Origin of the sequence: Clostridium sp. UBA1056 (assembly GCA_002316385.1) — a bacterium.
Lineage (GTDB): Bacteria > Bacillota > Clostridia > Clostridiales > Clostridiaceae > Clostridium_J.
Window position 1 is genome coordinate 16,767 of the sequence record DCDL01000055.1, and the last position, 48,412, is coordinate 65,178.

Consider the following 48,412-nt stretch of genomic DNA (forward strand, 5'->3'; position numbering starts at 1 on the left):
AGATTTAGATTCTTACTTATGCGAAAGCCTCTTCTCTTTCAACTTAATATAACTTAGATGATTAAAATTTTAGAAAGTTAGGTGAGTTGCAATGATGAAAATTATAGATACTTTTAAGAATTATAAAGATTATATAGAAAAGCATCTAGAGAAGGAGCCAAAGGAAAAGATGGAGTTGTGGGAGAGTTATTACAATTCTAATTTTCCAGAGGTGGAGAGAAAGTGTAAAGAAGACTATGAGGCTAAAGGATATAGTTGGAGAGAAATAGAATTAACTAAGGTTTTTAATAGAACTAAGGAAGATTTTCCTAAGGTGATAGAAGGCTATAGCAATCTCTTAAAGCTTCTAAAAGGTATGGATGAAAAGGTTAAAGCTACATTTCATGTTGATATAGATATAAACATAGTACTTTATAGTGGGTTATTAAACTCTGCTGTCTGGGTAGATAAATATGAAGGAAAAAGAGCTATGCTCTTTGGAATAGATAAAATTGCAGAACTTGGTTGGCAACATGAAGAGAAGATAAAAGCACTAGTATGTCATGAACTTTGTCATGTAGCACACTTTCAAATTAGAGGTGAATCAAACTTGCCAGAGCATGTGGAGCACAGTAAGTATAATGAAGGAATCTGGAACATATATGAAGAAGGCTTTGCTCAATATTTTCAACAAGTATTAGGAGAAAGCAGCGTTGATTCTAGAGAAGAGCAGCGGAGTATCGAATGTAAAAAAATAGAGGAGCAGCTTAAGGAAGAATATATTAAGGCTTTAGGAGACAAAGAAAAAGAAACTAGAGATTTTTATGGTGATTGGTTTAAAGTCTTAGGTATTAGTGATGTAGGATATTTTTTAGGTTCTAAACTGATAGCTAATTTAAGTAAGAGATATACCATAGAAGATATAGCAGCTATGGAATTTAACCTTATAGAAAAAGAAGTTTTAAAATTTTTAAAAGAATAATTTTATATAGAAAGTAACATATGTAATTTTAAATAAAAGGTAGTGGTTAAATATGAAGGATGACATATTAAAAATAATAAAACTAAAAAGTGGTAAGGAACTATTATTAAGAAGACCAAAGGAAGAGGACGCAGAAGCCATGATTGAGTATCTAAATATAGTTGGTGGAGAAAGTGACAATCTTCTTTTCGGTAAAAATGAGTTTCGACTTACTGTGGAGCAGGAAAGAGAGTATATTAGCAATGTGAACATAAATGACAATGCTCTTATGATTTTAGGTATTATAGATAATCAAATAGTTAGTGTTTCTCAAGTTAATTCCTCTAATAGAAAAAGAATAGCTCATAATAGTGAGCTTGCCATCTCAGTAAAAAAAGAATATTGGGGAATGGGAATTGGCACTGTAGTTATGGAAGTATTAATAGACTTTGCTAAGAATCATGACACTATAAGAACAATAAGTTTAGGTGTTAAAGCTAGTAATAAAAAGGCTCAACATCTTTACGAGAAGATTGGATTTGAAAAAGTAGGAGTTCATAGAAACTTCTTTAACATAGATGGTAATTATGATGATGAAATTCTTATGGATTTATATATAGATTAAAAGTATATTAAGTGGATTTTAATTGATATTAAGAAAAATTCAAAAAGAAAATATAAAAATTGTATTAAAGAATGAAGTAACGATTATTTATATTATGTGTATGGAAAGTGAAAGGGTGTGTTAATTTGGAGATAGTTTTAAGACTGGAAAAAGAAGATGACTGGAGAGAAGTTGAACTTATTACTCGAGAGGCATTTTGGAGAACAGAACGTATTACAAAAATAGGAGTTGGATGTGATGAGCACTATCTGGCTAATACATTACGTAAAGCCCCTGAATTTGTACCAGAACTTGATTTAGTGGCAGAGGTTGATGGGCGATTGGTAGGAAACGTTATGTACAGTAAGGCATATGTACTTTTACCTGATGGAACACGTCACGATGTTCTTAATTTTGGTCCTTTAAGCGTTTTACCTGAGTTTCAAAAACAAGGTATAGGTAGCGCTCTCATGCGTCATTCACTCAAAGTCGCTGCTCGATTGGGTTACGGTACAGTAATTTTTTTCGGGCATCAATCTTATTACCCGCGGTTTGGATTCAAAGAGGCAAAAGAATTTAACATTACCACATGTAATGGTGACAACTATCCTTCATTTATGGCTATGGAACTTATCTATGGTGACCTGGATGGTATTGCAGGAACATATCATGAATCGCCATTATATGATGTAAATCCAGAAAAAGCAAAAGAGTATGATTCACTTTTCCCTAAAAAGTAGTTTCTTTAGTTTGATACTATATAACATAAGTATAATTTAAAAGGTAGAAATGTAATTACTAGAAATGCAGAACTTGACGACGCAGAAAAAATAATTAATGCAATTAAATAACAGTAAATCAGGTGGCATCAGGGTAGACAATTATTGATAGAGATATAAGAGATGGCACTGAACGTAACTTTGATTATGAAAAAAGTGTACCTTTAAAACGAATGGGTACTGATCAAGAAATAGCAAATGTTGTAGCTTTTCTGGCTTCTGATTTAGCTAGCTTTATTACAGGAGCATACATTCCGGTTTGTGGTGGAAATGTCATGCCAACTATATAGTAATTATCTATAAATACTATCCTTACAATCTATAAAATAGTGTGTATAAACAATAATTAGGGGAGTGAGATTTTGAAAATTGGAATTATTGGACCAACAGAAAATGAGATTATGCCCTTCATTAAAGAGATTTCTAATAAAAAAGTAGAAACTGCAGCAATGTTAACATTCTATAGTGGTATATATGAAAACATAGATGTTGTTGCATTATATTGTGGGGTCTGTAAAGTTAATGCGGCCATTGCAACTCAGATATTAATAGATAAATTTAATGTTACTCATGTTATTGTAACTGGTGTAGCAGGAGGAATAGACAATATATTAAAAATTGGAGATACTGTTATTTCAACAGAAGTAGCATATCATGATGTGGATCAAGGTATATTAACAGAATATCATCCATGGATGAAAAGTATATATTTTAAAGCAGATAATAGATCAATTGAGCTATGTAGAGCAGTTATAAATAAAAATAAATGTACTCAAAAAGTATTCTTTGGGAAAATTGTTACTGGAGAAGCCTTTATAAGTGATAGTGGGCGTACTGAAATAATTTCTAAATACAATCCACTTTGTGTAGATATGGAAACAGCAAGTATTGCTCATGTATGTTATGCAAATGATATTCCTTTCATAGCAATAAGGTCCATAACAGATACAGAAGAAGAATGTGGTGTAGAAGTATTTGAAAATAACTGTATATCAGCATCAAATAACTCTATTGATATTGTAAAGAAAATATTAGGATCACTCTAAATAAAACTTATCATTAATTTTAAGAATAGTTTTGTTAATTTGATAATTGCGAAATAAGCCAAGAAAGATCTAATAAGTAAGTAAAGGAGATGATTAAAAGCTATGCTTTATCATAAAGGGACGAAACGAATGGAAACTGAACGGCTTATATTAAGAAAATTTAAAGAAAATGATGCTATAGATATGTACAATAATTGGGCATCTGATTCAGAAGTAACAAAATATCTTACCTGGTCTGTACATGGTAGCATTGAAACAAGTAAGGGACTAATTGGTATGTGGATAGAAGATTATAGCAATAAGGAGCATTATCAATGGGCAATTGCTCTAAAAGAAAATGGACAGGTAATTGGAAATATTAGTTTAACAGCTATTGATAATGACAACGAAAACTGTGAGGTAGGATATTGTATAGGTAAGAACTTTTGGAATAAAGGTATTGTAACAGAAGCTTTTTCAAAAGTAATTGAGTTTGCTTTTAATGAAATAGGATTTCAACGTATAGGAGCACGCTACGACGTAAGTAATACAGCATCAGGTCGTGTAATGGAGAAATGCGGATTAAAGTATGAGGGAACACTAAGAAAAATTGATAGAGATAACAGCGGTAATCTAATTGACTGTAGTTATTATTCAATATTAAGAGAGGAATTTATATAAGCTATATTACAGAGTTTTTTTAGTGAATTAGAAGTTCTTAGAAGCAAATTATATGAAAAATATATAAAGTATGCAAGTATAGTATTAGAGACAATGGGGTGGATTTATGTATATGGGGGAAACTACAATTAGAGAAACAACAGAAAGAGATTTAGAAAATATAATGAACCTTTGGAATAATGGAGAGGTTATGTTTTTTGTGGGTTTTCCAGATGGGCTTGGTATTACATTAGCTCAAATGAAGGAATGGTTTAAAGTAGCAATTAAAAAGCCACAAAGATGTCATTACTCTATATATGCTGAAGATATAGGGTATTGTGGAGAAACTTTCTATGATGTTGATGCCAATCATGACTTAGCATCAATGGATATTAAATTATCTCCCAATGCACAGGGAAAGGGAATTGGGACAAGAGCATTGAGTTTTGCTATTGATAAAGCTTTTACAGAGGGAAAAGTAAATCGTGTTTATGTTGAACCACAGTCTGCAAATAGAAAGGCATGGACATTATATGAAAAGCTAGGCTTTGTAAGTAAAGAAAGACCGAATTATCTTAAAGAGGACGATACTTATTTGGAATTGACAAAATATGAATGGTACAAGTTTTGAGGATATGAAATTACTTAATAGAAAGGAGGGTAATTAGTATTGATATTACTTAAAGAAGTTATAAGAGATAACTTTTGGGAATGCATTGAACTTACTGTGGCAAAAGACCAAATTGATTTTGTTACATCTAATGCAGTTTCAATAGCACAATCAAAAGTTCAACCAGAATGTATTCCACTTGCAGTATATGATGATGACATTATGGTGGGATTTGCTATGTATTGTATTGATGAAGATGATAGTGAATATTGGATTTATAGAATGATGATTGATGAAAAATATCAATCAAAGGGATATGGAAGAGCAGCATTAGAAAAACTTTTAGAAATTATAAAACAAGATAATTATCACAATAAGATTTTTCTTGGAGTACACAAAGAAAGTATATATGCTGTAGAGTTGTATAGGAGTCTTGGATTTAACTTTACTGGACAAGTATTTGGCAGTGAACATGTTATGAGATTAGATTATAACTAGAAGTGATGTGAAAAACAAGTTTGAGAATGATGTTATATTAGCTATATTAAAGAAAGATTATAAGCGTTAAAAAATATTAGAGATGAGGTATATGTAACATGAGAATTGAAATGACAAACAAATTAACAGAAAATCAGATAACTGAAATTTTAAATTTAGAAACAGTGTCATTTGGCGAAGATGCTTTAGAAAATCATGCTTTTCTATCAAATGAAATTAACTTTGATAAAACAGTGCAGTGTTTTTACATGGGATATGAAAATGATGTGTTGGTTGCTTTTTTAACTACTTTTATTCCTACTTCTTATGAAGGAGAAATATTAGCGGTTACACATCCAGAGTATAGAGGAAGGGGATATTTTAAAAAATTGTTTCAGTGTGCTAAAGAAACCTTATTATTGAAAGGAATAAATAAAGTTTTGTTGGTTGTAGAACCAAAAAGCATAAGCGGTGTTGAGGTTTTGAAAAGCTTTAAGTATGTAAAGTTAGAGCGGTCAGAATACAGAATGTCTTATAGTGCTTCTAAACCTTTGATAGAATATCCTAATTTGAAATTTTTTCAGGTTAATAATGAAAACAAAGAAATATTTGCAAAAATTACACGAGAGGCTTTTCCAGACTTAGAGGACAGCAGTAATTTTATTGACACAGTAATTTATTCCGAAAATAGAAGGGGATATATAGCATACAAAGAAGGAGCTCCAGTAGGAGTTTTTGATTTTAATTATGAAGAGGGACACGCTTTTCTTTATGGAGTAGCCATTGCAACGCCATATCGAGGAAAAGGATTTGGAAAACAGCTGGTTGGATTTGCATTGAATGAGGGACTAAAAAAATCTGACAAAGTAGTCCTTGATGTGGATTCAGAAAATCCAACAGCTTTTAATTTATATAAAAAATGTGGTTTTCAGATTGATTTTCAAGTTGATTATTATAGATATGAATTTTAGTAATACTCAAAGTTACTTTGTGTTACTTTTATAGTGTAAGAAAATAGAGGAGGAGAATTTTATGAGAACTGAAAAGGAAATGTTTGATTTAATATTGAGTGTTGCAAATAGAGATAGCCGAATTAGAGCTGTTTATATGAATGGTTCTCGGGCAAATCCTAATGTGAAAAAAGATATTTTTCAGGACTATGACATTGTTTATGTAGTTACAGAAACAGAATCTATTATTAGAGATGAGGATTGGATAAGTATTTTTGGAGATCCAATTATTTTTCAAGAGCCTGATAAGCTTGATAAAATGCAAGGAAGAGATGTTGATTTTAAAAATGGTTACACTTATTTAATGCAGTTTACAGACGGAAATAGAATTGACTTGCATATTCAGCCTATGGAGATGCTAATAAAGGAATACGGAAGAGATAAATTAACTGTTCCTTTACTTGATAAAGATAATTGTCTACCACAGATTCAAGCACCCTCTGATGAAGATTATTGGGTTAAAAGGCCTACATATGGACAATATTTTAGTCGATGTAATGATTTTTGGTGGGTGGCACCATACTGTGCAAAAGGACTTTGGAGAGAAGAAATTCTTTTTACAATAGAGGTAATGAATAGTTATGTGCGACAAGAATTATTAACCATGTTATCTTGGCAGGTTGGTATTCAAACAGAATTTAAAGTAAGTATAGGAAAAGCAAATAAACATTTAAAAGAATATTTAGATTTAGATGTATGGACAAGGTTAATGAGTACATTTAATATGAGTGATTATGATTCTTCTTGGAATACGTTGATTACAACATGCCAATTATTTGAAGAGATTGCACCTGAAGTAGGTAAAATATTTGGATATGAATATAATTATGATGAAGCTAAAAGAAGCTTTGCGTTTATAAAGCATATCAAGGAATTACCGAGGGCTGCTTCAGAAATATACTAATTAAATTGTATATTGAGCATTGTTTCTAGTAAATAATGCAGTGTATTTTTGAATTATTAAAGGATAGGTTTAATGAATTTAAGAATAAGAAACTTTAAAATTAACATTAAGCAGTAAGAGATAAATGAACTAAGTATCAATTTCTTATATCAAAGAGGAAAGGGAGAAAGAAAATTATAATGAAGAAGAAAAATTTTAGATTATTATTAATTTGCTTGATGCTCGCACTATTATTAACTGGATGTAAGAAAGAGGAGCATTCAATTCAATTTTCTAGTAAAAGCTTAGAACAATCACCTGAGAAGAGAAAAATCATGCAAGAGTATTTGAAAGATAATTATAGGGCTATAGATTTAGAAGATGAAAGTAAATTTGCAGATTTAGCTATTATGGATTCAGATATAGATGGAAAGGAAATCTTTTTTACTGCAGAACTTCATGGAACTAAGGCTAATGAGCAATTAAACATGAAATTCTTAAAATATTTCAAGGAAAAAACAGATTTTAAATATTATTTATGTGAAACTTCCTATAGTAATGCTTATTTTATAAATAAGTATTTAGATACTGGAGATATAAAAATATTAGAGGATATATATAAGCCGCTAAAAGGAACCTTTAAATGGAATAAGGATAGTTATAATCATTTAAAGAAGTTATATGAGTATAATAATACTTTACCTAAAGAGAGCAGAATTCAAGTTGTAGGTGTTGATATAGAACATCAATCAATTAATGCATATGGGTTTTTAGTAGATGTTTTGCCAGAGAAAGAAGCCCCTAAAGAAATAAAAGCAGTAATAGATAAGATTAAAAGTACATTTAATAATTTAGATAAATTTGATGAAACCTTTGCTCAATGTTCAAATGAATTACAAAAGGATATAGAAAAAAATGCAAATATATATAAAGAGTACCTTGGCGAAAACTTTACTGGTTTTAACCTTGTAAATTTGAATGTATTAAATCAAATAGAGGCATATAAGCATCAGGAAGATCAAGTGGATTGGAATAATACTAGAGATAAAATGATATATGAAAACTTTCAAACTCTTCAAAAGGAATTACCTAAGGGAAAGTATTATGGACAATGGGGGCTTGACCATACATTTCAGAGTAAAGAAAAAGATAAAATGATGTTTGCTGCCTATTTAAATTCTGATGACTCAATATTTAAAGATAAGATTTTAACAGTAATATATAACTATGATAATTGTGAGCAAATGAATAGATCAGGGAATGGTAGATATACTACCTATAAGTTCGCAGTTGTTTATCCACAAATCAAGGAAACTAATGATTTATTAGAAAGCAATTTGAATATTTATAAATTAACAGGAGAGAATTCACCTTTTTCTGAAACACCAATGTATTATACTTTTAATGGAGAAGAGATAGAAGCAAGTATGTTAGATTTTTTTCAATATATCGTTTGTATAAGAAATTCTAAAGCAACAGAGCCACTTAATGATGAGTATAATTAGTTAATGGTATTTCATTTATAAACAGAGTTCTTTGCTTCAGAGGGAGTTTTTACTCCCAACTGAAGCTTACTAACAGAACTCTTAGTATCAGTATTTTTGATACTAAGAAGTCGTTGTCCTTTAGGGAAAATCGTTATCCATGGTCGTAGCCGCTATTTACCACCACTTTGAAGAAAAGCAGAAAGCCAAAATCTCTGATTTGGTGCGAATCGCTTTCACAGAGNNAGAGTGCGATGGGAGTATTAGAAGCGTATAGTCATCGGATAAATGAACTGTTTAAGTAGTAAATTAAATATTTCACAGTATTAAAAAGTTTAATAAACTCTCTAGGTAACTATTACTAGTTTCCTAGAGAAAATTTTAAAATGTTGTATAGGTAAAATTTTAAAATGTTGTATAGGTAAAATTTTAAAATGTTGTATAGGTAAAATTTCGAAAAGCTAGGTAATATTCACTGAAATTGCATATTTCTTATTTGAAGTAAAAGATATTTTGCTGATATAAAAAATAAATGTGATCTTGAGTAGTCAAATTATTTTTTATTGAAATAAGAATATGAGGTGGAAATTATGAAATATACAATTATGGGTTTTAAACAAGAAAATTTATTAAAGTTTAGCTTGGGCTTAGTAGATATTGCTATTCTTAGATATTTTATTGATCTTGTGGAGTCTAAAAAATTAGAGGTTAAGAAGATAGAAGGAAAGCTTTATTATTGGGTTTGCTATGATGACGTAATAAGAGAATTTCCTATATTTAATATAAAGAAGTGTACAATACAAGCTAGATTTTTTAAATTAAGAGACGCAGGAATACTTACTCATAAAGTTGTAAGGGATGGAGGGACATACTCCTATTTTGGCATAGGCAAAAGATATGCAGATCTTATAGAAGATATGAATTTAAAGAGTGAAGATAGTGCCGAAGTAGGGGTGGAGGCAGTAATTCAAGAAAAAGAAAAGTTTAATGGGGAGAATACTGTCTTAAAAAGTATAGATGAAAAGCTACAAGGTATAGAAAAAAACTCACAGGGTGTATTAGAAGATGTAGGTGAGAATATAGATATTAGATTTTATAAGGCTATATGCAAAAACTCTTATAGTGTAGATATAAATCTACAAAGAGACGAAAAATATCTTAGGTCTTGTAGATTTAAATCCAAGACAAATAATCCCTCTACTAAATATCCTTATATAAAAAATATAAAAAATATAAAAAATATAAAAAATATAAAAAGGTGGTTTTCTTTCAGAAAACGGTTTTTGAGATTAGGAGATGGAGATATGCAAGAAAAAGTTTTGAAGATAGAAGATATTTTAGAAATAGAAAGGGAAGATGAGAGGGTTTCTGCCCTTTACAATATTTTTAATGAGAGTAGTAGATTAGCTACAAAGGCAACTCAGGTAGAATTTCTGACAACAGTAAGGCAGATTGAAAAACAACTTAGACCAGGTATGAAGATACTTGATTTAGGAGCTGGAACGGGAGAATACAGCTTATATTTTGCAAGAAAAGGATTTGATGTAACAGCCATTGAATTAGTTGAAAAACATGTTATGCAAATTAAAGAAAAAGTTGATTCTAGTATGGCGATTGAAGTGTTTCAAGGTAATGCAATGGATATATCTATGATTAAAGATAAGGACTATGATATTGTATTATGCTTTGGTCCCTTATATCATTTAAGCAATATTGAAGATAGGATGAAGTGCATAGCAGAAGTAAAAAGAGTGTGTAAGGATGATGGCAAGATGTTCTTTGCCTTTATATCTAACGATATGGTTATTACTACAGAAACTATGCTCTATGATGCTGAATTTTTAAAGGGAGATAACTATAATCATGATACCTTCAAAGTTGTAGACTTTCCTTTTGTTTTCCATACAGTAGACCAGTGCAGAAATCTATTAAGAGATTCTAACTTAAAAATTACTTCAGAGGTTGCAGCAGATGGATTAAGTGAGCTTTTGGCAGATAAGATAAACAATATGGATGAGGAAAGTTATAAACAATGGCTTAATTATCATTACTATTGCTGTGAAAAGCCTGAATTCTTAGGTGCAAGTAATCATCTTTTATTTATAGCAGAGAAGTGATCATAAGATTAATTAGGGTTGGAGGTGTAAATGATGATCAGATTAGTACAGCCAGAACTTTGGCTTGAAGAGAAATTTATTGAAATGCTTAATGCCTATAATGCCAATGAGGAAGATTTGATTAGAAGAAGGTATTCTAGGGTGAATTTTGATTTTCAAAGATATGTAGATTATCTTAAGGAGAGGGCAAAGGGAATCAATCTACAGCTAGGGCATGTAGCTTCATCAGAATGGTGGCTTTTAAATGAAAATAACGATATTTTAGGAACTGTGAGATTACGATATGAGCTTAATGAAACAAACTATGAAGAAGGTGGACATATTGGTTATGATATATCACCTAAATACAGAAAAAAAGGGTATGGAAAGTTAATATTAAAATTAATATTGGAAAAGGCAAGAACTTTGGGATTTAAAAAAGTTTTAATAACCTGTAACTTTGATAACATTGGTTCTAAAAATATAATTGAGCACAATGGTGGAAAGCTAGAGAATACTATAATTTCAAAAGAGTCAGGTAAAGAAGTTTTAAGATATTGGATAGAGATTTAAAATATTAGAGTAATTTATTATAACATCAAGTTGGTTGCTAAAAATAACTTAATACTTAGAAAAGAGGTATGGAGAAATGAAAAACCATAATTGGAATTTATCAACCTTAGAAAAAGAGGGAATGGATGAAGGTAAGATTAATGAATTTATAAATCTTATTGAAACAGAAGACCAACCTATACATGGTTTAGTAATTATAAAAAACGGTAATTTAGTGATGAATATAGGTTTTAATAAATATAGAAATGAAGATAAACATCCCATATACTCTTGCTCTAAGAGTATAACATCCATACTAATTGGAAAGGCAATTGAACAAGTTTTAATAAAAGATATTAATCAAAAGGTACTAGACTATTTTCCAGAAATAATGATTAACAAGGAAAATAGAGATATAGAGAAGATGACTATAAAAAATCTTTTAACTATGTCCACAGGATTGAAGTGGTATGATAATGAAAACTATGATGAAATGTGGGAAAATGATGATCCTGTGAAGTATTTTTTTAGTAGACCCTTAGAATGTATTCCGGGAACTAAGTTTAATTATTGTAGTGGAGTAGTTCATATACTTCAGTTTATATTAGAAAAGGTTACTGGAGAGGATGTATATTCTTTTAGTAAAAGAATATTATTTAATCCCTTAGATATATCAGATATTTTATGGGAAAAAGAAAGTAATGGAATATTAGGAAGTATAGAAATAGCACCACTAGATATGGCTAAAGTGGGTTATATGTATCTAAAGAATGGTATATGGAAAGAAAAAGAAATCATTAATGAAAAGTGGACTAAGGTTTCAACTGCTAAGCATATAGATACACCTAATAATTTAAATGAAGTAACAAATTTTGGAGCTGGATATGGATATCTATGGTGGAGAAATAATTTTGGAGGATTTCATGCTAATGGATTTGGAGGACAATATATGTTTGTGGTACCAGAATCAGATTTAGTAGTGGTATTCACAGGAGAAGCTTTTGGAGAGGATTTCTTTTTACCACAGATAGCTATGGAAAAGTATATTGTTTAATATCTCTACTAGTTGTCATATGAAATATGAGCTATAGTGATATGAATAATATGTATGACAAGAGTTATAGACTATGGCTTAATTACCACTATTATTGTTGTGAAAAACTTGAATTCTTAGGTACAAGTAATCATCTTTTATTTGTAGCAGAGAAGTAATTCATTGTAATATCAAGTTATTTTGTAGAAATAAATTAATATTTAGAAAAGAGGTATGGATTTACTAATCTAAGGGGGATAAAAGGTTGGATTATTTAGATGAATATAAAATTTATAAGGCAAACTCAGAAGAGTGGGCAAAGTTTCATGCTATTTATAGGCAAAGTAATTTTAATGAATGGATGTCATTAAGTTTTCAAAGCGATATTGATCGTTATAAAAATGTAGATTTCTGTTACTGGGTAGAAAAAGAGGGTAAAAGAATAGGAGGAGCTGTTATCAAACTCAATATTCTTAAATGTATATTTGTTATACCGCCATTTAATAATATAAGGGAACTAATCGAGGTATTAACTTTACATGTTAATTCAATATCTGATGAAACTAAAGAGATTGTAATTCCAGATGCTGATTTAAGATTAATCGAATCTTATAAAAATTTTGGTTTTCAACTGGATAGAATTGAGAAACTTATGGTATGTGCTACTAATGAATTTAATGTGATTTGGGAAGATCAATATAAAATAATAGCTCCCCAAATTGAGCATGTTGAAGCTATGACAAAACTTTATTTTGATACATACAGCAGTAATAAACTTCAATATATTGCATCTCAATCCTATGATTTTCAATTTTCAAGTGTCCAAGTATATTTTAAGCACATAAAAGCAATGAATGTTACTAATGAATGGTCTACGCTGATTTTTGATACAATTACAAATCAATTTATTGGTGCATGTATAGTTGGCTTTGTTAACGGGTTACCATATATACTTGATTTTGTTGTACATCCTGAATTTCAAAAAAGAGGATTAGGAGCAAAGATGATTAAAAGAACATTGAATTTATTATTCAGAGACTTTCCTGCTATAAGGCTGAATGTTACTGTAGGTAATGATGCGGAATCATTTTACGATAAATTAGGATTTGTTAGTTTAGCAGAAAAAGGATATATGATCAGGAAAGCTGAAATTTAGCTGATATTGCAGTATTCAATGAAAGATTAATGTTCACCTTTTTCATATATGACGAATTATCAACAGAGTTATTAATAGGTTATGCACAGTAAAATAAATTATAAACTATATAGATTATATGTAGTTTATGTATAAGTTGAATAAAATCAGTCAGTGTATGGGAATGTACACTAGATATTTAAAGGGTGGATCTAATGAGAGTTATAAATATGACTAATGATTTTAAAAAGTTTCACGAAGAAATAAGTATTATAGGAAAGTGGGAAGCCTTTTTAAAATACTACGAAAAATATAATGAGATTTTTGATTTAATGGTAAAAGGGCTTTATATGATTGAGTCTGATAAATTTAAAGGTATAGTAGATAATACTGATTTTGATATCATTTTAAAAAACTTGGAAAATATGGATAGAAGCATAATTAAAGATATAGAATTTCTTGTTAATAAGTCTGTGAATTACTTAGGTTTTAAAAAAGATTTTGATTTATATATAGGGGTTGGGTTAGGACATGTTGTAGGTTCAGCGTTACTAAGTGAGAACCCATTTATTTATTTTGGGTTAGAGTGTTTAAATAATTGTGATTTGAATTTTTTAGTTCCTCATGAAGTAAACCACATGGTTAGGATACAAGCTATTAAAGATATAAATTTATATAGTTTTTTAGAAAGAGTTATTACTGAAGGACTTGGAGTTATTTATCCTATAATATTAAATGAATTACCTATTAATAGTGATACGATAAGCAAAACTTTATCTATAATTAAAGAGCAAGTGGAACTTTTAATTGATAAAGAGAAAGAAATTAAAGAAGAGATTGTAGAGAATTTTGCTAGCAATCTTGACTATGAATTAATGAATAGATTTTTTGTGGCATCTGATATTAATGTGAATAAACCTATATTGGGTGGATATTACCTAGGTTTAAGAATAGTTGAAAAAGCAATTAGTGAAGGATATTCTATTGGCACGTTAACAAAATTACCGTCAGAAGATTTTGTTAAGTTCTGTAAAGAGCTGTAAATCAGTTACCGTAGCAGTAGGTATAAATATGAACAGCATAAAGGAATGATTTTAATGACAAAGTTAGGATTAATAAGTGGAACAGTAAAAATTGAAGAATATAATCCAAAATGGAAAGATGAATTTTTAAAAGAAAAAGAAGTTTTAGAAAAGCAACTACAGGATTATGATGTAAATATACAGCATATTGGTAGTACATCAATAGTAGGATGTTTGGCTAAACCAATAATTGATATAGCGATAGGAGTTGAGTCTTTAGAATATGGGGAACAACTAATTCTTGTATTATGTAATATTGGATATATATATGATGGAGATATACCTGGAAGACACTTTTTTAAGAAGAAATATGAAGAATTAAGTACACACTATATACATGTAGAACCAGTCCATGGAGAATTATGGAATAACCATATTTTATTTCGAGATTACCTAAATAAACATCCGCAATTAATTATTGAATATTCTAATCTTAAGAAAAGTTTAGAAAAAGATTTCTCTGGAAATAGAAGTAATTATGTCATAGGAAAAAATCCGTTTATTGAAAAAGTAATTAAAACTGCCAAAAAAGAAAAAAGTAAGTCACTAATAATAAAAAATAATAATAGAAGGGATTAAATGATTAAGTTAATTAGTAAAGAATTTAAGAAAATAGCTCATTTAGTTAAATCAGAGGATGAGTTATCTGTATTTTCTGTTATATATGGTGAAAATCATGGTGAGATATATGTAAATAATACTGACAATCCAACTGCAACATTGATAAAAACTAGTGAGTGTAATTTGATTGCAGGTAGTTCTAACGATGAAGTATTTAATTCTGAAGTGTCTTCAGAATTGGATTTCTGGGATCCATTAACTCCTGATTCAAGTGATTGGGCAGACAAGATACCAAATATTCATAGGAATCATTTTATTAGGAAATTCAAAAGAAGACATTATGTATTATCTATTGATGAGTTTGTGAACTGTAATTCAATCTTGAGAGAAGGATATGTACTAGAAAAAGTTGATATAGCTTTATTAAGACAAAATATCTTTGAAAATTCAGAAAGCGTATTGGAGTGGTCTGAGGGTTTGGGTGACGATGAAAAGTTCAAAAAATATGGCGCAGGATATTTGATACGTAATGACAAGACAATTGTGAGTTGGTCATTGAGTGATTGTAGCTTTGAAAAGACAATTGCAATTGGAATCCATACAGATGAAAGATATAGAAAAAATGGTTTCGGGAAAATAGTTGCATCTGCAACCATTAAAGATTGTTCTACTAAGGGATACGAAAAAATTGATTGGCTTTGTGTAGATACCAATAAAGGTTCTAGGGCAATAGCCGAAAAATTAGGATTTACTTTTAGCAGTTCTTATTATTCTTTTTGTTCGTATCCTCCAATTGAAAATTTAAAGGATTTATCTGAACCAGAGTGGCATGAATGGGGTGAATATTTGGAGGAAGCATCCAAAACTGAAGAACCTTTGATAAGGGAATGTCTCTATTGTCATATAAAATCTAATGATGTTGAAAAAACCATTGATATTATGACAATTATGAAGCATAAGAAAATTACTATAAACTATCTAAGATTTAAAAATTATATTATAACACTTCAAACTTATGGTATGTGCTCTAATTTTACTGGAGAAGCTTGGATTAGCTTTTTAGATGAAAATATTTAGTGTAGTAATTAAAGAGAATATATTGGGAGTTATAAATTAAGAGTCTAATTATATAATATCATTCTTTAAGAAAAAGGAGGAGAATCAATGAAACATATATTGAATTTATCTCCATCAGAAGAAGACATATTGAAAATTCGTAGAAAGTTACAAGATTACAATTCTCACTTTTTTGAAATAAAAGATGAACCAAATTTTATTATTTCAGAAACTGATGAATATAATGAGTTGGTAGGTGGAATTGTATGCACCATTGTGGGAAAATGGTTAGAAGTCGATTTTCTATGGGTTAGAGAGGATCAACGTGGAAATGGCTTAGGTAAAAAATTATTATTTGAGGCAGAAGAAATAGGTATAGAAAATAAATGTGAAAAAGCATTTTTGACTACTATGAATTTTCAAGGGAAATCATTCTATCCTAAATATGGATATAAAATAGTATATATACAAAAGAGGTATCCAGTAATAAATGAAAAGTATTTTATGGAAAAGACATTAGAAGAAACTAAGGAACATTTAGACTAAAGGGGAGATTTATATGTTGACACATAAGGGGACACAAATAATAAATACAGATAGGCTTTTACTACGAAAACTTGAAGTTGCTGATGCACATGATATGTTTAAAAATTGGGCAACCGATAGTGAGGTAAGAAAATTTTTATCTTGGAAACCACACCATAATGTAGATGAAACTACAGATGTTATAAAGCAGTGGACTTTAGAGTATGAAAATGATGATAACTATAATTGGGCCATTGTATTAAGAGATATTGGAGAAGTTATAGGTGAAATTTCTTTAGTGAGGATGGATAAAAAACATTATTCAGGTGAAGTAGGATATTGTGTGTCAAGGAAATATTGGAATATGGGTATAGTGACTGAAGCATTAAAGGCTGTAATTCATTACTTATTTTCTGAAGTTGGATTTAATAGAATAGTAGCAACTCATGATACTAATAATGGTGCTTCAGGAAAGGTAATGATGAAAAGTGGAATGAAGTATGAAGGCACATTAAGGCAAGCTAAGTTCAGTGATGATAGAGGCTTTTACGATGTAAGTGTATATGCAATATTAAAGGATGATTGGCTTAAAGGTATGGAAGAATAAATTAATATAGATTAAAGATATAGTGGTAATATATAGTTAACTAGAAATTTATGGGGGTAACTATGACAAGGCAGGAATTTTTAGAGATTAAGGAAGAAATAATTAACTTTAAATATTCATCAATGAAATATACTGATTATGATGAGGTAGAGAATTTTAAGATAGTACTTCAAAATGAAAATATGATATTAATATATGGCTATAATAATGAAAGTAAAATATATCAATACCATTGGGCAGCAAATGATGAGCAAATATTAATAAGTGCAATAGAAACACAAAATGATAATTTCTTAATAACTTTTATTCCAGATGAGTTCGTTTTAGGCTTAGAGAATACTGGATTAAAGGTATGGGCTAAATGGAATGATTATTCCAAGGACACTCTTGAAGATGTAAACTGTGATTTAAAATATGAGTTTTTAAATCAGATTGATGCAGAAATTGCTTCTGAGATTACTAGGTCTTGCAAAGGGCAAAGTCGTGGTTTTGTAGGACAAACAACAGAGTGGATAAAGTCATGGTTAAATGGTACAGAAGCGCTAAGCACAGGAACAAAAAATAACACAATCTTAATTAGTAGAAATAGCCTAGGGGAAATAGTAGGTTTAGTGTGTACAGCTACGTATGCTCACGATAGTCAAAAGGGACCAATTGCATGGATAAGAGAAGTGGCGGTAAGACCTGAATATCAAAGAATGGGTATTGGAAGAAAGTTAGTCACACAAGCATTGAGTTATGGTAAAGAGAATGGTGCAGTGCGAGGGTTTCTTCAAGCAGATGAATGTAACATATATGCAATTCATTTATATGAAAGCCTTGGATTTGTATCAAATAAACATGAAGTGCAGATTGATATGTTTAAGTAATTATTTAAAAGTTTATTTATTAGACGATCTTAATATTTAACGAATTATAAAATGTAATAATACCAAAAGAAAAGAGGTGAGTTTTAGTGAAGGTTCAAGTTATACTGGACAAGGTTCACTAAATGCAATTATGAGTATTACAATAAAGAAAATAGAAGAAAATTTATATAAACCAACGGTAGAGATGATAACAGATTTTTTTAATTATCATAGAAAGTTAACTAATGCACCTAAGGAGTTCTGGCAGGTTAATGAAGAATCAGAAAAGGATTTAAAGGAATGGCTTTACGATGGACATGTATATAATATATTCTTTCAAGATGAATTAATAGGATTCATTCATTTAAGATTTGGTGGACAAGATGCTGCTTGGTTAGAAGATATATTTATAGTAGATGAGTATAGAGGTAAAGGTTTAGGAAAAGAGGCTATAAAGGAAATTGATAAGCTCATGGAAGAAAAGTATATAAAGGCTATGTTTGTGGATGTAATTCCAAGGAATTCTAGTGCTATTAAGCTATATAAGGAATGTGGCTTTGATCATTTAAATATGATACAGCTTAGAAAGAATTATGATAAAACTTTAAATAAGAGTGAGCATATAGAAGTTTTAGGTTTTGATTTTATAAAGTATTAAAGGATGAATTGAGTAGTGAAAGTAAGAATTAAAATACAGAAAATATTATATTTATAAAGGGGAAGATAATATGTATACAAAAAATGAAATTATACGAATTGCTAAGGAGCAGCTAGCTTTAGATTATAACTGTGAAGTAGCTGATTTTAAAAAAGAAGTAAATACAATAGTTGAGAATAAACTTGTTGAAGGTAGAAGAATTTATGATAATGATGGATGTGCTCTTAAGATACTATGTTTTAGAAATAAAGCAATTATCAGTACAACCCCTACATTGATGCCATGGTTTGAGGAAAAATTTATTAATGCAAGTGCGGCATGGTTATTTGAATATCCTAAGCTTAGGGCTATTGATAAAAAGCTACAGGAGGTTGGCCATGAGATAGCAGATGCTCACCATTATTATCTACCAAATCCCGATGTGCAAGAGATGGATAAACCTATTTATGATATAAAATGGTACGAGCAAGAAGAAATTTTGAAGTTCGAGGGTGATGAGAGATTTGGAGAAGCCTTTGCTTTTGATAAAAGTCATCCAGATGTGCTCGCAGTCTCTGCTTGGGATGGGAATGAAATAATTGGCATGGCAGGTGCCAGTGCAGATAGTAAAACCATGTGGCAAATAGGTATTGATATTCTGCCAGAGCATAGAGGTAAGAGAATAGGAACAACCTTAGTTAAACTTCTAAAGAATGAAATTTTAAAGAGAGGAAAGGTTCCTTTTTATGGAACGGTGGAATCCCATTTTCACTCACAAAATATTGCTATAAATTCAGGATTTTTCCCAGCATGGGCAGAGCTTTATTCAAGAAGTAATAAGAAGTAATAATATGAAATTAGAAAGAATTAAGATAAACAGAGTTCTTTGCTTCAGAGTGGGGATTCTTCCACTGAAGCTTACTAACAGACTTCTAAGTATCAGTATTTTTGATACTTAGAAGTCGTTGTCCTTTAGGGAAAATCGTTATCCAGGGACGTAGCCGCTCTTTACTCTCACTTTGAAGAAGATGAGAGTATTAGAGCGGGTAGTCATCGGATAAAACTTTAAATAAGAGTGAGCATATAGAGGTTCTAGGTTTTGATTTTATAAAATACTAAAGGAGTTAATTATGATAGAGGGGAAAAGTGTAGTTATAAGGCAACTTGAATTAGGTGATGAAGAATATTTATATAAGTGGTGGAATGATGGAAGCTTTATGGCCCATGCGACCTTAGCTTATGGTACTTTAGAGAGTAAGACTGCAATAAGAAATAGTATAGAAAAGGAAGCTTTAAATTCACAGTTATATGCTACCAATAAAAGATTTATAATCTGTAAAAAAGATGGAATGATTCCCATAGGTGAAATGAATTATTGTGGATGGGATAAAAGGGAGCAAAAATGCGAATTTGGAATAAAGATTTGTAGGGAAGAGCAAGGAAAGGGTTATGGGAAAGATGCTTTAAGTCATTTTATAGATTTTATGTTTAGGTTTTTAAATTTGAATAAGATTGAGCTTACTAGCATGATAGATAATAAACGAGCTCATAGTCTATATAGAACTTTAGGTTTTAAAGAAATTGGAATTATAAGAGAAGGCTTCTTTGATAGTAGAACTGGAAAGTTTTCAGATGTAATGTATATGGATTTACTGAAAAGAGAGTGGCTTGAAATTAGAGAGGAAGTATTGTAATGAAGAAGATTGCTGTCATAGGAAGTGGTGGGTCAGGTAAATCTACGTTTTCACGTAAGTTAGGAAGCATATTAAATCTACCTGTATATCATTTGGACACTTTATATTGGAGTCCAGGATGGGTAGAAACACCAGCAGAGAAATGGGAGGTTGTAGTAAAAGAATTAGCTAGTAAGGAACAATGGATTATAGATGGAAATTACAGACCAACTATGGATATTAGGTTAAACTCAGCAGATACAATAATATTTCTTAATATGTCTACCTTACTTTGCACCTATAGAATTGTAAAGAGAAGATTCATGTTCAAAGGGAAGAAAAGGCCAGATATGACAGAGGGATGCGAAGAAAAGCTAGATTTAGAGTTTGTTAAATGGGTATTGAAATTCAATAAAAATGAAAGACCTAAGGTTTTGGAAAAGCTCAAAAACTATGAAAATAAAAAGAAGATAATAGTGCTTGAGAATCCAAGAGAAGTAGAAGATTTTCTTAAGAATCTAAAAGAAAATCAGAATGGTGAGTAAAGTTGATAAGAGGGGAAAGGAGAGGAAAAAAATGAGTATAATTCATAGTTTTGATGAGAGTATGGAGGCTATAATAAATCCAGAGGAAATAATAGAAAGAATTGAAGGTTTTCCTAAAGTTGTAATAGCTACTTTTTCTCACAAGGTAATGGAGGTTTTTTCAAAGTTAGAAGGGGTAGTACAAGTAGGAGTTACAAGGTCTGTTAATGGGGAAGTAATTATTTATAGAATGAATTATAAGGGAACTGATATAGGATTTTATATGACTCCAGTGGGAGGCTCCTTTGCAACAGGTACCCTTGAAGAAATTATAGCCATGGGAGCAGAGAAGGTTATAATATATGGCTCTTGTGGTTCTTTAGATAAAAATATTACAGCTGGACATTTAATAGTTCCAACGGAAGCATATAGAGATGAAGGGGTAAGTTATCACTATATGAGACCTAGTGATTATGTAACTATTGAAAATGCCGATAAGTTAGCAAAAATATTAGATGATTTAGAAATACCTTATGTTAAGGGAAAGACTTGGACAACTGATGCAATTTATAGAGAAACTATAGGAAATATGCAAAAAAGAAAGGCTGAAGGATGTATTGCTGTGGATATGGAATGTGCATCATTAGCGTCCATGTGCAAGTTTAGAGGAGTAGAGTTTTTTCAATTTCTATACTCAGCAGATAATTTAGATAGTACAAAGTGGGAAAAAAGAATCCTTGGTAATCTAGATTTAAGTGAAAGAGAAAGATATATGATGATAGCTTTTGAGATTGCAAGGCAGATATAAAATATATGGATTAAAGCATAATTAAAATATAATGCTATTATTTTATATAGATTAAGGCATAATTAATATAAACTTGAGGTAATGAGCCTGCATTTTTCGTATCCGGATGGACATGCAGCAGTAAAAAATATATCATTCACAATTCATCATGGTGAATCTGTGGGAATTATTGGTGCAAATGGTGCTGGAAAGTCTACACTACTGATGCTTTTGATGGGTGTTCTCTTTCCTAATAAGGGAGAGGTTTTGGTAGGAGATATCCATGTAACAAAAAAGACATTACCAATGATACGTCAGAGATTAGGAATGGTTTTTCAGGACCCTGATGATCAGTTGTTTATGACAACTGTTTATGATGATGTGGCCTTTGGACCACGAAATTACAAGCTTGATGAAAAAGAAGTTGAAAGTAGAGTAGTAAAGTCTTTAGAATTGGTAGGAATATCTCACTTGAAAGACAGAGCCCCCTTTAAACTATCAGGTGGAGAAAAGCGATCTGCTGCAATTGCGTCTGTTTTATCAATGGAACCGGATGTATTGATAATGGACGAGCCAATAGCAGCTTTAGACCCTAAATCAAGGCGGAGAGTAATGAGTTTATTAAAAAGCTTTGAACATACAAAGATAATTACCAGTCATGATTTAGATATGATGTTTGACACCTGTAAAAGGATTATTGTGATAAAGGAAGCTGAAAAAAGTAAAATGTGATATCTTAGTATTTAAGTTGTCACATTTTGTTTTTCTATGATTTGAGATACAAGCTGGTTTTAATATATTAAGGAGTAGCAGATTATCTTTTTATTTACCTATTATATCTACAATATCCTTTATTCCATTTTCTATATATTCATATGGAACATTAGAGGTATTTAGTTTAATATAGTTTTTCTTATCATCAAAATTTTGCAAGTAATTTGATGCTGTATCTGAAATAAGTATGGAGTTCTTTCCTGATTCTTTTAGGAGGTTTTTAATATTAATTTTAATACCAAGTTCAATACATGTGTGAATGCAGTAATTTCCATGATTCTGATACATCTCAGTACCATTATTAATAGTATTATACTTTTCTAATGAATCATGGAGTTTCTTTGCCCTTTGAGAATAGGAATGTCTCATTTTTTTCCTATGTTTTTCAAACATGCCACTCTTTATATAAAGTTCTAAGGCAGCTTGGGATAGCATAGATGTGTCTACGTCAGAATATATTTTGTATTTACTGAATAATTCTGTAAGTAAATCGGGAACAACAGCAACTCCAACCCTAAGTCCTGGAAAGATAATCTTAGAAAAACTCTTCAAATAAATGACACGAGATTGGTCATCATATGAATAAATTGGATCTGCTTTAGAATCAGTTTCATAATCTGATAAAAAATCATCCTCAACAATATAAATATCATATTTATTAGCTAGTTTTAAAATTTCCTGCTTATCTTTTTGTGATAAGGAAGAGCCTAAAGGATTATGATATCTTGGCATTATATAAAAAAACTTTATATCCATTTCTTTAAAGATACGTTCTAATTCTTCAAGATCTATTCCAGAATAATCTCTTTTAATGCCTACTGTTGAAATTTTTTGAGTTTCTAGTTGTTCAATAAACAAATGATAGCTAGGTTGTTCAATTAAAATAGTATGTTTATTATTGGGAAAAGGGAGTAATGTTAAAATAGATAATGCTTGTTGAACACCAGATGTGATAAATATGTTTCTATCATTTGCAAAGACCTGATAGTGTGCAAGTTCTTTCCTGATGACAGATACTAGAGATGGTAAGCCTTTTGGCGTTCCATATATGAACAACTCATTTTTATAGGTATTGATTGTCTGGTTGATACAGTGTTGGAAGTCAATATAGGGAAATACATTCGAATCTGGAGCTGAAGATGAGAAATCTGTAATCAGTGCCTCATTTTGATTTAAAATATCTTTTTTAGGAACTACATAGTATCCACTTTGTGGAACTGAATATATAATATGCTTTTTTTCTAATTCTTCTAAGGCACGGATTATAGTCCATTTATTGCAGTTGAAAAGATTTGCAAATTTTCTAATGGAAAGAATCTTCTCACCTTGCTTGAATTCTTCATTTTCTATCATATATTCAATTTTATTCAGAACATCTAAATATTTATACATATAATAACCTCCTCTAATAAATCTGAACTGGTACAGTTAAGATTTATTTTCATTGTAACATATAGTATAAGATGATTAAATAGAAATACAAACAACTAGAATAAGGAGGTTAAACTTTTATGAAAAAGACAAAAATGGCGTATCTATCAGCAATTGCAAATGCTCTAATTGTTGGGCTTTCATTTATATTTATGAAAAATTCCCTTATTTACACAGATCCATTAAATATATTAGCTCATAGATTTACAGTTTCTTTCATTACTATTTCTATTCCAATACTATTAGGATGGATAAAACTAAATATAGGCTTGGAGGACATTAAAAAAATACTCCCACTTTCAATATTTTATCCTACATTATTTTTTGCTTTTCAATCATTTGGATTGTCATATATATCTTCATCAGAAGCAGGGATAATTCATGCTACCATACCAATTATTACCTTAATATTGGCAACATTCGTATTAAAGGAAAAAACTACTTTATTAGAAAAGATATCAGTATTTTTATCTGTAGGAGGGGTGGCTTATATTTTTTTAATGAAAGGAATTAATTTTAAATCATCTAGTTTTATTGGAATTGTATTAATTTTTTTATCAGCAGTTTCTTCATCTAGTTATAATATTTCAGCAAAAAAGATAGTTCAAAAATATAAATTTATTGATGTAACATATGTGATGATTTTCATAGGATTTATAAGCTTCAATGCTTTATCCATAGTAGACAGACTTTATAAGGGAAACCTAAAGACATATTTTAGCGCATTTAGCAGTCATGATTTTTTAATATCAATTTTATATTTAGGTATTTTATCATCTGTTGTAACATCACTTTTATCAAATTATGCTTTGTCTATAATATCCGCTCCTAAAATGAGTGTTTTTAATAATTTATCTACTTTAGTTACTGTGGTTGCAGGAGTACTTTTATTAAATGAATCGCTTTATTATTATCACATAATAGGTATTGTGAGTATCATAATAGGCGTATTAGGAACTAATTTAGATAAACTAAGAAAAGATTCTCTATAAAGTTATATATTTATTACTTTAGTGTATGTTCAGTTAAAATAAAAAAATCATTTACAAGAGTAAGTTTATGGGGAAAATAGAATATCAAAAATAAAGTGGGAAAAGTTAGCATTGGAGATAAAATTTTAGTTGAACATAGGTGCAAGACCTGGACTACTATTAAGGAATGTTGGCTTCTAAGAAGATTAACTACATTTAAAATAAAGTAGGTAGTGTTAAATATTAGAAAAATAGTTTTAAATTAATGTAAATAATGTATAATAATAGAAGAGGAATTGCATGTTTATTTAGGGGGGAATTTTATGATTATATCAAGTTTAAGTAAATATTCTGATCTGCTAAAAGGATATACAGAGCTTAGATGCCAAGAAAATTCATCAATATGTATAATGATGATGAATGGCAACTTAATTCAGAATGTTAGATCATCTTCCAGTGGTATTTCTGCAAGAGCATATGTGAATGGATCATGGGGATTTGCATCTAATTCCAATATTAATAATGAAAACATTAGACAAGTATTAGATCTTGCAAGGCAAAACGGGGAATTTTTAAATTCTAAGTCAGTGAGTAAGAATAGAGAGTTAGTAACTTCAAACTATTCTATAGAAAAATCCTTTGCTACAAAGAAGGTAAGATTAACTCAAAAACAGTTAATAGAATTTACTAAAGAGATAGATAATTATATTCTAAAAAAATATAATAATCTGATTAGTAGAAACATAATGATTGATGAATTAAATATGGAAAAAAGCCTTATTACATCTTCAGGAACTGAATTATATTCATTTTTACCAAGGGCAAATATAATTATAGATTTAGTGGTTAATGATGGTAATGGTGTGCCTGTAGAATTATATGAGGTGATAGGTGGATTGGGTCAATTTGAAGATAACTTTACTAATCCACAGAGCTTGTATGAAAGAATAGATAAGACTTATGAAAGACTAAGAGAAAAGGCTGAGGGAGTATATGCTAATGGAGGATTAAAAGAGTGTATATTGGCTACAGATTTAGCTGGTATCCTCGCTCATGAAGCAGTTGGACACACTACAGAGGCAGATTTTGTGTTATCTGGATCTATAGCAGGTGAATATATGAACAAGGAGGTAGCTAGTCCATTAATTACTTTAGTGGATTATGCCAATACAGCTTTTGAAAATACATGCCCAGTACCTATATATATAGACGATGAAGGAACCAAGGCTGAAGACGTAACTATAATAGAGAATGGTATTTTAAAGGGATATATGCATAATAAGGAAAGTGCAAGTATGTTTAATGTAGCACCAACAGGAAATGCAAGAGCCTATGAGTTTTCAGATGAGCCTATAATAAGAATGCGAAACACTTGTATCCTTCCAGGAAAGGATAAACTTGAAGATATGATTGCGTCTGTGGAGGATGGATACTATATAATGAATCCTAGCAATGGTCAAGCTGATGCTACTAGTGAGTTTATGTTTGGAGTAACCATGGGCTATGAGATAAAAAATGGAAAGCTGGGTAAAGCCATAAAGGATACAACTATATCAGGAGTAGCCTTTGATATGTTAAAGACGGTTACTATGGTATCCGATGATCTTTTATGGTTAAACGGTGGAATGTGTGGAAAGAAACAACCTATAACTGTAGGCATGGGTGGGCCTGCAATTAAATGTAAAGTAAATATAGGGGGAAAATAGTATGGAAAATAGACCAATAGCCTTATATTGTATTGAAAATATAATGAAGCAAGGGGCGGATAAGGCTCAATGCATTCTTAAAAATAATAAGAAACATGAGTTGAATTTTGGAAATGAAGATATAACTCTTTTAAGAACAACAATTGATACTAATATAGATTTAGTAGCTATAAAAGATGATAAAAAATCTACTATAGCTTTAAATAAGCTAGATGAAGAAGCGATAAATATAAAGATTAAAGAATTAATGGAAATGTGTGAATCAGCAGAGAGTGATCAGTGTAATGATATTGCAGAAGAGCAACCTAAAGAAGAGTTTAGTAGTGGAGTTAGTGAGCCAGACTTATATAAGATGTATGAATTTACAAGTGTGTTTTTAAAAAAGCTAAGGGAAGAGTTTCCACAGATTAAGTTTATGGATAGTACTACAGTAGAATTTAATAGTAGTGAAACGCATTTCGTAAATTCCAATGGTGTAGATTTTAAAATAGTAAAAGGTATGTATAGAGCTAACATATTTTTCTTAGCAAAGGAAGGTGAAAAGTCTACATCTTTTACAGGCTTTGCTTATGACTTTAATGAATTACCTTTAGATTTTATGGAATATGCTGATGTTAGACAAAGATTTAAGGATATAGTTAGTCAACTTAATTGTGAGGGAATAAAGGATAAGTTTGTTGGAGACGTAATTTTGACTCCAGAGTTGGTAGTAGAAATGCTATATTATTATAATATAAATTTCCTCGGAGATGGAGCACTAATAAGTGGTACAAGTATTTTGAAGGATAAGTTAAATGAAAAGATTGCTAATGATAATCTTACAGTTAGATGTATGCCTCTATGTGATGAAATTGCTAATAAGAGTTTCATAACGGAAGATGGTTATAAAACAGAGAATATAAGTATCATAGACAAGGGTATATTAAAGTCTTTTATCATAGGATTATATACTGCAAAGAAAACTGGAAAACCAGTTACTAAAACTACATTTAATATAGTTGTAGATAATGGGGATAAGTCCCTAGAAGATATAATAAAATCAACTAAAAAAGGGATAATTTTAGGAAGATTTTCAGGAGGCATGCCAGCATCAAATGGAGATTTTTCAGGTGTTGCTAAGAATAGCTTTTATGTTGAAAATGGAGAAATTAAGTATGCTATAACTGAAACTATGATAACTTCAAATTTAAAGGATATGTTTAATAATATAGAGGAAATATCTATAGAGACTTTAAATACTGGTAGTTCTATAACTCCTTGGATGAAGATTGAAGGTGTTACTATTTCAGGAAATTAAAATAAAAGTCCAGGCTGGTAGAATATAATTTAGAGCAGTGAGTACTGTTTCTATGGGTATATTGTTTTTAGCTTGCTAATAGACAAAATGCACTAATTCTTTTCATGGCAAATTAAGATTAATGCATTATCAACCTTGGAAACTTTACCTTTGTATTTATATACTCTATACTCAGTATCTTCGATGCTAACTACAGCTAATGTAGCTAGATGTATATATTTAGCGAATTCCTTAATTTGCATTATGATTTCTAATGGAGAAATCTTTCTGTGAAATTAAATTGAGTTTTTTGATATAAATGAGAGGTGATAATGACTATGAATAATGAAAAAAACAGAACCTTAGATTGCATAAGCGCAGAAGATATTTTTATGATAGATGGCGAAGATATAGTCTTAAGAGAATTTAGATTAGAGGATTTAGATGAATTATACGCGCTTACACTACAACCTGAAATAACAGATTATTTACCTGATTGGATAGGGACAAGAGAGCAGTACGAAGACTGGATGGTCAATATATATATAAAGAAAAACAAGGAGTTTTTAAAAGCTATTCCAAATGTTGAAAATCATGCAATAATCTTCGGCATCATATTAAAGAAAACAAATGAGTTTATTGGTTGGTGTTGTGCATGTCAAAATCGTGATTTACCTAATTGTAATACAGAGATAGCTTATGCGATTTCAAAGTATCATAGAAATAAAGGCTATACTACACAAGCTGCCAAAGCATTGATTAAATATTTGTTTCAAGAAACAAGTATAGATGCTTTAAGTGCTTTAGCTTTAAGAAATAACATATCCTCTAATAGAGTAATACAAAAATGTGGATTTAAATTTATTGATAATATAGAAATTAGTAATCATGAATTTAACTGGTATAAACTTTATAAGAAAGATTAAACCTTTGCTAAAAGAATTATCAGTATTTTCTTGAATTAAGCAGTAATAGTAACTTCTATCTTAGTATTACTGCATGAAATAAGCATAGACTCAAAAATTAAGGAACCCCATATGGGGTTCCTTAATTTTATATAATACATTATTTATCCGATGACTACCTGCTCTAATAATCCAATCGCACTCTGTGAAAGCGATTNNTAAAGGACAACGACTTCTAAGTATTAAAAATACTAATACTAAGAAGTCTGTTAGTAAGCTTCAGTGGGAGTAGAAACCCCATCTGAAGCAAAGAACTCTGTTTATTCTTCACCTTTAAATAAATAACTCAATCCTTTAATAGCTAAAAATATTATAAGCATCACGACGAAGATTCCGCCCATACCTTTAACCATTATAACTAAACTTTCCATGAATACATCCATATTCATTACATTCCACCTCCAATTAAGAAGAGAATTAATCCACCGGCTATAACGGATCCTATTTGTCCAGATACGTTAGCAGCAACTGCATGCATTAATAAGAAGTTTTGAGGATCTTCCTTCTGGCCCATTTTTTGAATTACTCTGGCAGACATAGGGAATGCAGATATTCCAGCTGCTCCAACCATTGGATTAATTTTTTCCTTTATAAATAGGTTGATAAATTTAGCAAATAAAACTCCACCTATAGTATCAAAGATAAAGGCAATTAAACCAAGGCCTATAATCATAAATGTTTGTGGGGTTACAAAGAATTCAGCTTTCATCTTTGCAGCTATAGTAATTCCTAAAAGTAAAGTTACAAGGTTAGCGAGTTCATTTTGTGCAGTAGAAGATAATCTCTCTAAAACACCACATTCTCTAATTAAGTTACCAAACATCAAGAAGCCTATTAGAGATACAGAAGTCGGTGCAATAAGACCAGCTATAACAGTAACTATTATTGGAAATAATATTTTTGTAGTTTTAGAAACTGATTTTGGATTGTATTTCATTCTTATTTGTCTTTCTTTTTTAGTTGTTACCAGCTTAATAGCAGCAGGTTGAATGATTGGAACTAAAGACATATAAGAATAGGCAGCCACAGTTATGGGGCCTATGTAGTTACTTTTAAAAAAGTTTGCAACAAAGATAGAAGTAGGTCCATCAGCAGCACCTATAATTCCAATAGAAGCTGCATCTTTTAATGAAAAACCTAGTAATGCTGCTAATGAAATGGTAAAGAATATACCAAATTGCGCTGCAGCACCAAATAAAAGCATTTTTGGATTTGTAAGTAATGGGCCGAAGTCAATCATAGCTCCAATACCTATAAAAAGAATAAGTGGAAATAGCTCATTAGCTATACCCATATTAAATAAATTATCTATTATCCCAATTTCTTCATGACCGTTGATAATTTGAGTTACAGCTCCAGAGAGCGGTAAGTTTACAAGAATAGCACCAAATCCCATTGGTAATAAAAGTGCTGGTTCAAAACCTTTCTTAATAGCAAGCCATATTAGTCCTGCACCTATAGCTAACATTATAAGATGTTGCCAAGTGATGGACATTATGCCCTTCAGTAGAAATTCCATAATCAAACCTCCCAAATAAGTTAAATCTTTAAGTAATTATTGTTACAATAGAAATATTAACCTAAAATACAATTATTATAACAATATAATTTTACTATGCTTTATGTATAATATAACCAAATTTATATTAATTTAACATAAAAATAACTTCTAAAAAACTAAGCCCTTATCAAAGATGTTAGATATTGTTACTTCTTCTTGAAATAAATCATATATTTTTAATTATATTAAATTATTCTGGAATAATTTTTCAAAATATGCTACGATTATACATGTGATACTAATTAATCAAAAAATGTAACGATTTTTGATTAATGTTGTCAAAAGTTTATTTTAAGGAGAATGAATATGAAGAAAATAGTTGCTTTAACACTCTTAATAATGACAGTATTAACAACATCAGTATCAGCTGAAACTAATGATGTACAAAATCAATCAGATAAACAGATATTGCTTTCAACAGAAGAAAATGATAGTTTTAATAATACTATTGCCGATGTATCCACAGATAAACGTATGGTCATTGAAGCATATAAGAGGAGACAAGAAAATATTGGAGGTTTACAAGCTATAGAAGATCCTAAAGATGTACAAGCAGGAGAAAATATAAAAATATATGCATTTGCTGATATTTTATCATCTGACTTTTATAAAACTTATCAAGAAACAGGTGATTTGGATGAATTTATTGCTAAACAAAATGCTATTATAACAGTATATAGAGATAGTGAAGAACAATTTATTGACTCTATATTATTTGTAAAAGACCCGCCAAGTGACGTAAAAACAATAGAAGGTTGGGGAAGTATTTGTTCTGGAAATCTTATAATGGCAGAAGAGACTATACAATATTTATCTAATGAGAAAAATATAGAAGATTTATTAGATAGTATAAACATAAAAGATCCTAAAGATTTAAAAGTTGTTGTTGGAATTAAAGGGTTGAATGCAGCATTATATTTAAAAGAAAATGGACAACAAATAATAATTCCTTTAAGCGATGGGGTTACTTATGATGAAAAGGTTGAAACTTGTAAAAAGTTTACTCCATATTTAGCAGGTGATTTTTTTAAAGCTAGAAAGACATCAGCATTAGAAAATCAAAAAAAAGCTGAAGAAGAAGCATTGAAGCCAATTTTCGAAATATGTACAGGTACAAGTGGTGCCATAAACTATGAAGACCTTGAGCCAGCAAATTTATTGGCTATAAATACTACTGAAGTTAATAAAACTTCTGAATATAATTACTATCCTTTAATTGTTGGTAGTAGCATAGTTCTTGTAGGTATTTCATTGGGTATATTATATAAAAGAAAGACATTAAGAGGTTAACAATAATTAATTTAAGAAATAAAATAGCATAGAAATTAGTTCAATTTGTTATTGCAATTTATCTACATTAAAATGCAAACTAATTATATAAATTAATATGGAATAATACATAACACTAAAGGGATAGTTCATTAATATAACTAAGTTACTAATAAGTGTAACTTTAAAGCTTAGTTAATTATGAAATATCCCTTTTATTTATTAAGTAGTTATGTAATCTTTCATTGCGCCTATAACAAAATCTATATCTTTATTACTAATCCAATAGTGAGTCACAAATCTCATTAGACCATCTTCCACATCACAAATTTTTATACCTTTTTCTAAAAGATAATGAACTAAACCTGAAGAATCTACAGAAGTAGGTAATTCAAAGAATACCATATTTATGTGTAAATTATCTTCTACTATCTTAACTCCAGGTATTTCAGATAATCTTTTAGCTAAATAAATAGCCTTTTCATGGTCTACCTTTAAATTATCTCTCATATCTTTAAGAGCAACAAGGCCAGCTGCAGTTATAACACCACATTGTCTTAAGCCGCCACCCATTAGTTTTCTATATTTTCTAGCTCTATCAATGAAAGCTTTACTACCAGCTAAAATAGAGCCTACAGGAGCACAAAGACCTTTAGATAGGCAGAACATTACTGTATCTACATTTTTAGTTATCTCTTTTACATCTAGATCTAGGTAAGCAGCTGCATTAAATAATCTTGCACCATCTAGGTGTATAGGTAAATTATATTTATCTGCTACTTTTCTGATTTCAGCCATATTTTCTAGAGAAATAACTCTTCCATTAGAGTGAGAATTCTCAAGACAAATTAGTGCTGTATCAGGGTAATGGATATCCTCTTCTTTTCTTATAGTTGCCTCTATTTCATTAGGTGAAAGTTCACCATTATTACTTTTTAATGTTCTAAGTTGAACTCCAGCAATAACTGAAGCGGCCCCAACTTCATGACAAACTATATGACAATCATTTCCCAGAATAACTTCATTTCCCTGTCTGCAATGAGTAAGTAATGATAGCTGGTTTCCAAAGGTTCCACTAGGAACAAATAGTGCAGCTTCTTTTCCCACTAATTCTGCCGCATATTTTTCGAGTTTTACAGTGGTTTCATCATCACCATAGACATCGTCTCCCACATTAGCTTCATACATGGCCTTTCTCATAGCTTCTGTTGGTTCTGTTACAGTATCACTTCTTAAATCGATAAATTTCATACATATCCCTCCTAAGTCATAATTAAATTTTACTATTGCATATATTAAAAGTCTAGAATGTAATAGGTGTATGAGGGTATAAAAAACTATTTAATACATTTATTATAAGTATATTATTGTGCAATTTGAAAAAATAAGCTAAAGTTTAAACAAAAATTAGATTATTGGTGATTTTTCTACTAAAATACTTCTATGAGACGTGTACTTTACTCCTGTTGTTAAAGATTGTTGGCAAAATAACTTATACAACAGAATGTGAAGTTTGTCTTTATTTTTTTTATAAAATTACTGTAATTGCAGATATATGTTACGAAATTTTATCAACTATAGTTTAAATAAATTCCATAATTATGATATATAATATAAAAAAAGAAAGAGTGAAAATAATACGAAAATAAGTAGAACTTATAAATTTGTATCAATCTAATAATTAAAGTATTGATATAATCAATGTCAGAAATTTAAAGGCATATAAGATAGCTTATTAGACACTAAAGAGTGTATATAATGGAAGGAGGTGAACTTTAGTGGGGAGGATTGTAATACAATCTCCCACTAAAGATAAATTATGATAGATGTATGTTTATTAGGTTGTGGAGGTTCTATGCCAATGCCAGATAGAAGCCTTTCAGCTACTTTAATTAGTTATAAGGGGCGAAAGATACTTATAGATTGTGGAGAGGGTACTCAAGTATCCATGAAAATGGTGGCATGGGGCTTTAAATCCATTGATATTATATGTATTACCCATACCCATGGAGATCATATTATAGGTCTTCCTGGACTTCTTTCAACCATAGGGAATAGTGGGAGAACAGAGCCACTAACTATAATTGGACCTGAAGGAATTACTAGAGTTGTAAATGGATTGAGGGTTGTGGCAGAATATTTACCTTATGAGGTGAATATCATAGAAGCTCCTTCAGAGGTAGAGCTTAGCCTGTCAAAGGAAGGTATACATATTGTAGAGAATAGTGAACATTCAAAAATCCATAGTAGTGAAATAATATTAAGCACTCTAGAGGTAGATCATTCAGCACCATGTATGGGATATAGCTTTTATTTTAAAAGAGAAAGAAAGTTTAATGTAGAAAAAGCTATGGAGAATAATATTCCTAAAATTTTATGGAGTAAACTCCAAAAGCAAGAAGAAGTAACCTTTGAAGGTAAAACATATACTGGAGATATGGTATTAGGAGATGAGAGAAGGGGAGTTAAAATTAGTTTAATAACAGATAGTAGACCAATGGATTCCATGGTGAACTTTATAGCGGAAAGTGATTTGTTTATCTGTGAAGGTACCTATGGTAGTGATGAGGATATAGATAAAGCTGTGAAGAATAAGCATATGACTTTTAAGGAATCTGCTACGCTAGCAAAGGAAGGTAGAGTTAAGGAGCTTATATTGACTCACTTCAGTCCAGCTATGATGGAGCCTGTAGAATTTATAGATAATGCTAAAGAAGTATTTGAAAATAGCATCATAGGAGAGGATAGAATGATTAGAACTTTAACTTTTATAGATTAAGAGAATATTCGTATTTTAAAATACTATAGCATTTACGTTAATTAAGAAACATAATCGGTGAATTTTAACAAAACTGCCAATATAGAATTATTAGAAACCCCATTAAGTTAGTGAAAAAAATATCAACTTTTGTTCAATTATTTGGTTTAATATAGGCATTATGGTATGATATAGAAGCAATCTTAATTATATTTATAACGTAATTTCAAAGCTAAGTAAGATTAGAGGTTGAATTTAGTTCTAATTTATTGCTGGAGGTTTAAAATGGATAATACTATTAATAATGAAGAGATTAAAACTAAAGATAAGCCTAAAAACTATAAAAGGGAGTATCTAATAGGTATATTTATGCTAATAGCATTTATGTGTCTTCAATTATGTTTTTCTAGCATCTATGACACTAGTGCTGATTCTCCAGTATTTTGGATTGTTTTAATGGTAGCTGGTATTGCTTTTCATAGAGGAAATTGGAAGGAATATATCTTATGGATTTTTCCTGTATTAAATTATTTTCTATTTAGATTATTTTATATCTATATTCCTAACTATATTGTAATTTTTATAGTGACAGCAGTTTTAACTATTTTTTATGCAGTTAAAGAGAATTCTGATAAAAAGAAAATAAAGATTGCTTTAGTTATAGTTCTAGGTATATTGTTTTTTTCCACAAACTACTATCTGTATTCTAATCGAATAATAAAGGATGGAAATTTAGAAGCGGAAATAAAACGTTCACAGGAAATAAAAAAGCCTGCCTTTCTTTCTTTAAAACAAGGAGAATTAGATAAGATAGATGAAATGCTGATTAGCGGTGTCAATAAAGTAAAAAGTTTAAGTGGAATTGAAAGTATGGATTCTCTAAAAACTCTTTATATAGATGATGAAGGTTTTATTATGGATTATAGTCCTCTTTTAAAATGTAAAAACCTAAAGAGAATGTCTATTTGGTATGGAAACTTAAATAAATTTGGAGAGATTGATACCTTTAAAAACCTAGAAGACTTAGTAATTGTTTTTCCTAAGAAAGGTTCTTTAGAAGATATGCCATATTTTCCAGATGTAAAAGATCTTAATATTCAGACTAAGAAGCCTGTTAGCCTTTCAGGTTTGAAAAACTTCCCGAAAGTTGAGAAGTTTTCACTATCTGTTACAGGGGTTCCAAATTTTGATGGCATAGAAAACCTTACTAATTTAAGAGAGCTTATACTATATGATAAAGTTATTGAGAATTATGATAAATTACTTAGTATACCTACATTGAAAAAAATTTCTTTATATTCACCACTTAATGTTAATAATGAACTTATAAATGCAGCTAAAGCAAAGGGAATAGAAATTGAGATTATGAAGTAAGTTAATAAGATATTTCAATAAATTTTAATAATAATATGCAAGGTAAACTCGTGAATAATGCATACTAATAACTACAGTAAATACCTATATATTTAAACATGGTTATGTGTCTAGTCTATAAATATTGCTTTATTTATAGTAACTATAGTAGTGAAAAATAGAATATCAGCTGTTTTGATTTTACTTAGATATTTCTCTATAAAATCAAGCATATTAGCACCTTGAAAAATTCAAGTAAGAGCTGAAGATAAAAGTACTATTCAACCATATATTATATTTAGTGGTACTAATTTAAAATATAAAAAGAGATAAATTTATAGTCTACTGATTTTGAAAGTATAGTAAATTTAGAAAATAGGATTATAAGGGAGGAAATTTAATCTTTATTTTGTAGGATTATTTGGTTAATTTACGTATACTATATAGAGAGTATTTTAGGGGGGGATTGTTGTGAGAAGAAAAGTGATTCTTGTAATAATTTTTGCAGTAGCAGTTTTTCTTACAGGTTGTGGTAATAAAAATAGTGAAGAAGATAAGAATATTCATGTAGATACTAATAATGTTGTAACAAACAACGCTGATAATACCTTAAAAGATGAAAAAAATACCGATTCCAAAGAAACTAGTAAAGAGAATAATACTACTAAACCAGATGAAAGTAATAATAACAGCAAGTCAAGCTATAGTATAGATGACTATTTTACTTTTAAGGAAAACGTAAAATACAACTATGCTGGTACAAATTCAGAGTATGCAGAATATGTTACCTACGTTGATTATATAAATGGAAATAAGGTTCAACTAAGAAGTAACAATGGAGGAACAGAAACAGTAACGGTTTTACAAAATAGTAATGGGGAGCTTAAAAAAATTTTTCAAAGAAATGAGTGCTACTATAGAGAAAATTTTACAAATAAAGTAGCTAATATAGATGAAATATTATTAAAGGAGCCTCTAGTGGTAGGTACAGCATGGAAATTATCAGATGGAAGTAAGAGATATATTTCCAAGATGGATGTGAAGATTTCAATAGGTAGTGAAGAGTGTAGTGCTCTTGAAGTTACTACAGAAAATATCAATGGCCAAATGGATTTACAGTATTACGCTGTTAATAAGGGGCTAATTAAATCTATTTATGATGCTAATAATATGAAAGTTACTTCAACTTTGAAGAATATTGAAGAGAATGTAAGATTAACTCAAAGTATAAGATGTTATTATCCAGATGAAAATTATCCAGATGAAAATTATAATATTCATTATGAAGATAGAAATTTTTCTTTTGCAACTAATGATATAACTAAAATTAGTATTCAGAATTTATTCAAGGATTTTCCAGGAAATAATAAGGGACAATTGATAGGTAAAAATGTAACTATAAATAGTTTATATTTAAATGATGATGGTATGGTATATATAGATTTTAGCAGTAATTTTGTAAAAGAAATGAATGCAGGTTCAGGCTTTGAAAGTGTTATATTAGAGAGTATTACAAACACTATAGGAAAATACTATGGAGTTGATAAAGTTTATATAACTATAGATAATAAGCCATACAGTTCAGGGCATATCGTAAAAGCTAAGAGTGAGTATTTTAAAGTGACATGTGAGTAATTAAGAGAAAAAATTTTATGAATAAGGCATCCTCAAAATATACTTCCCATCTTTGACTTATTATTTATTTTCAGATGCCTAAAATATTTTAACTATTAAAATAAAATGATATAAAGGCTATTTAAAAAGTAGTATATTAGATAAACAATTTCATCAAAAGATTACTTAATGTTATCTTTTAATGAAATTGTTTATTTTATGTAAAAGATAATACTAACAGAAAAACCAACAGTGCACTTATAAATACAATATTTTATTGTGAAAAGAAAATTAATTTAGTTAATTCAGAAGATTTATTTATTAATAAAACATTATATCCAACAGTGAAATAAACATGGAGAAGTTAAGCTGATATTAAGGTAATTATTATATAAGGCATCTTCAAAAAATAAATAAGTCAGAATGCTCGTATATTTGACTTATTATTTATTTTCAGATGCCTAAATCAAGGGGGATATGAAAACAATGAAAACGAATAACAGTGCTCAGGAAAAAAGACCTAGCTTTGGAGCAGCAATATTTATAATTCTTTTTTTATGTGTTGCAATGTCTTTACAAATTTTTGTATTTAAACAAAACTATGCTACCCATATTACGCTGATTATAGTAACAACTGTTGCTGCAATAGTAGCATTAATGTCTGGGTTTACATGGCAGGATATTGAAGATGGTATCGTTTATGGATGTAATATTGCATTAGTACCGATGCTTATACTTATGCTCGTAGGAGTTCTTATTGCTACATGGATAGCAGCTGGAACTATACCAACACTTATATACTATGGATTAAAAATAATATCGCCATCATTCTTTTTATTTACATCAGCATTAGTTTGCTCAATAGCGTCAGTTTCAACAGGGAGTAGTTATACTACAGGAGCTACCTTTGGAGTTGCCTTTATGGGAATAGGAATGGGGTTAGGAGTTCCACCAGCATTAACAGCGGGGGCAGTAATTTCAGGATCTATTTTTGGTGATAAAATGTCTCCATTATCAGATTCTACTAACTTAGCAGCTGGCGTGGCAGAAGCTAACCTTTTTGATCACATTAGGTCTATGTGTTATACTACAGGACCAGCTTTTATAATATCTTTAGCACTTTATGCAGTTATAGGATTTCAATTTAAAGCTGATGCTATAGATGTTTCTCAAATAAATATTATACTTAATGGATTGGCAGATAACTTTACATTAAATCCACTTATGTTAATTCCACCAATTATAGTAGTTATTCTGGCAGTTAAAAAAGTTTCAGGACTTGCAGTAATGGTTATAGCATCTATAATAGGATTAATATTTGCTGTATTATTCCAAGGATTTGGATTTGGAGAAATGCTTGGGTTCATGAATGATGGATTTGTTTCTAATACTGGAATTGCAGAAATTGATTCTCTTTTAAGCCGTGGAGGGCTTCAAAGCATGATGTGGACAATATCTTTAGGATTTATAGGAATAAGCTTTGGTGGATTACTAGAAAAAACTAAGGTTTTAGAAGTTTTATTAGAAAAAATGTCAGGACTAGTTAATAAACAAGGTGGATTAATTACTACACACGTTATTTCAGCTATTGCAGTTAATTTATTCTCTGCAAGTCAATATATAGCATTAATAATACCAGGAAGAATGCTTGTACCTGCTTATAAAAAGCTTAAAATTCTTCCTCAAGTTTGTTCAAGAACCTGTGAAGATTCTGCAACTGTTACTTCACCATTAGTTCCATGGGGATTATGCGGAGTATATTTTTCAGGGGTTTTAGGAGTAACTACCATTGAATATATACCTTATGTATTCTTAGCATTACTTTGTCCAGTGATTACAATTATATATGCTTATACTGATAAATTTGTATTTAAAGAAGGAGATATTAAAACTTCAAGCACTTATGAAAATAAATCTGTATAGTTAAGAGGGATAATACTTATGAGAAAAACAGCAATAGATTATATAAATAGAGAAAGAGTTATTTGTCTTTTAAAAACACTTGTTAATGTTCCAAGTCCTTACTTTCATGAAAAGGAAGTTATGAATACTGTTTATACATGGCTAAAGGAGCATGACCTAAATCCGGAATTTCATCACTATGAAGAAAAGAAAATTACTCAATTCCAGGGATTAAATGTTATAGGTACTCTTAAAGGTAAAAAACATGGGCCTAAAATCTATTTTAATGGACATGTAGATACTGTAAATCAGTGCAACGGATGGGATACAGATCCATTTAAGGCTACAATTAAAGAGGATAAGCTTTATGGATTAGGAGCTTTGGATATGAAATCTGGCGTAGTAGCTATAATGCTTGCCCTTGAAGCTTTCAAGTCACTTCATAATGAATTTAGTGGAGAAATTATTTATTCTATTGTTTCTGATGAAGAAGGCCCTTATGGGTTAGGTACAGATGCAGTTATAAGAGACGGTATTGCCAATAATATTGATGTGGCTATAGTAACAGAACCTAGTAGTGGATTTTGTAAAAAGTCATTTCCTTGTGTTTGTTTAGGCGCAAGAGGAGGATTTAATTATACTGTAACTTTAAAGGGAAAATCATCTCATGCAGCAAATCCAGAAAGAGGAATAAATGCATTAGTTGATTGTGCAAAATTAATGATAGAGCTTGAAAAATCAACACTAATTGAAGATGAAAAGTTAGGTAAGGGTTCAATATGTATTTTAGGATGCAACAGTAAAAATGAAGCTTGTAGTGTGCCTGATGAAGCCTCTTTTACGGTATTCAGACATGTGGTTAATGGAGAGGATGCAGACTATATTAAGCAGGAATTATTTAGCGCTGTAAAAAGAGCGGGTATTAGTTCTGAGGTTCAATACTCATTAAGAGAATATCCAAATGAAGAAACTAAGGGGTTTCTTCCATATACTGTTGATGAAAATAATCCTTATGTTAAGAAGTTTATAGAAAGTGTAGAAGAAGTTTCTAAGGAAAAATGCACTATCGATTATTTTAAAAGTATAGGAGATTTTAATTATATAGGTTCAAGATTAAAGGCTCCAACTATAATATTTGGTCCAGATGGAGATAATTATCATGCATGCAATGAATATGTAAAAATAGATACTGTAAGAGATACGGCCTTATCTATTTATCAATATTTATGTAATCTTCTATGTAATTAAAATTTTATAGCTTAATATATAGTATTTTTAAGGAAGAGGTTCTGTTGGAAATTTTGTAAAAATATTTCAGGGACCTCTTTTAGGCATCTTCAAAAAATNNCAGAATGCTCGTCTATTTTGTGTTATACTTCTCATCTTTGACTTGTTATTTATTTTCAGATGCCTTAAATATATATTAATAAAATTATAAATGTTATAATGTAGTATATAATGAGAATTCGAGGGTGTTAATATGGCTGATTTAATTTTATATAATGGAAATATAATAACTTTTTTAGGGGGACAACCCTTTAATTGGATTGCAATTAAAAATAGAATAATAACACAAATGGGATTTAAAGAAGATTACTTACATATAGCAGATAATAATACAGAGCTAATTGATTTAAAAGAAAAGACTGTGATTCCAGGGTTTTATGATAGCCATGTACATCTTGTGCAAACTGGATTGAACTCTATTAGTGTAGATTTAAGTAATGCCACAAGTTTCAATGAAGTTTTTAAACTTATTAAGGATTATTGTGATATTACACCAAAGGATACATTAGTTAGGGCAGCAGGTTTAGATGAAACTAAACTTAAAGAAAAGAGGTTTCCAACAAGATATGAGATTGATAAGATTTCTCCAGATCATCCAGTTTGGATAAATAGAAAAGAGTATCATACTAGTATTTTAAATTCTTTAGCGTTACATAGATTTACTATACCTTTAAACCTTAAAGGTGTACTTAAAAATGAAGCCAATGTTCCAACTGGTGTTCTTACCCATACTGCTAATGCATTAGTTAGAAAGCAAATATTAGAGAGTATTAGCAATAAAGTTCGATTTTCTGCAGTGAATAATACTCTGAAGGATGCTATTGCTAAAGGGGTAACTACAATTAATGCTATGGAGGGGGGATATACTTTCCATGACAAGGATGCAGAGTTTATTTATGATACAAAGGATGATTATCCAATAGATATCATACTATTTTATCAAACTATTAATGTAGATAAGGTGATGGAGAAAAATCTAAATAGAATTGGTGGAAGTATTTTTTTAGATGGTTCTTTTGGTTCAAGAACAGCGGCATTGTGTGAACCCTATAAAGATGATGATACTAAATCAGGGATATTATATTATACTCAAGAAGAATTAAATGCTTTTGTATTAAAATGCTACGAAAATAATATTCAGCTAGGTACACATGCTATAGGTGAACTAGCTATTGAACAAATAATTTCTGCTCATGAATTTGCAAATAGTATATATCCAAATAAAAAACTTCGTCATAGAATAGAGCATTTTGAACTCCCATCTAATGATCATATTAATCGTGCAAGGAAGTTGGGATTAGTTGCATCAGTTCAACCTACCTATGAATATTTTTGGGGAGGAAAAGGTAAGATGTACGATAAGCGATTAGGAGAGGAAAGAACCATGAAAACAAATCCATATAAATCTATGATTCATAGTAATCTTATAGTTTGTGGAGGTTCTGATAGTGATGTAACTCCTATTAATCCATTACTAGGCATATATTCTGCAGTTAATCATCCAAATGAGAATGAGAGAGTTACGGTGTTAGAAGCCATTAAGATTTTTACTATTAATAGTGCCTATGCTGTATTTGAAGAGGATAAGAAGGGTTCTATCGAAGTAGGAAAATATGCTGATTTAGTGGTGTTGAATGAAAATCCACTTACTATAGATTCTAAGAAAATTAAAGATATAAACATTGTGGCAACTATTAAAGAAGGTAATATATTATATGAAGACGGACTTAGACCGGATACTTATTAGTTAGTAGGTGATAGATATTGAGTAGAGGTCATATATGCCTTTTAGGTGAAGTAGACATAAGAGTAGATGGTGTAAATGTAACTGATAAACTTAGCAATAAAGCTATAGGTTTACTTTGTTTTTTGTGCACTAATAAAGGTAAAAAGTTTACTAGAGATAGACTTTGTACATTTTTCTGGAATAATACTACTATTGAGAATGCAAGGTATAATCTAAGGTATAGTCTTTGGGTATTGCGTAAAATATTTAATCATGGAGATTGTGATTTATTTATTAGTTCTAAGGATAGTTGCATGATAAATCCAGACTTTGACTATTATATAGATGTTCTAGATTTCAACTTCATAATAGAAAATTTCACTGCTGAAGAAAATCCTATATTGGCTTTAGAAAAGTGCAAGGAGATTTATAGTGGAGAATTTCTTGAAGGATTTTATTTAAAGAATTGTCCTGATTTTAATGATTGGATTTTTTATGAAAGAGAAAAATATCAGGAGTCTTATAGTACATTACTACTTAAATTAGCTAAGTTATATTCAAAAAGCAATATGTATAATGAGTCTATTTTAGTATTAAATGAAGTGTTAAAGATTAATCCTTATAGGGAAGATGTTTATTTGGAGTTAATGAAGTTACATATACAAACTAACAATGCACAGACTGCATTAAAGGAATATGAGAAATGTGAATATATTTTAAGGGAAGAATTAAATATACGTCCTAATGAAGAGGTTATAGAATATTACAGAAATGTTATTTGCCATAGTAAACAAGTAGCAACAAATTTATCTAAGGTAGCTAAAGTTAAAGATAATAGTGCAAAGAATAGTATAGTTGTGGAGTGTTATCCTGTAAATAAGATCAAATATTTTATTATATCATGCATAGTAGAAGAAATTATCAAGTTGTATTCTATTGAACAGTTAATAGACTTAGATGAATTTATTCTAAAAGATCTTTTAAGAATACAGCCAAAGGTATTATTAATAAATAAAAATTTAAGAGTTGAAGATAATTTAAACCATCATAATGAGGAGAATAGAATTTATTTTTCCCTTGAAAGTTTACTTTTGTATATTGAAAAAATTTTTTTGGTGGATATTCATATTAAAAATATGACCAATATTGATGATGTATCATATAATATATTAAAATTATTCACTCTTAAAAATCCTAAGTGCAAAATAAGCATTTTAGTAGATGGTAGTAAAATTGTATTAGGCACATGAAAAATAAATAATAGACCAAAGATTCGAAGTATATTTGTCANNTCCTGTCATAGTGGCGCTATGACAGGATTTTAACGACGCAGTATTCGTGGCAAATAGGCGAGAAAACTGATCTATTATTTATTTGATAGTGCCTTATAGATAGAACAAAAATAAGAGTGTTATTGAAACTATGAAATAAGAAGTATCAGATACATTAAACATGTTAGGAAAAAATTTCATGAATAAAATGTATTGACTAATAAAATAAAATAATATATTATGATAACAGTTGAATATGAATTTACAAATGCAACGAAAAGGGAAAGTAAGTAATATAAGTTATTACAGAGAGGGTTAGTGTGCTGAGATAACCTATAATAAGTATTAGTGAAGTGCCCCTTGGAGCAGAAAAGCCGAAATAAGTAGGTTTTTATGGGAACTCCCATTATAGAGTTAGGGTATATAAGTACCCAAAATGAGATGGATATTTTTATATCTAATAAGAGTGGAACCGCGGAAGTATACCTTCTGCCTCTGTATATTACAGGGGCAGAAGGTTTTTTGTTTTATAAGTTAATGTAAATAATTATTGGCTTATCTTATTTTGCTGGCCAGCAAAGAATAAACAAAATAATGATTCCATATTGAAATCATTGTAAATAAATTCAAAATTACTAAAATAAAAAATAAAAGGAGAATTAAAGATGAATATAAATTTAATATTAGCAGTAATACTATCAGTACTAGCAATGTTTATCATATATGCCGTTAAAGAAAAAACTAATAATCGTGGTTATGCCACATTAGTAGCATTAGCATTAGGAGTTATTTTAGGAGCAATATTCAAGGAAAATATTTTATTTTTAGATATGGTTGGTAAAGGTTATATGTCATTAATTAAGATGATAATTGTACCTTTAGTTATGGTTTCATTAATTACTAGTATAGTTAGACTTAAGAATCTAGATACATTAAAATCTATAGGAACAAAAACACTAGTAATATTATTAGGAACTACGGGTATAGCAGCATCAATAGGAATTGTAGTAGCTAAAGTATTTAACTTAGGACAAGGTTTGATTTTTGAAGGAGCAGAAGACTTTGTAGCTAGAGAAATACCTAAATTTACTAAAGTATTAATGGATATGTTACCATCAAATCCGGTAGCAGCTATAGTAGATAATAGAATAATTCCAATAGTTATATTCTCACTGTTTGTAGCCATAGCTTTAGTTATGGAAGATAATATAAATCCATCTAAAGCAAAACCTTTTAAAGATTTTGTATTATCAGCTCATGCTATAGTATCAAGAATAACTGAAATAGTATTAAAATTTATACCTTATGGAGTTTTTGCTTTAATTGCAAAGACTGTAGCAAGTAATGGGTTAGAGACTATTAAATCTTTAATATGGGTTATAGCAGCAGTTTATATAGCTTGCATACTTCAATTTATAATTGTTTATATTCCGCTTGTTGCCTTTGTAGCAAAGAAGAGTCCTTTAAAATTCTTTAAGGGAATTTTACCAGCTCAAACTATGGCTTTTACAAGTCAAAGTAGTTATGGAACACTACCAGTTACTATAAAATCTTTAGTTGAAGGAGCTGGAGTTTCTGAAAATATTGCTAGCTTTGTGGCACCACTCGGATCAACTATAGGAATGAATGGTTGTGGGGGATTATATCCAGCTATAGTAGCTATATTTGTTGCTAATGTATTTAATGTGGATATGACAATTTACTCATATATTTTAATAGTATTAACTACTATAATATCCTCAATAGGTATTGCAGGTGTTCCAGGAGCAGCAACTATGTCTACTACAGTAGTATTAGCAACATTAGGATTACCAATAGAAGGTATGGCCATGGTAATTGCAGTTGACACGATAATTGATATGATGAGAACAGCAACTAATGTTACAGGTTCTGCAGTGGCAGCTTTAGTAGTAGATGAAACAGAAAAGAGAAAAGCTGCAAGGAAAGTAAATAGCAAAACTAAAACTAGTATATCATAATAGATTTAAAACTGTTTTAACGTTAAGTTAAAATAAATCTTGAAAATAAATAATAATAAATTCAAAAAAACTTCACCCTAAAGCTAGTTGGCTTTAGGGTGAAGTTTTTTCCTATGCAACTTAGCATAGGATTTATGCAACTTAGAAAGATATGATTGTCTTAAGAAAATTTAAAGAATATACTCAAATTATAGATTAAAGTTAATACAAATTTAAAAGTTACTTAAAAAGCTTGTATAGAAAGGAAGGCGTTAAATGAAGATTATAATAAATGAAGTTGAAGATATTGAAGCTATAGAAATAGTAATTAACTGTAAAACAATAGATGGAAATGTGTCAAGAATTATATCTAAACTTAAAGCCTTAGAAGAAAAAATAACAGGGAATAAAGATGGAAAGATATTTATTTTAGATACAAATGATATATTTTACTTTGAATCAGTTGATAAAAAGACATTTATTTATATGGATAAAGAAGTTTTTGAGACACATTCAAGACTGTACGAATTAGAAGAAAGGCTTAAAAATACAGATTTTTTTAGAGCTTCTAAATCTACAATTATAAATCTGCGAAAGGTAAAAAATATAGTCCCTATGTTTGGAGGTCGAATAGAGATACTTTTAGATAATGATGAAAAGCTAGTAGTTTCAAGACAGTATGTACCCATCTTAAAAAATAAATTAGATTTATAGGAGGAAGATAGTATGAAGGAATTTTTTAAGAATACATTAGAAATAAAGATAATAGCATGCATGTTCTTTACATCTCAAGTTGTTATTTATACTCTCATCGCTCCTTTTTTAGGGGAAGAAAGTATTCATCTTAGTTTAGTATGGCAGATGATATTTATATCTATAATTTTAACTCTTCTTCAATATGTTATATATGTATCTAATATATTGAAGAAGGTAAATACTTGGATTAAGATAATTATTCACTATATATTACTTGTTTTTATAGGTTATATATTAGCTAGGATATTTAATTGGTTCGACTTAAGTATTGGTAATAATTTCACTATTGCATTAAGTATATTTACTGTATGCTTTGTTTCATTTACTGGGTCTATTGCATTATATAACAAGTTTTCAGGAGAAAGATTTAATGAAAAATTGAGATTATATAAAAGTTCAAAGTTTGATGATAAATAGGAGGATAGCAATGAATATAATTGAAACTAATAATTTAACAAAGAGTTATGGGAAAAGTCGTGGAATAGTAGAGGTCAATTTACAGGTTAAAGAGGGGGAAATCTTTGGATTTGTAGGTCCTAATGGAGCAGGGAAATCTACTACCATAAGAACACTTTTAAATTTAATTTTTCCTACTTCTGGAGGTGGAAAAATCCTTGGAAAGGATATAGTTAAAGAAAGTAGTGAAATAAAAAAGTACATTGGTTATGTGCCTAGTGAAGTAAAATTTTATGATGAATCAAAAGTGAAAAATATTATAAAATATGCTGAGAGTTTTTATGAAAATTCTAATAAGCAAGATATAGATGAACTATGTAAAGAACTAGAGGTAGAGCTAGATAAAAAAATGAGTGAATTGAGTCTTGGAAACAAGAAAAAGGTAGCTATAGTGCAAGCACTTATTCATAATCCTAAGATTTTAATTCTAGATGAGCCTACTAATGGACTAGATCCACTTATACAGAAAAAACTTTTCAATATACTAGAAAAACAGAGAGCAAAGGGAACCACTATATTTTTATCTTCTCATAATTTAGTTGAAGTTGAAAATCTATGTGATAGGGTTGCAGTAATAAAAGATGGAAGAATTGTTGATGTAATTGAAATCGATAAGATTGCGAGAAAGTCAGGAGTAAAAGTCACATTAAAAGCTAAAGGGATAGATAATAACAAGGTTCAAGAACTTAAGGGTGAAATTATAGAAAACAATAAAGGCGAAATAACCTTTAGCTTTATAGGCAATATTGATGAATTAATTAAAGAAATAGCTAAGTTTAATGTGGAGAAGTTACTCATAGGCGAGCATACTCTAGAGGATACTTTTATGGATTATTATAAGAGGAAAGGGGAGAATTAGAATGAATGTATTCAAATTTGAATTTAGAAGACTATTAAAATCTGCTATTATTTGGTCTGTGGTATGTGTAGGACTAGTCATTATGTTTATGGCATTATTTCCTAGCATGAAGGATAGTGGAATGCAAGAAATTGTTGCTACAAAGATGGATGCTCTACCACCGGCATTATTAGAGGCGTTTAATCTTGAGGATGCTGTAGATTTTGGAAATGTTTCAGATTATCTAGCATATGCAATTCAATATATATCTATGGCAGCTGGAATATATGGAATAATTCTTGGAATATCTGCTTTAGTAAAAGAAGAAAGTGAAGGTACCATTGAGTTTTTATACTCTAAGCCAATTACAAGAAGTAAAATAGTAACTTCAAAATTACTTTCCTCTGCAATTATATTTTATCTATTTATTGTTATAGTTGGAGCTGTAACTATGGGAATTTCTATGGCTGTAAAGCCAGAAGAGATTGAAACTATGGCACTACTCATGGATATAAAAACTCTATTTATAGGAATGGCTTTTCTGGGATATATATTTATGGCTCTAGGATTTTTATTATCAGTTATAATAAAATTTAGTAAGCAAGGGACATCCATTGCACTAGGAGTATTCTTTACCACTTATATATTTGGAATCATAGGAAAGATGAAAGATGAATTAGAAGGATTTCTATATTTATCACCCTTTGACTATGTAGTTCCAGCTAAGTTACTAAGGAATGGTTTTGAAATGAAATATGTACTTTTAGGCTTTGGAATAATAGTTATATCTATTGTAACTACTTATGCTATTTATAATAAAAAGGATTTAGCATAAACAGAGTTCTTAGCTTCTTCGAAGCTTTAGAAATCGTTATCCAGGGTCGTAGCCACTCTTTACTCCCACTTTTAAGAAGATGGGAGTATTAGAGTGGGTAGTCATCGGATAAACAGA

The 48,412-nt window shown here is 29.9% G+C and carries 49 protein-coding genes and 1 other annotated feature; of the genes, 44 read left to right on the top strand and 5 right to left on the bottom strand.

The window, feature by feature from the left end; all coding sequences use genetic code 11:
• Positions 1-91: 91 nt before the first annotated feature.
• The 27 genes from B3W71_RS14125 (at position 92) to B3W71_RS14255 (ending at position 22,320) form a co-directional block, all read left to right on the top strand.
• Complete coding sequence (locus tag B3W71_RS14125) at positions 92-961, top strand: hypothetical protein (protein ID WP_346889576.1); 870 nt, start codon at positions 92-94, stop codon at positions 959-961.
• 52 nt (positions 962-1,013) lie between these two features.
• Positions 1,014-1,565 (top strand): GNAT family protein, encoded by a 552-nt coding sequence (locus B3W71_RS14130; RefSeq protein ID WP_346889577.1) that lies wholly within the window; start codon positions 1,014-1,016, stop codon positions 1,563-1,565.
• A 125-nt stretch (positions 1,566-1,690) separates the two neighbouring features.
• Complete coding sequence (locus tag B3W71_RS14135; RefSeq protein WP_346889578.1) at positions 1,691-2,284, top strand: N-acetyltransferase; 594 nt, start codon at positions 1,691-1,693, stop codon at positions 2,282-2,284.
• A gap of 155 nt (positions 2,285-2,439) precedes the next feature.
• Positions 2,440-2,613 carry an SDR family oxidoreductase gene (locus tag B3W71_RS14140; protein WP_346889737.1) on the top strand — a complete coding sequence of 58 codons (174 nt, stop codon included), beginning with the start codon at positions 2,440-2,442 and terminating at the stop codon, positions 2,611-2,613.
• A gap of 72 nt (positions 2,614-2,685) precedes the next feature.
• A complete protein-coding gene (locus tag B3W71_RS14145; RefSeq protein ID WP_346889579.1) occupies positions 2,686-3,369 on the top strand; it encodes a 5'-methylthioadenosine/adenosylhomocysteine nucleosidase in 684 nt (227 codons plus the stop codon).
• 129 nt (positions 3,370-3,498) lie between these two features.
• Positions 3,499-4,029, top strand: coding sequence for a GNAT family N-acetyltransferase (locus B3W71_RS14150; RefSeq protein WP_346889580.1), 531 nt, complete (start codon positions 3,499-3,501; stop codon positions 4,027-4,029).
• A gap of 112 nt (positions 4,030-4,141) precedes the next feature.
• Positions 4,142-4,639: a GNAT family protein gene (locus B3W71_RS14155; protein ID WP_346889581.1), complete on the top strand. Its 498-nt coding sequence runs from the start codon at positions 4,142-4,144 to the stop codon at positions 4,637-4,639.
• A gap of 39 nt (positions 4,640-4,678) precedes the next feature.
• The gene (locus tag B3W71_RS14160) at positions 4,679-5,116 is read left to right on the top strand and encodes a GNAT family N-acetyltransferase (RefSeq protein ID WP_346889582.1); all 438 of its coding nucleotides are present in this window, start codon (positions 4,679-4,681) and stop codon (positions 5,114-5,116) included.
• Between the two features lie 98 nt (positions 5,117-5,214).
• On the top strand, positions 5,215-6,066 hold the full coding sequence (locus B3W71_RS14165) for a GNAT family N-acetyltransferase (RefSeq protein WP_346889583.1): 852 nt from the start codon (positions 5,215-5,217) through the stop codon (positions 6,064-6,066).
• 61 nt (positions 6,067-6,127) lie between these two features.
• Positions 6,128-7,009, top strand: coding sequence for an aminoglycoside 6-adenylyltransferase (locus B3W71_RS14170; RefSeq protein ID WP_346889584.1), 882 nt, complete (start codon positions 6,128-6,130; stop codon positions 7,007-7,009).
• A 179-nt stretch (positions 7,010-7,188) separates the two neighbouring features.
• On the top strand, positions 7,189-8,493 hold the full coding sequence (locus tag B3W71_RS14175; RefSeq protein ID WP_346889585.1) for an erythromycin esterase family protein: 1,305 nt from the start codon (positions 7,189-7,191) through the stop codon (positions 8,491-8,493).
• A gap of 569 nt (positions 8,494-9,062) precedes the next feature.
• Positions 9,063-10,589, top strand: coding sequence for a class I SAM-dependent methyltransferase (locus B3W71_RS14180; RefSeq protein WP_346889586.1), 1,527 nt, complete (start codon positions 9,063-9,065; stop codon positions 10,587-10,589).
• Between the two features lie 30 nt (positions 10,590-10,619).
• Positions 10,620-11,141 (top strand): GNAT family N-acetyltransferase, encoded by a 522-nt coding sequence (locus B3W71_RS14185; protein ID WP_346889587.1) that lies wholly within the window; start codon positions 10,620-10,622, stop codon positions 11,139-11,141.
• A 76-nt stretch (positions 11,142-11,217) separates the two neighbouring features.
• The gene (locus B3W71_RS14190) at positions 11,218-12,174 is read left to right on the top strand and encodes a serine hydrolase (protein WP_346889588.1); all 957 of its coding nucleotides are present in this window, start codon (positions 11,218-11,220) and stop codon (positions 12,172-12,174) included.
• 244 nt (positions 12,175-12,418) lie between these two features.
• Positions 12,419-13,309 (top strand): GNAT family N-acetyltransferase, encoded by an 891-nt coding sequence (locus B3W71_RS14195; RefSeq protein ID WP_346889589.1) that lies wholly within the window; start codon positions 12,419-12,421, stop codon positions 13,307-13,309.
• A 194-nt stretch (positions 13,310-13,503) separates the two neighbouring features.
• Positions 13,504-14,331 carry a DUF2268 domain-containing putative Zn-dependent protease gene (locus tag B3W71_RS14200; protein WP_346889590.1) on the top strand — a complete coding sequence of 276 codons (828 nt, stop codon included), beginning with the start codon at positions 13,504-13,506 and terminating at the stop codon, positions 14,329-14,331.
• Between the two features lie 54 nt (positions 14,332-14,385).
• Complete coding sequence (locus tag B3W71_RS14205) at positions 14,386-14,949, top strand: GrpB family protein (RefSeq protein WP_346889591.1); 564 nt, start codon at positions 14,386-14,388, stop codon at positions 14,947-14,949.
• Positions 14,950-16,008: a GNAT family N-acetyltransferase gene (locus B3W71_RS14210; RefSeq protein ID WP_346889592.1), complete on the top strand. Its 1,059-nt coding sequence runs from the start codon at positions 14,950-14,952 to the stop codon at positions 16,006-16,008.
• An 87-nt stretch (positions 16,009-16,095) separates the two neighbouring features.
• Positions 16,096-16,533 (top strand): GNAT family N-acetyltransferase, encoded by a 438-nt coding sequence (locus tag B3W71_RS14215; protein ID WP_346889593.1) that lies wholly within the window; start codon positions 16,096-16,098, stop codon positions 16,531-16,533.
• Positions 16,534-16,546: 13 nt separating this feature from the next.
• Positions 16,547-17,119, top strand: coding sequence for a GNAT family N-acetyltransferase (locus tag B3W71_RS14220; protein WP_346889594.1), 573 nt, complete (start codon positions 16,547-16,549; stop codon positions 17,117-17,119).
• Between the two features lie 62 nt (positions 17,120-17,181).
• Positions 17,182-17,988 (top strand): GNAT family N-acetyltransferase, encoded by an 807-nt coding sequence (locus tag B3W71_RS14225; protein WP_346889595.1) that lies wholly within the window; start codon positions 17,182-17,184, stop codon positions 17,986-17,988.
• 76 nt (positions 17,989-18,064) lie between these two features.
• Positions 18,065-18,625 (top strand): GNAT family N-acetyltransferase, encoded by a 561-nt coding sequence (locus tag B3W71_RS14230; RefSeq protein ID WP_346889596.1) that lies wholly within the window; start codon positions 18,065-18,067, stop codon positions 18,623-18,625.
• Positions 18,626-18,695: 70 nt separating this feature from the next.
• Positions 18,696-19,451, top strand: a complete 756-nt coding sequence (locus B3W71_RS14235) for a GNAT family N-acetyltransferase (protein ID WP_346889597.1) — start codon at positions 18,696-18,698, stop codon at positions 19,449-19,451.
• 283 nt (positions 19,452-19,734) lie between these two features.
• Positions 19,735-20,298, top strand: a complete 564-nt coding sequence (locus B3W71_RS14240; protein ID WP_346889598.1) for a GNAT family protein — start codon at positions 19,735-19,737, stop codon at positions 20,296-20,298.
• On the top strand, positions 20,298-20,822 hold the full coding sequence (locus B3W71_RS14245; protein WP_346889599.1) for a DNA topology modulation protein: 525 nt from the start codon (positions 20,298-20,300) through the stop codon (positions 20,820-20,822). The genes B3W71_RS14240 and B3W71_RS14245 overlap by 1 nt, the downstream gene beginning before the upstream one ends.
• 31 nt (positions 20,823-20,853) lie before the next feature.
• On the top strand, positions 20,854-21,609 hold the full coding sequence (locus tag B3W71_RS14250) for a nucleoside phosphorylase (protein ID WP_346889600.1): 756 nt from the start codon (positions 20,854-20,856) through the stop codon (positions 21,607-21,609).
• 81 nt (positions 21,610-21,690) lie between these two features.
• Positions 21,691-22,320 carry an ABC transporter ATP-binding protein gene (locus B3W71_RS14255; protein ID WP_346889601.1) on the top strand — a complete coding sequence of 210 codons (630 nt, stop codon included), beginning with the start codon at positions 21,691-21,693 and terminating at the stop codon, positions 22,318-22,320.
• 90 nt (positions 22,321-22,410) lie between these two features.
• Here B3W71_RS14255 and B3W71_RS14260 read toward each other — a convergent pair whose 3' ends face one another.
• On the bottom strand, positions 22,411-23,754 hold the full coding sequence (locus B3W71_RS14260; RefSeq protein ID WP_346889602.1) for a PLP-dependent aminotransferase family protein: 1,344 nt from the start codon (positions 23,752-23,754) through the stop codon (positions 22,411-22,413).
• A gap of 119 nt (positions 23,755-23,873) precedes the next feature.
• On the opposite strand from B3W71_RS14260, the gene B3W71_RS14265 reads away from it, so the two are divergent.
• The 3 genes from B3W71_RS14265 to B3W71_RS14275 all read left to right on the top strand — a co-directional run bounded on the left by B3W71_RS14265 (position 23,874) and on the right by B3W71_RS14275 (position 27,767).
• Positions 23,874-24,785: a DMT family transporter gene (locus tag B3W71_RS14265; protein ID WP_346889603.1), complete on the top strand. Its 912-nt coding sequence runs from the start codon at positions 23,874-23,876 to the stop codon at positions 24,783-24,785.
• 302 nt (positions 24,786-25,087) lie between these two features.
• Entirely contained in the window at positions 25,088-26,470 is a 1,383-nt protein-coding gene (locus B3W71_RS14270) for a TldD/PmbA family protein (RefSeq protein WP_346889604.1), read from the top strand.
• A gap of 1 nt (position 26,471) precedes the next feature.
• The gene (locus B3W71_RS14275; RefSeq protein ID WP_346889605.1) at positions 26,472-27,767 is read left to right on the top strand and encodes a metallopeptidase TldD-related protein; all 1,296 of its coding nucleotides are present in this window, start codon (positions 26,472-26,474) and stop codon (positions 27,765-27,767) included.
• 92 nt (positions 27,768-27,859) lie between these two features.
• On the opposite strand, the gene B3W71_RS14280 is transcribed toward B3W71_RS14275, so the two are convergent.
• On the bottom strand, positions 27,860-28,009 hold the full coding sequence (locus tag B3W71_RS14280) for a hypothetical protein (protein WP_346889606.1): 150 nt from the start codon (positions 28,007-28,009) through the stop codon (positions 27,860-27,862).
• Positions 28,010-28,084: 75 nt separating this feature from the next.
• Between B3W71_RS14280 and B3W71_RS14285 the strand changes: the two genes are divergently transcribed.
• Complete coding sequence (locus B3W71_RS14285; RefSeq protein ID WP_346889607.1) at positions 28,085-28,672, top strand: GNAT family N-acetyltransferase; 588 nt, start codon at positions 28,085-28,087, stop codon at positions 28,670-28,672.
• Between the two features lie 299 nt (positions 28,673-28,971).
• On the opposite strand, the gene B3W71_RS14290 is transcribed toward B3W71_RS14285, so the two are convergent.
• Together B3W71_RS14290 and B3W71_RS14295 are read right to left on the bottom strand one after the other, a co-directional pair.
• Positions 28,972-29,100: an OadG-related small transporter subunit gene (locus B3W71_RS14290; RefSeq protein ID WP_346889608.1), complete on the bottom strand. Its 129-nt coding sequence runs from the start codon at positions 29,098-29,100 to the stop codon at positions 28,972-28,974.
• Positions 29,100-30,230 (bottom strand): sodium ion-translocating decarboxylase subunit beta, encoded by a 1,131-nt coding sequence (locus B3W71_RS14295; protein WP_346889609.1) that lies wholly within the window; start codon positions 30,228-30,230, stop codon positions 29,100-29,102. The genes B3W71_RS14290 and B3W71_RS14295 overlap by 1 nt, the downstream gene beginning before the upstream one ends.
• A 348-nt stretch (positions 30,231-30,578) precedes the next feature.
• On the opposite strand from B3W71_RS14295, the gene B3W71_RS14300 reads away from it, so the two are divergent.
• The gene (locus B3W71_RS14300; protein WP_346889610.1) at positions 30,579-31,562 is read left to right on the top strand and encodes a hypothetical protein; all 984 of its coding nucleotides are present in this window, start codon (positions 30,579-30,581) and stop codon (positions 31,560-31,562) included.
• A gap of 201 nt (positions 31,563-31,763) precedes the next feature.
• On the opposite strand, the gene ltaE is transcribed toward B3W71_RS14300, so the two are convergent.
• Complete coding sequence (gene ltaE, locus B3W71_RS14305; RefSeq protein WP_346889611.1) at positions 31,764-32,792, bottom strand: low-specificity L-threonine aldolase; 1,029 nt, start codon at positions 32,790-32,792, stop codon at positions 31,764-31,766.
• A gap of 568 nt (positions 32,793-33,360) precedes the next feature.
• Between ltaE and B3W71_RS14310 the strand changes: the two genes are divergently transcribed.
• From B3W71_RS14310 to B3W71_RS14365, 12 genes are all read left to right on the top strand, one after another.
• Positions 33,361-34,320: a ribonuclease Z gene (locus tag B3W71_RS14310; protein ID WP_346889612.1), complete on the top strand. Its 960-nt coding sequence runs from the start codon at positions 33,361-33,363 to the stop codon at positions 34,318-34,320.
• A 264-nt stretch (positions 34,321-34,584) separates the two neighbouring features.
• On the top strand, positions 34,585-35,673 hold the full coding sequence (locus B3W71_RS14315) for a hypothetical protein (protein WP_346889613.1): 1,089 nt from the start codon (positions 34,585-34,587) through the stop codon (positions 35,671-35,673).
• A 450-nt stretch (positions 35,674-36,123) separates the two neighbouring features.
• On the top strand, positions 36,124-37,287 hold the full coding sequence (locus B3W71_RS14320; protein ID WP_346889614.1) for a GerMN domain-containing protein: 1,164 nt from the start codon (positions 36,124-36,126) through the stop codon (positions 37,285-37,287).
• A 465-nt stretch (positions 37,288-37,752) separates the two neighbouring features.
• Positions 37,753-39,189 carry a Na+/H+ antiporter NhaC gene (nhaC, locus tag B3W71_RS14325; protein ID WP_346889615.1) on the top strand — a complete coding sequence of 479 codons (1,437 nt, stop codon included), beginning with the start codon at positions 37,753-37,755 and terminating at the stop codon, positions 39,187-39,189.
• 18 nt (positions 39,190-39,207) lie between these two features.
• Positions 39,208-40,416, top strand: coding sequence for an ArgE/DapE family deacylase (locus B3W71_RS14330; RefSeq protein ID WP_346889616.1), 1,209 nt, complete (start codon positions 39,208-39,210; stop codon positions 40,414-40,416).
• Between the two features lie 232 nt (positions 40,417-40,648).
• On the top strand, positions 40,649-42,202 hold the full coding sequence (locus tag B3W71_RS14335; protein ID WP_346889617.1) for an amidohydrolase: 1,554 nt from the start codon (positions 40,649-40,651) through the stop codon (positions 42,200-42,202).
• 17 nt (positions 42,203-42,219) lie between these two features.
• Entirely contained in the window at positions 42,220-43,431 is a 1,212-nt protein-coding gene (locus tag B3W71_RS14340; protein ID WP_346889618.1) for an AfsR/SARP family transcriptional regulator, read from the top strand.
• 285 nt (positions 43,432-43,716) lie between these two features.
• Positions 43,717-43,952: a binding site (T-box leader), on the top strand.
• Between the two features lie 165 nt (positions 43,953-44,117).
• The gene (locus B3W71_RS14345) at positions 44,118-45,431 is read left to right on the top strand and encodes a dicarboxylate/amino acid:cation symporter (protein WP_346889619.1); all 1,314 of its coding nucleotides are present in this window, start codon (positions 44,118-44,120) and stop codon (positions 45,429-45,431) included.
• A gap of 255 nt (positions 45,432-45,686) precedes the next feature.
• The gene (locus tag B3W71_RS14350) at positions 45,687-46,124 is read left to right on the top strand and encodes a LytTR family DNA-binding domain-containing protein (RefSeq protein WP_346889620.1); all 438 of its coding nucleotides are present in this window, start codon (positions 45,687-45,689) and stop codon (positions 46,122-46,124) included.
• Positions 46,125-46,136: 12 nt separating this feature from the next.
• Positions 46,137-46,583, top strand: coding sequence for a hypothetical protein (locus B3W71_RS14355; RefSeq protein WP_346889621.1), 447 nt, complete (start codon positions 46,137-46,139; stop codon positions 46,581-46,583).
• Between the two features lie 10 nt (positions 46,584-46,593).
• Positions 46,594-47,481: an ABC transporter ATP-binding protein gene (locus B3W71_RS14360; RefSeq protein WP_346889622.1), complete on the top strand. Its 888-nt coding sequence runs from the start codon at positions 46,594-46,596 to the stop codon at positions 47,479-47,481.
• 1 nt (position 47,482) lies between these two features.
• Positions 47,483-48,295, top strand: coding sequence for an ABC transporter permease subunit (locus B3W71_RS14365; protein ID WP_346889623.1), 813 nt, complete (start codon positions 47,483-47,485; stop codon positions 48,293-48,295).
• Positions 48,296-48,412: the final 117 nt, after the last annotated feature.

Coding starts and splice junctions, on each gene's coding strand:
- B3W71_RS14250 (WP_346889600.1), top strand. CDS start 20,854: ATGAGTATAATTCATAGTTTTGATGAGAGTATGGAGGCTATAATAAAT.
- nhaC (WP_346889615.1), top strand. CDS start 37,753: ATGAAAACGAATAACAGTGCTCAGGAAAAAAGACCTAGCTTTGGAGCA.
- B3W71_RS14220 (WP_346889594.1), top strand. CDS start 16,547: ATGTTGACACATAAGGGGACACAAATAATAAATACAGATAGGCTTTTA.
- B3W71_RS14175 (WP_346889585.1), top strand. CDS start 7,189: ATGAAGAAGAAAAATTTTAGATTATTATTAATTTGCTTGATGCTCGCA.
- B3W71_RS14185 (WP_346889587.1), top strand. CDS start 10,620: ATGATGATCAGATTAGTACAGCCAGAACTTTGGCTTGAAGAGAAATTT.
- B3W71_RS14215 (WP_346889593.1), top strand. CDS start 16,096: ATGAAACATATATTGAATTTATCTCCATCAGAAGAAGACATATTGAAA.
- B3W71_RS14365 (WP_346889623.1), top strand. CDS start 47,483: ATGAATGTATTCAAATTTGAATTTAGAAGACTATTAAAATCTGCTATT.
- B3W71_RS14360 (WP_346889622.1), top strand. CDS start 46,594: ATGAATATAATTGAAACTAATAATTTAACAAAGAGTTATGGGAAAAGT.
- B3W71_RS14200 (WP_346889590.1), top strand. CDS start 13,504: ATGAGAGTTATAAATATGACTAATGATTTTAAAAAGTTTCACGAAGAA.
- B3W71_RS14235 (WP_346889597.1), top strand. CDS start 18,696: ATGTATACAAAAAATGAAATTATACGAATTGCTAAGGAGCAGCTAGCT.
- B3W71_RS14240 (WP_346889598.1), top strand. CDS start 19,735: ATGATAGAGGGGAAAAGTGTAGTTATAAGGCAACTTGAATTAGGTGAT.
- B3W71_RS14280 (WP_346889606.1), bottom strand. CDS start 28,009: ATGCAAATTAAGGAATTCGCTAAATATATACATCTAGCTACATTAGCT.
- B3W71_RS14255 (WP_346889601.1), top strand. CDS start 21,691: ATGAGCCTGCATTTTTCGTATCCGGATGGACATGCAGCAGTAAAAAAT.
- B3W71_RS14260 (WP_346889602.1), bottom strand. CDS start 23,754: ATGTATAAATATTTAGATGTTCTGAATAAAATTGAATATATGATAGAA.
- B3W71_RS14190 (WP_346889588.1), top strand. CDS start 11,218: ATGAAAAACCATAATTGGAATTTATCAACCTTAGAAAAAGAGGGAATG.
- B3W71_RS14330 (WP_346889616.1), top strand. CDS start 39,208: ATGAGAAAAACAGCAATAGATTATATAAATAGAGAAAGAGTTATTTGT.
- B3W71_RS14210 (WP_346889592.1), top strand. CDS start 14,950: ATGATTAAGTTAATTAGTAAAGAATTTAAGAAAATAGCTCATTTAGTT.
- B3W71_RS14345 (WP_346889619.1), top strand. CDS start 44,118: ATGAATATAAATTTAATATTAGCAGTAATACTATCAGTACTAGCAATG.
- B3W71_RS14310 (WP_346889612.1), top strand. CDS start 33,361: ATGATAGATGTATGTTTATTAGGTTGTGGAGGTTCTATGCCAATGCCA.
- ltaE (WP_346889611.1), bottom strand. CDS start 32,792: ATGAAATTTATCGATTTAAGAAGTGATACTGTAACAGAACCAACAGAA.
- B3W71_RS14275 (WP_346889605.1), top strand. CDS start 26,472: ATGGAAAATAGACCAATAGCCTTATATTGTATTGAAAATATAATGAAG.
- B3W71_RS14150 (WP_346889580.1), top strand. CDS start 3,499: ATGGAAACTGAACGGCTTATATTAAGAAAATTTAAAGAAAATGATGCT.
- B3W71_RS14285 (WP_346889607.1), top strand. CDS start 28,085: ATGAATAATGAAAAAAACAGAACCTTAGATTGCATAAGCGCAGAAGAT.
- B3W71_RS14295 (WP_346889609.1), bottom strand. CDS start 30,230: ATGGAATTTCTACTGAAGGGCATAATGTCCATCACTTGGCAACATCTT.
- B3W71_RS14245 (WP_346889599.1), top strand. CDS start 20,298: ATGAAGAAGATTGCTGTCATAGGAAGTGGTGGGTCAGGTAAATCTACG.
- B3W71_RS14170 (WP_346889584.1), top strand. CDS start 6,128: ATGAGAACTGAAAAGGAAATGTTTGATTTAATATTGAGTGTTGCAAAT.
- B3W71_RS14355 (WP_346889621.1), top strand. CDS start 46,137: ATGAAGGAATTTTTTAAGAATACATTAGAAATAAAGATAATAGCATGC.
- B3W71_RS14180 (WP_346889586.1), top strand. CDS start 9,063: ATGAAATATACAATTATGGGTTTTAAACAAGAAAATTTATTAAAGTTT.
- B3W71_RS14125 (WP_346889576.1), top strand. CDS start 92: ATGATGAAAATTATAGATACTTTTAAGAATTATAAAGATTATATAGAA.
- B3W71_RS14300 (WP_346889610.1), top strand. CDS start 30,579: ATGAAGAAAATAGTTGCTTTAACACTCTTAATAATGACAGTATTAACA.
- B3W71_RS14350 (WP_346889620.1), top strand. CDS start 45,687: ATGAAGATTATAATAAATGAAGTTGAAGATATTGAAGCTATAGAAATA.
- B3W71_RS14265 (WP_346889603.1), top strand. CDS start 23,874: ATGAAAAAGACAAAAATGGCGTATCTATCAGCAATTGCAAATGCTCTA.
- B3W71_RS14335 (WP_346889617.1), top strand. CDS start 40,649: ATGGCTGATTTAATTTTATATAATGGAAATATAATAACTTTTTTAGGG.
- B3W71_RS14225 (WP_346889595.1), top strand. CDS start 17,182: ATGACAAGGCAGGAATTTTTAGAGATTAAGGAAGAAATAATTAACTTT.
- B3W71_RS14165 (WP_346889583.1), top strand. CDS start 5,215: ATGAGAATTGAAATGACAAACAAATTAACAGAAAATCAGATAACTGAA.
- B3W71_RS14290 (WP_346889608.1), bottom strand. CDS start 29,100: ATGAATATGGATGTATTCATGGAAAGTTTAGTTATAATGGTTAAAGGT.
- B3W71_RS14315 (WP_346889613.1), top strand. CDS start 34,585: ATGGATAATACTATTAATAATGAAGAGATTAAAACTAAAGATAAGCCT.
- B3W71_RS14130 (WP_346889577.1), top strand. CDS start 1,014: ATGAAGGATGACATATTAAAAATAATAAAACTAAAAAGTGGTAAGGAA.
- B3W71_RS14270 (WP_346889604.1), top strand. CDS start 25,088: ATGATTATATCAAGTTTAAGTAAATATTCTGATCTGCTAAAAGGATAT.
- B3W71_RS14205 (WP_346889591.1), top strand. CDS start 14,386: ATGACAAAGTTAGGATTAATAAGTGGAACAGTAAAAATTGAAGAATAT.
- B3W71_RS14155 (WP_346889581.1), top strand. CDS start 4,142: ATGGGGGAAACTACAATTAGAGAAACAACAGAAAGAGATTTAGAAAAT.